The organism is Paenibacillus sp. GCM10027626 (assembly GCF_042676285.1).
Lineage (GTDB): Bacteria > Bacillota > Bacilli > Paenibacillales > Paenibacillaceae > Paenibacillus_Z.
In genome coordinates, this window is sequence record NZ_JBHTHC010000011.1 from 173015 (window position 1) to 230685 (window position 57671).

A 57671-nucleotide genomic window follows, 5' to 3' on the forward strand; every position below is an offset into this window, starting at 1 on the left:
CCGTATAATCAGCCCAGTCAGCAGTACCGATTGTAGCTATTCCATTAGCCTCATGATGCGAGATGCAGAACGTATACTTGAAATCAGCAGCAAAGTGCTTGGCCGAGCTGGTCCAAGTCCGCAGCCAGAACGGATTCGTATTCCAAATGGAATTCATCATCATGCCCGTCTGGGCAAAGCGCTTTGGCGCGCCATGCCAATCGACCGATTTAAGCATAACATGGCCGTCAAAGCGCTGCTCCGAGCTGAACTCGTAGCCGATTCTGAAGATCGGCATGCCGTTCGTATCCGGAACCTGCCAGCGATGCGTTGTCTGTCCGCTTCCCAGGCTTTGCGCTTCTCCCATCGCAATCTTGACCGCATTGTCCTGATCATAATAAAGCACATACGGCGCAAAATGGAGAAGAGCACCTGCCGGATTGACGAATGTCGTTTCGACCGTCTGGCCCGAATAAAGGGTCGGACTGGCAACCGTTGAGAAATTGCTGGCGAGCTTGTCAAAGTCAATAAATGTTGGCGTCGATATCCGGCTGGATGTGCCTCTCGCCAGATGCCGGAATTTGGCGAACAGCCCATTCTGATTGGAACTTTCATTGCAATTGGACAGCTCTACGGCTGCCATCGCGGCATCCGCTTGCGGGCAAGGCGCAAATCCTTGCATCGAGCCTTTGAAATCGAATGAAAACTTCTTGTGCTGCGCTTTGTAATCGCGGCCTTTCAAACGATAACTGGCCTCGATGATTTTATGCGTTTCCTTCACCGCATCGGTAACGACCGATCCCCCGTCTGCCGTAACGACATACATCAGGTCCGCAACCGGCCCCCGGAAGTCCGCTCCTCGCCCGATTCCTTCCAGACCAAGACGAATGCCGTTCAGACACCCTACGTTGCCGGCATTGCAATCCGTGTCCCAGCCGGCAGAAGCAGCGATCATAATCGATTGCTGGAAGTCATCCCCGCCCAGCAGCAGAGCGGCGATAACCATAAGATGATTGGTGACGATCGGGCAGCAGCCCGAATAAACCTCATAGCCGTATTTGGGCTCCAAATAGGCTCTAACCTTGCGCCAATTCGTTTCTCTTGAGCAAATATCCCTCACGTCGCTGATCGCGCTGATCAGCAGTTCGCTGGACAAATACTTCATTCCTTTATCCAGAAGCCGATCGATGTTTTTCTCGGTGAAAGCCATTGCTTGCATCGCACCAAGGAAGCAGGCTGCTTCTACCGCAATGCCGTCATGGCTGACGCTGGCCGACTGCTTAATAAGCTGCACCGCCAAATCCGGATCGTCCGGACACGACATCGCGATCGCATCAATAAAAATTTGGGCGCCGATCTGCTCAGCCAGCGTTCGGCCATTCAAGGCAATCGAGCCGCTCTGCGGCGCTTCCACGCCGCTCTTTAGCCTCAGATACGCCGTATGCTCCGTTGACCTGCCAAGCCCTCCCCACCACAACACCGTCTTATCCTCAATGATATAGTTCAGCCAGGCATCGCCAAAGCTCCTTGCAGTGATGTTACGATAGTCGTTATCCTTCAGTGTCCGGAAAAATCCGAACGTCCCCGATATATCGTCGTCAGCGACAATTAGCGGAACGCCGCATTTATCATGGACGTAGAAATGAAGCTCGCCGAACTCTTGTTGAATCTTCTCATAAGCCCATCCCTCTACAGGCCTCCCCAAGTACACGCCGATAATTTTGCCGAGCACGCCTGCATAGATCGCTTCTGAATAATCTGCTGCCATTAAGCTCTCCCTCCCAATCTGCCATTAAACGATGGCTTCAACTTTAAACCCGTTTGCCAATATAGCCCCTGATTGGACGATAAAGCCGGCCCCGCCCGAGCTGTACTCACCATCTTCCGCAAAGAGCAGCGTCTGCCTGTCCACAGTCACACTGAGCCGTTCTCCCTTCAATTGAAAGGAAACATCATAACGCATATCCAATTGCAGATCAAAGGGTGCTGCGGCCAGTTCTGTGAACAGGCCATCCTTGTTTTTGCAGATCGCTACCCGGTCTCTTGCGAACAATACAGCATAATATCTGCGGTGGCCTTTGGCTCTCGCTACAAGTCCGGCCGATTGCTGGTTGGTAAAAATCAACTGCGATGATACTGCATAATCATCCCATTCGATAGAACCGATCGTTGCCACGCCATTCGCAGCCGGATGGGAGATCGAGAACGTTTCCGCGAAATCCGGGTTGAAGTTTTCGATCGAGCTCATAAAAGCCTTCATCCAGGTTGTATTAGTCGTCCATGGCGTCAGGCTGGGCGTCAAGTCGACCGCTTTTTTCATTTCAAACCGGCGGGGAGCGCCCGACCAATCCAAGTTTTTGACAATAACGGCGCCATCAAGCCGTTCCTCGCTGATGAGTTCAATTCCGAGCCGGAAAATGGCTTGTCCTGCTGTATCCGGCAGCTCCCAGCTTAATGCATTCATGCCCTGCTTAAGCTGAAACACCGTGCTTTCGTATTTCTTAAGAACATCGTCCTGTCCGTACACCTCAATAAACAGCTTCAGTTGCGGTGTCCGCGCCTCCCTGCATTCGACATCCGCACGAACGGTCTGCGTCGCATAGAGTGCCGGGGAAGCAAGGACTTCGAAGTAGCTTGTCCCTTCCTTGCCCCTTGATTCCAGTTCGACAAAGGTATCGACGGCAGCTGCGGCATAATTGCCTTTGGCCAAATGGCGGTAGGCGATAACGAGCCCGTTCTCATGCTCAATTTCGTTTAAATTATAAATGCTGGTTGCCGCCTGCTCCCCGAGCGGGTCGTCATAGATCATAAATCCCTGCGTAGAGCCGGGATATTCAAACGCAAACCGGCTTAGCTCAGGCGGGAGCGGCTCACCCGCCAGCGCCCTCGCCGCCCGCACGATTTTTCTCGTCTCGTTGACAGCGTCTGTTATGCAGCTGCCGCCATCAGCAGACACGACATACATCCGGTCGCTGACCGCTTTGCGGAAATCCGGCCCTTGCGCGATGCCTGCAAGTCCAAGCCTAATCCCGTTCAAGCACCCGACATTGCCTGCATTGCAATCGGTATCCCAGCCGGCCGAAGCGGCGATCATAATCGATCGATGGAAATCGTCGCCTGCCATGATCAGCGCCATCAGTACGACCAGATGATTCGTTACCATCGGGCAACTGCCGGGATATTGGTCATAGCCGTGATTAGCGGCAATCCATTCTCTGACGGTACGCCAATCATCGGTCTGGGCGCATTGTTGGCGCAGCTCCTCTATCAGCAGGGCAAGCTGCGGATTATCGATATGCGAGAGGCCGTTATCGATTAGCTTATGAATATCACGTTCTGCGAAAGCGAGCGATTCCATACAGGCAAGCAAGCAGGCCGCATCGACGGCGATGCCGTCATGGCTGACGCTGGCAGCTCGCCTGGCCAGCCGCATCGCCTGCTCAGGCCGGTTCGGGGAGGCCAGCGCCCAGGCATCGATAAAAATTTGCGCTCCGATCTGCTCGGAGATACTTCTCCCGTTCAGCTGGCTGGAGCCGCTTTCAGGGGCGTTTATCCCGTTCTTCAGCCTTAAATACGCAGTATGTTCGGTCGAGCGAAAGAGGCCGCCCCACCACAGCACCGTCTTATTTTCGATAATATAATTCAGCCAGGTATCGCCGATTTGAGCGGCAGACAAGTCCGCCGCATAGCCATTGTCCTCCAGCGAGCGAAAGAAGACGAACGTGCCGGAAATATCGTCGTCCGGGACAATAAGCGGCACGCCGACTTTTTTGTTCACGAAATAGTTCACATCTTGAAAGGAATCCCTGATTTGCTCATAAGTCCAGCCTTCAATCGGCCGCCCCAGATAGACGCCGATAAGTTTGCCTAGCACGCCTGCGTAGATTTGCTCCTCATACTTGGATACTGACATGCTTCACCTCACTCCTTAACCTTTGACAGAACCGCTGACCAATCCGTCGATGAAATATTTTTGCACCCCGAGGAAGAACAGGATGAGCGGTCCGATCATAATAACCGAGGCGGCCATCATCAACCCCTGATTCGTATTGTACGTGTTGTTTAGCGACAGGAAGCCAAGCGTTGCTGTAAAGCTCTCCTGCCCCTGCAGAAAGGTTGACGTAATCAGAAATTCATTCCAGGCGGAGATGCCGACAATGATGCTGACGGTCAACAGGCCCGGACTGACAAGCGGCAGCATAATTTTCGTAATCAGCTGCATTGTATTGGCCCCGTCAATCCTCGCCGATTCTTCCAACTCGCCCGGAATATTAATGAAGAAGGTTCGCATCAAAAACGTAGCAAGCGGCATATTGACAGCGGATAAAATGAAGCCGACAGCAAATACATTGCCGAGCAGTCCCAGCTTGGCCATCACAAAATAAAGCGGAAACAGAAACAATTGAATCGGCACTGTCATCGCAATCATGAAGTAGACCGTGATCAGCCCTGTGCCTTTAATTCGTCTGCCCGCCAGAACATAGCCGGCCAAGGCTGAAGCAATCAGCACAATAATGATCGTCGTGCCCGAGAGCAGCACACTATTGATAAAGCCTGTGCCGAAATGCGCCGCCTTCCAGGCATCCGCATAGTTGGAGAAATGCCAGGATTGCGGCAGTGACAGAGGGTTTTTGACGATAGAGCGCTGATCCTTGAAGCTGTTCAGCAACACTAATGACAGCGGCAGCAGCGCCGATATAGCAAATACAATCAGAACGGCATGCGATACCAAAGCCGATTTTTTCTTTTTTGCCGCTAGGCTTTTACTCATGGACAACACCCCCTCAGCCTTTTAGCTCGTTCTTGCTTAACCAGATATAAAGGCATGAAGCGAGCAGACCCAACAGGCTCATGAAGATCGCTACCGATGCCGCTTTGCCGACCTGGAACGCGGAAAATGCAAACGTATAGGCATAAGTGCTCAGCATTTCAGTCGAATGGGCCGGACCGCCCCCCGTTAATAAATACACATAATCGAACGTCAAGAACGAGAAAATAATAATCATGACGAGCATGATACTGAATGTAGGCTTAATCGTCGGAAAGTAGACATACCTGAACATCTGCCAGCCATTGCATCCCTCCAGCTGCGCAGCTTCAAGCTGCTCCTTCGGCGTCTGGCGAAGCGCCGCCAAATAGACGACCGTCAGAAAGCCCCAGTAATGCCAGATATCAACCGCAGCTACTGCATAAAGCGCTGTATGGACGGAGGACAGCGGCGACGTGACAGGCAAGCCGAAGGCCGTCTTCAAATAACCGACGACGCCCGATACCGGATTAAAAATAATGTTCAACCACAGCATTGCGTTCGTTGCCGGCGCCAGTACATAGGGGAACAGAAAAATGAGCTGGTATACGCTTCTGCTTTTTTTGCGCTTTAGCAGCAGCATAGCGGTCAATAACCCGATGACTACCGGGATCGTAATAAACAGAACTGTCCACTGCGCGTTATTGAAAATCGACTTCCAAAAAATTTTGTCATCGAAAATTTCTGCAAAATTTTGCAAACCAATAAACTTCGGAGCAGTCGAAACGCCATTCCAGTCTGTAAATGCTGCCAGCAGTGTCATAACGCCGGGAATAAACACGATGAGCAAACTGATCAGCACGGACGGAGCGATCAGAATATAATTTATCGATTTTCTCATCTGCAACTCTTCTCCTCTACACCCGCTTAAAGAAAGAGCAGGGGATCGTACTTATACTTATCGCACAAGCCATCCCCTGCTGAGAATTTACTGTGCAGGCTTTGGAATTGGTGGCACCAAACCTTTGGCAGCATCATTGTCGAATTCAACCTGCGCCTTCTCCATTAACGCCCCGCTTGTCATCTGTTCCTGCCAGACGGAATCGATATCGAGAAATACCTGCTTGGCTGCCGGCGGAAAGAATACGCCTGTGTAGTAACCGAAATGACCTTTATTTACGCCTTCGATCATGTCGTAGATGCTTTCAGCGTACAGCTTGGACAGCGTCGGCATTTTTTCAATATCCAGCTTCAAGTCTTTCAACGGCACGCCCCAATAGCCCGGCCATTCAGCGGTCATCGCATTCATGAATTCATTCGTCATCATCATGTCCAGCACCTCTGCCGCTCCGTCCTTATGCTTGGAGTTGGCATTGATTGACAGCGATGCCGTAACGCCGAGCGTATAGTCGGGCTCATCCGGCGAGCCGCCTGCCGTCGGGAATGGAATAAAGCCCAGGTTGTCTACAATATCGTCTGTGAACGATTGGGCCGCAAACTGAAACACAAGCGACGGGCCGAAGAAAAATGGCGCGCGTTCATCTGCCAGCAATTGAATCGATTCGTTGAAAGTCAGATTCGTATAGTCGTTGCCTGCAAGGTAGCCCTTCTTGTACCATTCGGCCGATTTATCAATTGCGCTTACAATCGCAGGATCCGTCCATTTTCTGCTGCCGGTCAAGGCCTCGTACACTGCATTCCGGCCGGCAAAATGGGTCAGGAAGATGGAGCTGTAGTTCTCGTTAACCGGCTTCCAGCCTTTATTTCCCGTCACAGAGGCATACATGCCCTTGGCCATAGCCTCGTCCATAATTTTCTCGATTTCTTCGATTGTCTTGGGAACTTCCCAATGGTTATCCTTCAGCACTTTTTTATTGTAAAAAATGCCTTCCGTATTGAGTGAATTGCCCAAGCTGTACAGCTTGCCATTTACGGTGCCGGATTCGTATACCGAATTGATCAGCCGGTCCTTCCAGCCGTATTTCTCGGCATAGGTGTCCAAAGGCTCAATCTTGCCCGCCTCCGCATAAGGAATAACAAAGGAAGGGCCAGAGCCGTAAACAATATCCGGTCCTTGTCCAGCCGACAGCGCAACAGATACATCTTTATCAACGGAATTGCGGTATTCAATGACCAGCTCATACTTGTCCTGCGAATTGTTGTACTTGTCTACCAGCACTTTCTTTAGCGTCTCCTGCTGCTCAGGCGCCGCTCCCCAGAACCAGAAGGTCAGCTTTTCTTTCCCTTTACCCGCATTGCCGCCGTTCGAAGAGCAGGCTGCCAGCATCGACATCATCAGAAGCAAGCCAATCGCGATTTTCCATCTCTTATTCATTGCGTCTCCCCCATTATTATGAGTCAGCTTGAATTTTCACAAAGTACTCTCTGTTTCTTGGCCCATCGAATTCCAGAAAATAAATGCCTTGCGAATGTCCCACCAGCAGCTCGCCCTGATCGATGATCAACGTCATCGTCACCCCGATCAGCGACGATTTGATATGCCCGGCTGCATCCTGCGGCGTATCATGCTGATGTTTGAAATCAATTCTCGTCGGAATGATTCGGCATATTTCATCCTGCAGGTCTTCCAGGCCGCGCGGGTCCCAAAACGACGTGATCGTCAATCCGGCTGTCGTATGCGGAGTAAATATGGTACAGGTTCCGCTTGCGACACCGCTTTCCTTCACGAACTGGACAATCTCATCATTAAGCTTGACGACATCTCTTGCTTTCGTTTTCAACTTAAAATTTTTCAGCATAAGTTCTCCTAATGATTGAATGTTCAAAAAGTTGGATTTTCACTATTTGAACAACCTCTATTATTGGTTAATTAATCGATAATAATTTCACTATTCTTCACAGCATAGCCATCGCGGGCGAAGCTCCAGTTATCCTTCGTTCCTCTCCCATCATCTTCGCCAATAATGGTGGCGATATACCCGCTCAAAAGCGCTGCAGGAACGAATTGCGTCAGCGGAATCGTGACCGGGTAACTTGTCTTAGGCGTAGCGACGACAACGCATTTTTCCGGGAAATCGGAACGGGCCGCATCGGATACGACCAGCAGCGGTCTGCCGAGATCGTCGGCGGCATGCCTGATCGCTTCCTTCGCCCGGGACAGTGCCGGGTTGGTCGAATTGGCAAACATCACGGTGCCGATCTTCTCGTAGTTGCGCATAAAGAAATTAAGATGGAGCCACTCTTCCGAATTGATATGCATCGCATACTTGCCTGCTGCCTCGAACATCTTGGCGTGGCCATACCATGCAGCCGCATAATCGAAGCCGGCGCCGGTAAAATCAAACGCTTCCATATGCGCCCATTTTGATGATAACTCGGCAATCGAAGCATCGATTTCCGGCAGCATGCTCTCCAGAGCGTCCGCTTGAGCGGTGATGTCGTTCCGGTAGCTCATTGCCTGGTCCATCGTATAACAGCCGCGAACTTCCCCGAACCGGATCGCCAGCAGCAGCAAAGCCAAGACCGAAACCATATAGCTTCTAACCCCCGGCGCCGGCTCGAAGGCTGGAATATCCACATCCAAAACTTTCTGGCTGGATATGCCCAGATAGGAATCCCGCTTGGCGGTTATGCCTAAAGTCAGAGCGCCGTATTTGTTCGCCCGCTCTACAGACTCGCCGACCCGCGCTACGCTTCCGGAATGGCTCACCGCAATGACGAGCGGATTGTTGGGAGAAAAGCCGAGCTGCTTTTTATGATATAGTCTGGCCAGCTCGATCGAAGTGACGACCTCTGTCGGAATTCCCGTCAGCTCTTCAAAAATATGCTTCGTTGCCAAGCCTGCGGCATACGAATCCCCGCAGCCCGTTAAAATAATCCGCTGGATCGAGAAAATTTCCGGGGTCGTCAAAACCTTCCTTGTTTTCGGTTCCAAATCTTCATACTGCTGCCTGATTAGCTCCGGCAAGCTAAATACTTGCCTTCTCATCGCATTATCATAGTTGCCCAATGATACATCCCCTCCTGTGTTAAAACCATGCTGTTGTCTAACTTGTATTGAGATTAACACAAGCATACATGTAAACGCAAACATTTTTTTGAACCGACTTTCCGAAATCTGTTTCTCCCCTTGTAAATGCTGAAAAAACAATTATTTTATTTTGTTTTACTTTTTAGGCGGATCATTGTATTGTTTATATATAGATACAAGTTTACTTAACGAAAAGGAAGAATGCGCCGATGAATAAAAATACACTGACCATAAATATTGATAAAAGCTCGCCGATCCCGATTTACTATCAGGTGGCTTCAAGCATCCGGGACCGGATTACAAATCATGAGTGGGAAGTGAACGAAAAAATCCCGTCCGAAGCCCAATTAACAGAAGAATACGGGATAAGCAGGGTAACGCTGAGGAAGTCGCTGGATGCTTTGCATGCCGAGGGAATTATTAAAAAGGAGCAGGGAAAGGGCGTTTTTGTGCAAAAAAATCCGCAGCCGATGCTGCACGATTTCAGTCTGCCTTTAACGCTTAGCAGCCGCATGCAGGAAAATGGCATTAGTGTCACGCCGCTCGTTATCACTTCCCACATTTCAGAACCTGTCCCCTATATTAATAAAATACTGGAGCTTGATGAAAAGGAGCCGCTTGCCTATATCAAGCGGGTATTTATATTGAATAATAAGCCGATTGGCTTAAACAACTCATGGCTATCAAGCAAAAAGGTGCCCAAAATTACGGAAAACCGGCTGATTGACAATCATCTGAGCCTGACGCTCGCTAATGTGTACAACTTGAAGCCGAAAAGCATCGAGAACTCCATTCAGTCGATCATTCCCGATGCTGCCGATATGAAAACATTGAATATTCATTACCTTTCTCCTGCCACACTCATCAGAAGCACATCGTATTTGGATGATGAGACGCCTTTGGAATATTCCATGACGATTTGGCTGGGAGACCGGGTAAAATTCAATTTAAATATTACGAACGATTAAGAAGAAACGGCTGACGCCATCCTGGCGCGAAGCAAGTTTCTTCCCTAGAAATATAAGCTGTGTATAAGGTGAAACTTATACTTTCTTATATTTTAAACAAGCAGTATGCTTAAGACGCCTTTCGCAAAGCAGATTGGCGTCTTACAGATTATCAATGCTATTCAGCAACAATATTAAACCGACAATGCACATGACCCAGGAAAGCGCCGAGCCTGTGCTGCCGGCAATTTTCACCCGCAGCTTCTCCAACATGCGCTGCATCATACGTCCGAACAGTGCATGCAAAAGAAGCAGCACTAACGGCGGCAAAATCATAATAAAGTTATAAGCTGCCAGCATAGGCACCCACTGGGCGACGTTTAATTTAGCAGTCGTCATCAGTCCGATCGCTGCGAAATAAGGAAGTGCTGTCGCCACTTCAATGAGCGATGTCGTCAGGCCAAGCCCTACCATCGCGCCGATTCGTTTCGATTTTGGACGCCGCGGCTCAGCACTTTTCTTGTTCGGCACATAAAAACTGGCTATGAACAATCCTCCGCCGATAATCGCCATCGCCCAGCTCACCGGCCGGCTTTGAAAGAGCTCTGCCGCAGCTTCCAATATCGCTTCAAAACCAAGCATAAGCGCGGCGCCAACAAGGAAGTAAAACAAAGCCACTGTCGCCAAGTAGGCAAACAGCCGCGATACAAGCCGTTCCTTCACGGTCAGCAATAAGTAGACAGTAACGCCCAATGTCGCCGGGCTAAGCGTATCCAGCACAGACAAAGCCCCTACGGATAGTAAAAGTTCTACAGACATCACCGTTCCCCCCGCTCAGACGTTTGTCCTGCTTTGCCTGCTGTATAGATAGCAAAGGCTTCCTCCAGCAGCTCAAGCACCTCTTCCTCAATCGGGTACAGGCCCATCCTCTCCGACTGATCCGCAGATTTGCGAATTTCCCACAGCTTCTCGACAAAGGCCTCTTCCCCGTCAAAATCGGCAATACGCTTCTCATCCATCCGGCCGATAATGCGCTGCACTTCAGGTGATCCCGGCCCTTCGTTCATATTTTGTTTGAGTTGGCCAAGCAAGGCGATCCACTCCAACGAATCCGGATCGTCGCGATTCATATTCGGAAGCAGCTCCAGCAGCTCCCGCTCATGTTCTTCAAACATTTGTTTGCGGAACGCTTGTCTTAGCGCGGGCGGATTTTCCGATAGCCGGATCAGGTTTTGGATGACCGGCCAGCTTGTCTCTCCTTCTACTGCCATACTGTTCAGCAGCCCGCGCAGCGCAGCTTCCATTTGCTTCAGCTTCTCCTGTTCTTGAACAACAAACAGCAATTGCTTCTGCAAGCTCGTCGCCCAATTCCATTCCCGGTCGGCAAGCATTTCTGCAATTTCCTGCAAGCTGAAGCCCAGCTTTTTCAGAAACTGAATTTGCTGCAGCTTCATGAGCTCCTCCTCCCGATATAGCCGGTGGTTCCCGGGCGTCTTCCCCGAAGGAGCAAGCAATCCAATCTGGTCGTAGTATCGCAATGTGCGTACCGTAATTCCCGTCTGTCTGGAAACTTCTTTAATCGATATCAGCTTAAGCACCTGCTTTCCAAATCTGCCTACCGATCATTATACAAAATGACGTCGCGTCACTTTCAAGCTCTAATATTTTTTAATGGATTGTTTTTGCAATGTCCCAATGTTGCACGCCGCGACATTCCCCGGGAAATTTCATAAAACCATAGACCGGCTTTCGCCTTTGGACAATTGACCCGGAAATTTCGCGCCGTCGGCATAGACATATTCCGGCGTGCCGGACAGAGAGCAGGAAGCCATCCTTGTAATAGATGGAATAATTTCTAATATTGCATTCCTTGATCATGCTCAGCACCGCCGGCCAAGCGTTAGCGTGCAGTTCTTTTTATTCCGCGAGCTTTTCCGGTTCTACGCGAATTACGCTGCCATACCGTTTTGCCTTCATATCAGATCCCATTTACAGGTTATAAAATGCAATGGCCGTTCCGCCCAGCACGCGATCGATTTCTTCCTGTGTGCGCCCTTCCAGCGCTTTGTTCGTCTCCGCCCACACTTTAGCGTAATCGCCAGCTAGATTGGCTACCGGCCAATCGCTGCCAAACATCATCCGCTCCGCGCCAAAATGTTCAAAAGCGAAATCGATGTACGGCTTAATATCCGCCGCTGCCCAACGCTCCCAGTCCGCTGCCGTATTAAGTCCGGATATTTTGACGTGCACCTGCGGGTAAGCCGACGCCAGCTTCATCTCTTCCGCCCAACGGCCCATTTGCTTCTCTTTAATCGGCGGCTTGGCCAGATGATCGATTACGATTCGCAAATCCGGCACTTTTTCGGCCAAGGCTGGCACATGCTTCAGATGGTTCGGGAAGACGGCGACAACGTCGAACGTGAGACCGAAGGAAGCAAGCTCTTTCAGCCCTTCGATTACTTCGGGGCGTACGACCCAATCGGGATCCTGCTCCTCGTGAATAAGATGGCGAACGCCTTTAAATAGCGGGTTTTTCGTATAATGCGCGAGCTTGCCCGCGGCTTCCTCCGGCCGATCGAGCGGCACCCAGCCGACTATGCCGGCCACCCAATCATATTGCGCAGCCGTGGCCAACATGTAATCCGTATCTTCATAGGAATCCATCGACTGGATGATGACCGTTTTGTCGATGCCCGCGGCTTTCAGCAGCGGCTCAAGCTCGGGTGCTTCAATCGTCCGATAAATCGGCCCATAGGAAGGAACCAGCCAGGGATAATCCACCTGCTCCAAATTCCAAAAATGCTGGTGCGTATCAATTTTCATTCTTATCGCTCCTTTGCATTCAGATTAAACTCTTTAAGCACAGCTTCATTATGCTCTCCTACCCGCGGCGCAGCCTTGTCTGCTGTAGGTGTAGCGCCGTCGATGCGAATCGGACTGCGCACCAATAATCTGCCGGCTCGAGTATGGAAAGCCACTGTTCAGTCGTTCCCGCCAGCAGATGTGCTGCAATAATTCGTTTGATCTCATCCCGCTTCGTCGACCATTCCTGCGCATTAGTATAGCATGCCAGTTCCGGACAGCCCAGCAGCTAGTCATTGGTCAAATTATTCAGCTGCAGCTGCCGGCAAGCGTCTCTGCTGCCCGGACGGTCGATTTTGATGACCCGCGCTCCCAGATCAGCGAGCCTGAGCGCAGCCGAAGGCCCTGACAAAAACTGCGAGAAATCAAGCACCAGCAATCCATCCAGCAGCTTCATCCGTGCCCTCCTCTAACGATTCGCGGTACAAACGATCCATTTGCTCAAGCACTTGGAGCGGATCGCCGCCGCCCCGTATATAGTCGCGCACGACATCTCCGGCATGATCCTGAAAGTGGAAGTAGCCGCTGTAACGCGGCCGCATATAGGCGCGCTCCAAGGCTGGCAGCGTATTGGCAAAATAATGATGCGACCGCCGGTTCACTTCCTCGTCAAGCCATGCCGACCGATGCCCTGGCTGACCGCCGCTTTCAACATAAATGGTTTTTTGAATGTCCGGGCTCGCCGTAAATTGCGCATAAGCAAGCGCCATATCCAAATGCTTGCACGCAGCCGAAATTGCCAGCCCCGTGCCGCCCAAGGTAGATCGCAGCTTGCCGTGGCCGCCAATATCCACCATATCGGTCGCAAACAGCAACCGGCGGGAATAGCCGGTTCGCGAATAATTGGAATAGCCATAGGCGAACGGGCAATAGTAAAGATCATCGCGCGCCGCCATCGCTTCGTACACTTTGATCGGGTTCCAGTCCAGCATTTCCGGGGTGCAATAACAAGTCAGCTCTCTCAGCTGCTCCAGAACCTGAACACCCATCTCTTGACTGACCACGCGCTCCCTTCCGGCAAAGGGCTCTTCACCTTGCGTAACGCAAAGCATATACAGCTGCATGAGCGTATCGATGGGAATGCCAGCAAAAGCCACCTTTCCCTGGCGGGCTATAGCGAGCAGATCATCCCAGCTTTCCGGCAGCGCCAGACCGTCGCGCTCAAATAAATCCGGCCGATAGGTGGCGACCGGCGCAGCCGCGTCAACTGCGAGCGCACTTTGACAGCCGTCAAAATTGTAGCTCATATGCGACAGCCCAACCGAATTGGCGGCTTGATCCTCTATAAACGCGCGCGGCAAATGCTGCTCCAATGGAACAAGGATCCCTTGATCAGCAGCGAAACCAGCCCACGGATGATCAATGATCAACAAATCATATTGTTCAGCAAGCACCCGAATCGGATAATCCGCAAACGCTTGCAAAGAGCGTTTGTCCCAGCTGATCTCTACATCGGGATGCAGCTCCATAAACCGCTGCGCAGTCGCAACAACAGAAACATAACCCCTTGAATGATTCCAGGTGATGCCGCGAAGCTTACTCGTCATACGCATCTCTCCCTTTGTATCTGGTAGTACCAGGGTACCGCGATTTCACTTTAGCATACAAGTCTCAAATTATTAAATGTACCGGGGGCAATTGAAAGCAGCGTGCAGATGCGCGCAGATTTGCTGCGAGCGCTGCGGGCGAAGGATGAAAAAAAAGTGAAAGAGTCCATCCAAGCATTTTTCAAAAACTCGAAAAAATTTTACGATACGATCATCCGTTAATGGCTCTCTATCCTACTTTCGTAAAACAGTAAAAAGAAGCTGCCATCTTGAGGCAAGCTTCTTTTTTTGCGGTTTTGCATATTGATTATTTTGCAGTCGTAATAAAAATACAATATTTGGTTACTCTAAGATTGAAATTTCGAAGAAAGGAAATTGTGATGAAACTATTAATTCCTCCGCTCGAGCCTCCAAGAACGAAGCAGCCGCAAAAATGCCAGAACTGTTTATGGGGACGTTGGGATGGCATGAAACAATTTTGCTCGAAAATCAACTGTATAAAAGAAAAATAACTAGCGAGAGGGGCGGCGTCATCCTATAAGGATTTCAAACTGGCCCCTCTGACTCCGTATGGACACGCATAACGAAATAAATTCATATCGCAAAATATCATCTAATATTTTGTATGGATGGGTCAATTTCATATGTGACGGAGGAGAGCTATATTGTCCAATGAGTTTGTTGTGCGTTCATTAGATGAAATCAGGTTTTGGTCCCGTATTATGAAAGAGCACTCGTTTTTTCTTAAATTAGGATTCCGATGCGAGGATACACAGTTAATTGCAGAAGCAAATGAATTTTACGCCGTGTTTGAAGAAATTGAACGAAAATCTCATGAGTATACGGCGAACACGGATCCGGAAACGATTAAAAGCTTTAATGCAGAAGTGCATCGCGTAGTGTCCTATATTTGGGCCTTTAAAAGAAAAGTATTAGGCTTGGTATTAAGTTGTCAAATGCCGGGGGCTAACAATTTCCCCTTATTGATCGACCATGTGAGCAGAGAAGCGTTTTATTTCAGAAACCGGCTGGAAGAACTGAATGCCGGAAGATTACAGCCCCTGCCTGACGCTATTATCGATGAAAATGTATTTTTCTTGCGAATTATGGCCGACCACTCCAAGTTTATCGGCCATCTGCTTGATCCTTCCGAGAGGCAGCTGGTGGAACAAGCGCGGAACTTCAGCTTTGATTTCGATCAATTGTTAAACCAGGCCAGAGATCTGGACTCCATGCGCCCTCAATCGCAAACTGCTCCGCTTCTTGACCAATTTTTAGACCAAAACCGGATTTCAGTGAAGTCTCTGCGAGATTTCAAAAAGACCGCCAAGGATTTGATCGACGCTTGCCGTATTAAAAGCATCATTCATCCTTTGCTGGCAGATCATGTGTTCCGTGAAGCGGAAAGGTTCCTTTCCATTATTGACATGCTTGAAGGCAGTCTGACAAAAAAACATTGAACGCAGCGGAGTCGACGTCCCCCCTGAAAGCATTCACTCCTCAAGCATCTGTTCAAAATAGTCATAATCGGGATATACATACGGCGACTCCGGACTGGCGATCTTTTCAACCTTGTCAACGGCCAGCTCCATAATTTCGCGATCGCGGTATATCGTTGTCCCCAGCTTCCCGGTAACGCGTACCCATGTATCGTTCGTCAAGTTCTTTCCTTCCTTATACTTAACCAGCATACCGTACGGCTCTGTATCAGCCGCGCAGCACTGCATCGCCAGGCGTGATACGACAAATTGCTCGGCAGACATATCGTCCTCACGATATACAAAGCCGCTAATTTCAATGGTTTTCCCCATAAAATTTTCGGTATACAGATCGAGTGCCGTCAGCACCTCCATGAAGCCGCGCTCTTCCATTACGATCTTGTCCTGGCCATACAATTTACGGCCCAGATTGGCATGCATATTCGAAAACTCGTCATAAGGAAACAGCTTCGCCAGCGGGTCGGGATCCGCATCCGCTTCGGGAGCGGTATCCGGCTCGGGAACGACATCCGGTTCGGAAGCGGAATCTGTGTTGTCAGAAGCAGCCTCGTTTTCTTGGAAGCTCTTCTCTTCTTCAGGCTCGGGGTCTAGGGGAGCCGCCTCCCTGAAGGCGGGAGCGGTCTTGACTGTACTTGCTGTACTGCCGCTTGTGGAGAGATTGATCCCTTTTAACGCTGTAATATTGCTGCCTAATATGGCATCTGAAGTGAAAAATCCTAGCACCAAAGGCAAAATGAACATGCTGTACATAATCGCGCTTTTTCCCCACGATGGTGCAGTATGATGATTGCACCCGCACTCATTCTGTTCGGGAAACTGATTTTGCACGGCGATAAAAAGCATGCAAGCGGCAATGCCCAACAAAACCAGCGCCGATAGCTTCACATAGAGCTCGGTTCGCGGAGCAATGTAATATTGGAGCTTTCCATCCTGCACCAGCCTGACAATCAGGAAGGACAAGCTGCCAAGCACCAGCGAGCGCAACAAATAATGAACCGTAGCCGCTTTTACTTTCATGTTCAGATCAGCCTCCCTACTATAAATGAAATACCTCTCCTACTATCATCGAGCCTGCAAGTACAGCAATAAAAATGAGCAAAGAAAGCAAAATCACAAATTTCTTTTTGAAGACAGCAAACAGCATTAACGTACTTTTAAAATCCAGCATCGGACCAAACACAAGAAATGCAAGTATGGAGCTGCTTGAGAAAAGTGTCGCAAATGATGAGGCGACGAACGCGTCAGAGGTCGAACAGAGCGACAAAATATATGCAAAGCCCATCATGAAGAGAACGGAGCTCCACTCGGATTGTCCGAGCTCAAGCAGACTGCTTCTCGGCAGGAAGCTTTGAATGGCTGCGGTCAAAATGGAGCCCAGCATAACGTACTTGCCCATATCAAAAAATTCGTTGCCGGCATGGTCAATCATCGCCAAAAATTTATTTTGGCTTTGCGCGCTGTGATGATGGTTATGTAAAACCTCATGCTGGGGAGCCGGCTTTAGCGGGTTTCCTTTCATAAACAGATAGACAATACAACCAAGCAGCACCCCGACAACCAGTGCCAGCCCCATGCGGGAATAAATCATTTCCGAACGATTGCGGAAAGCGACATAGGTCGCTGCCAGCACCACCGGATTGACAATCGGGCCGACGACGATAAATACAATTCCGACGTACAGCGGCATTCCTTTGGTGATTAACCTTCTCACAATCGGAATGAGCCCGCATTCGCAGATGGGAAACAAAAAACCGAGTATGCAGGCAAACGGTATCCCTAGCAGCGGATGGCGCGGCGTATACTTGCGAATAAACGATTCCGATATAAACAAATGCATAAAAGACGAGACGATAACCCCTAACAGCAAGAAGGGCAATGTCTCAAGCAAAATACCGAGCAATACCGTTTTAAAAGTGATAAAGGATTGCAAGCCTACTCCTCCTATAATCTAATGCCCCTTTGCTATAAGTAATAATTACTATTTTACAACCTGGTCCAGGGAGCAATCGTCTTCACAACTGAAACAAAGTGTAATAGTTACGATTATACTTGTCAACTTTAATTTGTACAAGCAAAGAATGGACGAAGGGTTTTTGCTCTGATATCCTTTAGCTATATATTAGCTGGCAACTACAAGGCGAGGAAGAGTTATCGCTTGCTTGCAGACTTATTCGGCTCGAGGGGAGATCGTGGATTTTATGCCAAAAAGTATAATCACGGAAGAGGAGATCGCACCCATTGTAAAAGATTTTGTCGCCTATGCAGAATATGTGGAAAAACATCCGATTTTGCTTACAAAATCACAGCAATGGCTGCCGCGCAAAGCTTTGCAGGCAATTAATGAACGGATGGCAGCGCCGGAACAGCAGGTTACAGCCTATTCCGATCAGATTTCCTATCCACTGCTGCATCTATTCTACCATTTAGGGCTAGCCGCTAAACTTTTTCGAAAAGAACAGCAGCCAAAAGGCCAACAGGCATTGCTCCCAACAGAACGGCTGCCGCTTTTCTACCAGTTGACTACTGCTGAAAAATATATGGCTTTGCTCGAAACACTCTGGATCGATTGCGATTGGGAAGATATAAGGGGAAAGGAAGCAAGATCCGGTATGTCTATTATTGTTGATCTGGTATTTCGGGAATTGGAACAAGTCCCGCCCGGAAATACGATTGTAGCAAGTAAGGATAAAAGCGGATCATTCTTGCATCTCTTTAGCAATTTTGGTTATTTCGTTCATTACTTCTGTTATTTCGGTTTCTGGGAGATGACAAAAGACGAGGAAAAGTCTGCTTTGTTCGGAAAATTTCATTATGAAGTCAAGACGCTCACCCCCGCCCCGTTGTTTTATTTTCTTGGTATAGAGCTTTATTATTCGAGAGAGCTTAGCTACTGGAATCTGGCTATGCGGCGTGAAAAAGGCGATTTGCGCGGCAATCCAGGAGAACCGCTGCCAGGCGACGATGAGGAATGGGAGCCCGAGCTTTTCATCGATGCGATGACTCACTATTTCCCAAAAGGAGAACTGGTACAATCTTTGCCGAGAGAAACAAGCGCATTTTTTGACGGGACTTATGTGCTGAAGATTGCCCTCCGGCCAAATTGCTGGAGAAGCATCCAGCTTTCCTCACACTTCACACTATATGATTTGCACATGGCGATCCAGGAAGCTTTCGAGTTCGACGATGACCACCTATATGCCTTTTTCATGGATGGGAAGACTTGGTCGTCCAAATACGCTTTCTACTCTCCTGATGCAGGCGATACTCCGGTTGTAACCGATGTTCGTCTTGGAGAGCTCAATTTATCGGCTGGGCAATCCTTTTTATATCTTTTTGATTTCGGCGACGAATGGGAATTTACAGTAACAGTAGAGGAATTATTGACCACCGATACACGGAAAGCAAAGCCTCGGACAATTGAAGAGAAGGGAAAATCGCCCGCGCAATACTATTAAAGGAATATTGCCGCCATTTTACCTGCTTGACAAGACACCAAAACGCTCTAGTTACCAATAAGTACTAGAGCGTTTTGGTGTGATGGCTGCCCCTTCGTCAAACTTAAGAACGGCGATTTTCTGCAGTGAAGTCAAGCTCAATGAAGACGTAGACAGGGGATCTTCGCGTTGCGAAGGCACTTGTTTAGTTCCCTGCCATTAAAAATAATCGCCCTTCTCCCGCTGCGAAGCTTGCCGTCAGCGTTCCGGCCTGTTTATTATAATTGGCGTTGATCTTTTTGCCGGTCGCCTTGGAAATTTCTTTAATTTGGCCCGGTTTCGGATTGACCTGGAAGGTAACCGTGCGGGAATTGGCCGTGTCCCGGTTGACGATGAACACATATTTTTTGCCATTCTCGTCCTTGAAATAGCTGATCACAAGCGGCTGCGAGGAATCGGCCGGCCGGATGAAAAAGTCATTCGGCAGCGCGGTTGCCCCTTCCGGAATTGTGCCCGTATGATAGACAGCTTGCGAGGTCAGGCTTTGCAAATAACAACCCAAATTCATCACTTCGGCATTGATGTTTTTTACTCCATAATAAGACGCATTTTTGGTCCCGTCCGGCAAAATAAGGCCGTCATGGAAGCCCCAGTCGGCAGGCGGCGTCTGGTAGGTGAAGTATATTAATCCTTTGGCCCCGTATGCCAGATTCGTATAGACCTGATATCTGATCTGATTTTCGGTCGGCGCTACCAGGTCGTTTTGAATGCCGACAGACTGGATGTAGGACCAGAAATCGACTTGGCCCTGCAGCGCTTGCCGACGGATAATTTCCAGATTTTCATAATAGCTGCTTCGTTCACCATCGACCCGGAACGGATAATGGTCGAATACAAGCACATCCGGATGCTGGTTCACCCATCGATTGACGTACTCCTCGTACGCTTGGGCAAGAACTCCCTGATTGACGGCATACCTGAAATCGGAATTGGCGACCGGCTGCCCGTTAATATAAGCATTGCCGTCCGGATACCAGTCGTTGCCCGGATTGGAGCGAACAACCCAGCCTACCGAATCGTCTCCGCCGCCATTGTGGGTCAACTCCCAGTAATAAGAAGTATTAGGACTGACGGCCGCATTCAGCTCAAAGGGAATCCAGATCGTGCTGGCGCCGTTTAACGTTTTGCTGGCAATCAGCGTTTGTTTCGCCGGCGAATTCCAGAGCGACAGCGTAAGCTGCTCGCCGGAAGACCAGGTAGAATGATCGATATATAAGGAAATGTAGCGGATGAGCGTTTCATTTGCTTTTGTTTTGAACGTTTGTCCTAACGGATTGGAAGATGAAACGAAATCGCCGGTATAGTTCGTAATCGTTTCAAAATTTTGTGTCGGATCGGAATAGATCGGCAGCAGATTCACAAAGGACATATGCCCCGGATCGTTTGCCTTAAAACGGTCCGCCACATGCTTCAACATGGGATAGGCGCCGGCCCCCGGTTCGTCGATAAGATTGTAGCCCATAAGCGCCGGATGGTTTTTGTAATGCTGGGCGATTTCATCGATCGTTGCATCCGCGGGCGCTTGCCCGTCGAAATAAGCCCGGGTGGAGAACATCGCCTTGAACCATAGATCGGCACCAGGCTGGGAAATGCCGCTGGCATAGGCTTGTCCGCCGGCATAAACGTTCGCAGTGCTCACTACAATTTGAACAGGTGTAGCGCTATTGCTTGTCAATTCAATGTAGTATGGATGATTTTCAGCAATCGTCGTATAAAAATCAAAATTAAGCTGTTCCCCGGAAACCGGGCCGGTTATCGAATCCGACATAATTTTGCCGTTTTTGGCCGCATCGCTATACATGCTTAGCGTAAGCGTAACGCCGGCAGGCAGGCCGCCGGGGGCCGTCCGCAATTGGACAGTGCTCCAGGCCGGCTTCAAGGAAGTGATCGTTTGTCCTACGGAAGCGGCGCTGCTTACCGGCAGAACTCCGCCACCGGCAGTCTGCGCTGCCTCTTGGCTGTCGTTAAAAACCAGCCTGCCGTCGCTCACCAGCACCTGCAAATCGTTGTCGGCGGCATAATCGAGCATGGCGTCGTTTTCTTCGAACGTATCCGTAAAGTTGGTGCTGACAATAAAGTTCGTGTTCATATCCGCGATTTCCGCAAACTTGGCATCGGATGCTTCCGCCGGGCCCGGGTTCCAAAATATTCCGATCGGAAAATTTTCCGAGTGCCCATGGTAAGCGCTTGCAATTGGCGTAATCAAAAAAAGCGACAGTGCAATGACTACAAAATTAAACCCTGCTTTTGATACTTTCATCATCCATCCCTTCCTCCATTCAAATGGTTTTCGGCATTCAAGCCGTATATTTGAGAACAAGGCGTCCTGAAAATCCCCCAAAGACCCCTTGTTCCAAATATCACTTTAGACGATACAGCTCAATACTGTTCAATACCGTTCTGGCCCCGTCAAGCTTTGCAGGAAACTTCATAGGTGGTGCCTGGCTCAAGCTGCAGCTCAAATGTCCCCTGATCCGGGTCGATTTCAATGATCGTCCCCTGGAGACAGGACGGCGGCTCGTCGCTGCGGAAGCGGAGCACACCTTCCCCGGATGACGCAGTCAATTTAATCGTCCGGCTGTCCATGTAAACCTCTATTTGCCCGCCCGGCATCGGAATAACTCCCTCAATCCAGTCGAGACCGCCGAGCTGGGGCTCCGCGTAATATTTTGCATACCCCGGCGCCACCGGCTTGATGCCCAAATAATATTTACCAAGCAAATAAAGAGGCGACGCCCCCCAGGCATGGCACAAGCTTTTGCCGAACGGTCTGCTATACATTGCGTAATGATCGCTTCCCTGCACCTGCGGATCGTATTCCTCCCAGAACGATGTCGCGCCCAGCTTCAGCATGCCGCCCCAATAGCTGCGGATTTCATCCGTCACATGCGCATGCTCGCCGATTTCGCACAAGGAAGCCAGCTCATAAAACCGCATATACGGCGTTTTAATCTTCTGCACCTGCTCATTGAGCAGCACTTTGTCTTTCACCGAAGCCGCTTGCGATTCATCCAAATAACCGAGCATCAGCGCAAACATATTGGCATAACGAGTCATATGGCGATCCGGCTTTCCATCTTTGCGGCTATGGATCAGTCCGCCCAGCTCATCGTCCCAGAACAGCTCCAGCACCCGTTTTTTCAGCATGGCGGCCTCTCTCCGGCAATCTTGCGCCCGCAGAGCATCATTCATCAGATCGGCAAACTCCGCCATCACTTCCAAGCTGCGGCACAGCAGCACCTGTTCGAAGCATACCTCTCCGCCGTTATCCATCTCCGCCCAATCGACAAATACCCAATCGCCGGGAAGGCCGGCGGCCATTCCGTTTTCGTTGCGCCGTTGCAAACAATAATCGAGCAGCGAGCCGATTTTGTCATACAGCTGCCGGATCAGCTGGACATCTCCGGTATATTGATAATGATCGTACAGTGCGAGAAACCAATAAAACGAATAATCCAAAATATGATTAAGATGCGTTTCCACCGGGTCTTTGCCCCGCACTGCGATTAAAGTTCGCCGGTTAACATCCGCATCGAAAAATAAATAGAAATTCATCAGCACGCTCTGATACACATCGCCCGACCATACCCAGCGATCCCGCTTGATGCCGTCCAGAAAAAATTCCCTCGTCGTCAAATGCAGCGTATAAGCGGCGACGTCCCATATGTCGTTCAACTGCGGATCGGAGCAGCGGAACTTCCCGCGGTAATCCAGCGGAAGGTATTCGTACAAGGCGGAAATGCCGCCAATCTGCACACCGGACTCGCATTCATAATGCACATAGCGAAATGCCCGGGATGCGGGAATCGTATAGTCCTGTTCAATATCGCCCATGTTCAGTTCAGAACGGTCCAACGTTTCACAGGCAGCGGTTGCCTCAGCCTCCTCCAGCGATTCGCCATAATAAAGAGTAACCTTCCCTTGCCCTCGAACCCGGCGCAGCCTGACATAACCGAAAGTTTCCCGGCCAAAGTCGGCCAGACCTTTCCGCTCGTTCTCGTCCCCCTCGCAATGCACCGGCTCGATTTCGGTCGTCTCCAGCTTGTAGCCGGAAGGACGATCTTCAGCCCGGTTGAAATTCCAATGCCCGGCTTCCGCCCATTTTCGGGAGTTGCAGGAGACGAGCCAGGAGCGGTCCGTTCTTAACGTCTTGCCTTGCATATAGATAGCCGGCACGGAGTCCCGGTTAGCCACCGATATGATTACTTCATGCTTCCCGGCCGGTATGACCAGCCGCTCTGCCGCATCATATACGATCACGCCGTCCAGGCTGACATTCCACTCCCCCTCACAGGCAAGCAGCACTTCCTCATCCTCGGCTAAATCGACCGTTTTGTAAAACTTCACGCTGCCATAAAAGGAATCCAGCCGCCACGGCGGCGGATAAGCGTTATTCCGCTCCTGCCGGCGGATCGATACGTTATAATGCAGTCCGAGCTCAAAATCGCCCGGGTACCAGATCCAGGTCGCCCCTGCTGCATCCTGCTCTGCCCTTACCTTGTCCCGCCCGGGTAACAAGCCTTCCATTTGTCCATTCACCTCCCGTTATTCCTTCACACTGCCCAGCACAATGCCCTTCATGAAATACTTTTGTAAAAAAGGATAGACAAGCAAAATCGGCAGCGTGCCCAAAAAGATAAGCGCCGATTTCAGCGTGCGGTCTGACAGCAGCTTCAGCAATTGAATGTCGCTTTCGTTGGCAGTAAGAAAATCCTGCTTGATCACCATATTTTGCAAAAAGCTTTGCAGCGGATAATGCTCCGGATTGTTCATCAGGATCAGCCCGTCGAACCATGAATTCCAATGGCCGACCATCGAAAACAGCGCTATTGTGGCCAGCGCCGGCTTGGACAACGGCACGAATATTCGCCATAACACCGTCATATGTCCAGCCCCGTCTATAAAGGCGGCCTCCACAAGCTCCTTCGGCAAGCCGCGAAAAAAATTCAGCATAAGCAGGACGCTGAATACAGGAACGGCGCCGGGAATAATAAGCGCCCACAGTGAATCGATCAGACCTGTCATTTTGACCGTCATATAAAACGGGATCAGTCCGCCGCCGAACAAAATGGTAAACACATAATACCAGGCGATCGCGGTCCGAAAGAGGAACGCACTCGTTTCTTTCGATAGCGGATAGGCCGTCAGTACGATGAGCGCCAAATTAAGCGCCGTGCCGACCAGCACCCGCTGGACAGTAATGCCGAAAGCCCGCAAAAAACCGTCGTCCTGCAATACATATTCATACGACGAAAGCGTAAATTTGACCGGCCAAAGCTTGACGGCTCCCGCCCCAGCCGCCTCAGCAGAGCTGAGCGAGACGGCCATGACATGAACGATCGGCAGCAGGCAGCTTAACGCCAGCAAACAAAGAAAAATATAGTTGCCAGCGGAAAATACTCTTTTGCCGATGGAAATACCTTCAACCACGTCGCCCTCTCCCCCTAGAAGATCCGATAATTCGCGATCCGGTAAGCCAAATAATAAGAAATGCAAATCAATATAAACGAAATAACGGAATTCATCAGCCCGATTGCAGCCGCATTGCTGTACTGCATGCTCACCAGACCCATGCGGTAAACCATCGTATCGATAATGTCGCCGGTTTCATACACCTGCGGACTGTACAATGTAAATACTTGCTCGAAGCCTGCGCTCAGCACCGAACCGAGACTGAGCGTCAGCATCAGGACGATAATCGGGCGCATGCCGGGAAGCGTAATATGCCACGTCTGCCGCCACCGGCTCGCTCCGTCGATGACTGCCGCTTCGTACAGCGCCGGATTAATCCCGGACAACGCAGCCAGATATACGATAGTGCCAAAGCCAAACTCTTTCCATGTATGGGTCAGCACCAGCGTATACGGAAACCAGTCCTTGTCGCCAAGGAAGAAAATCGACTTCAGGCCGAACCATTGAATGAGTTCGTTGACCATTCCCTCAGAAGGCGACAAAATGTCGATCAATATGCCCCCGAATATGATCCAGGACAAAAAATGGGGCAAATAAATTAACGTTTGCACCGTCCGTTTCACGAACCGCCGTTTCACTTCATTAATAAGCAAAGCGACGATGATCGGGGCGATCAGTCCGGCGACAATTTTCATCGAAGCGATAAACAGCGTATTCCAAAATACGTTCATCGTATCCGGAAGCGAAAACATGTAACTAAAATTGTCGAGACCGACCCATTGCGAGCCGCCGAAGCCTCTCACCGGAATAAATTTTTGGAAGGCCATAATCAGGCCGAACATCGGGATATAGCTGTAGATGAACACAATAACCGCACTGGGCAACAGCATCAAATATAATGGCCTCTGCAGCTTCCGGTTTTGATGCATTCCCCATCACTCCTTGCCGACTGCATTAAATATTTTGGGCGTACCACTCGCCCACTTCCTTCGTAATTTGCTCGCCCCCTTGCTTGTACCACTGCTCCACAAAGGTATCGAACTCCTCCAGCGGGGCGCCCTGAATAATTTTGGTGAACGTCGTGATCTCCAGCTTCTTCATCACTTCCGCTTTATCTACCATGGCTGGTGTCGGCGAGCCGAAAAACTGGTCAGCCAAAAACTGATTTTTCTTCAAATAGTTATCGACTACACTGCCCGTACCGCCAATGCCCCAAATGGCGTTGGCCGACCAGTTCGTCTTGTCCCCGTTCAGGTATTTCTCCACCGCTTTAAGCAGGTTGCGCTGGTCGGGAGTCAGCTTCGCCTTATCCGTTTCTTCCCCTTTCAAGTAAGGCACAAGCGCCAAATGGTTGTTTACGTTATTGAAGGAGCGGTACATTTTGATCGGGCTAATCGTCCAGCCGGAGCCGTTCTCTCCTGTAATCATCTTCTTGAACAATTCATCTGACTTGTTCAGAAACTGCAGATCAAGCCAGGCGTCCATCATTCTGAAGATCGCTTCCGGATGCTCCGCTCCTTTCCTGACTACCCAGTAAGAACTGGCATGCACATTGAGGCCGTGCGGAGCTAGCGCCGGATTGCCGTCGGCCGACGGCATCGGATAAGCCTGCCATTCTGCGTTCGGATCTTTGTCTATGCTTTGCTGGAGCGGCCATCCCGGCGCATACATGGCAGAGTAGAACATCCCGATTCTGCCGGCAATGATCTCTTCATTCACTTTGCCGCCGGCCTTCACGCCGAATTCATGATCGATCGCACCCGCCTGGTACAGCTGCTGCAGCTTGCCGAGCGCCGTTTTCATTTCCGGCTGGATGCTGCTGTATACAAGCTGGTTTTCCTTGTCCTTCAGCCAGATGCCGCGATAGGCATGGTAGCCGTTCAAAAAGCCGTCGAGCCCGCCAAGCTCGTTATCGGCCATCAACCCGTACGTATCGGCTTTGCCGTTGCCGTCGGGATCCTGGGTGGCGAAGGCTTCAGCGATTTTGAGGACATCGTCCATCGTTTGCGGTTCAGGCAAATTGACTTTTTTCAGCCAGTCTTTGCGTACATAAAGCATGGATGCCGATTCCTTTACAACCCCCGTATAGGGAATGCCCATCAGCCTGCCGTCAATCGCAGCCGCTTTCATCACTTCAGGACCCGCTTCATCGATCACTTGGCGCACGTTGTCGGTCGCATACTTGGCGTAAATTTCCGTCATATCCTCAAGCAGTTCTGCTTCATTTAGCTGCTTGAATTGCGCGGATGTGGCGCGAAAAAAATCGGGAATCTCGCCGGACGTAATATTCAAGTTCAGCTTTTGCTCATACTGATCGTCAGGCACTCCCCATAATGTTTTAACTTTAATGCCGTATTCCTGCTCCAGCATACGAGTCCACGGATTGTTGTTCATATCGTCACCATCCGCGTATTTGGTGGTCGGATACGTAGATACGACTGTCGTCACCTCAATACCCGGATCATATTTATCGGGCAGCTTATCGGGAGCTCCCTCTTTCCCTCCGCTATTTGTCCCGGCATTTGTGCTACTTCCTTTTTCCGTCTCCGGCTTCGGCGGTTCTTCATTTTGTTTGGTGCTGCAGCCCGACAAGACCAGCGCAGCAGCAAAAACCGACAGCAGCAATTTTGATCCCAGACGCCCCATTTACTTACACTCTCCCTTTCATTTTGTAATTTCGCCCATGGTGTAGCGGTGCACTGCCCAGTAGAGATTAAACTTGTACTGTACACGTCTATTTTATAAAAAGTGCCAAAGCGGAAATAGACTTCTTTCTTGCTAAAAAGGTTCAAATGTTATCCTTATGTTGAAACTCGCTAAAAAAATGATCCGCTGCGAAAGCGGGTTAATCTGGTGATAGATTCGCCCTGTATTCCGCAGGGCCGTAGTTTGTCCGCTCTTTGAAGATGCGGCTGAAATTTTTCCAGTTGCCGTAACCGACTCTTTCGGCGACTTCATAGATTTTAATACCCGGTTCCTTCAGCAGCCGTTTCGCTTCCTCCATGCGCAGCTCGGTCACATATTCAAGAAAGGTTGTGCCTGCCCGCTCCCGGAACAGCCGACTCAAATAGTGGCGGCTGACAAATATCGCCTGTCCAACATCGGCCAGCGTCATCGGCTCATGCAGATGATCGCGGATATATTGCTTCGCTCTGCCCAGCAGTTGGCCCTCCTGCTTCTCTGGCGACGTCTTCTCAATCAGAACATTGACCCATTCCAAAATGGACCGGCACAAATCGTCGCGGTTGCGCGTCCATAACAGCTTCTCCATAAAAAGGGCCAGATCGCGGGCCGCCGCTCCCGCAGTTGCAGCTTGGAAAAGCTGCAGCTTATCGATAAGCGGGAGCAAGATCGTCTCCACGCCATGCAGCAGCGGCTGACTTTCGTTTTGCTGCAGAAGCGTCTGGACACTTGCCGTTAATGCTGTCAAATAACCGTCATAATCGCCGACATCCCAGGCTGACTGAAGCTGCTTCAGCGGAAGCCTGGCAGCCGCAGATCGATCAGGCTCCTTCGGACAATAGCGCCATACGCCGCCTCCGTTCCACAGCCTTTGCAATAATGCCGTACATGCTTCCGTATAGCCTGTTCTGCTCTCCTCCCGGCCGTGCTCCGGCGGGATAATCGCAATGCCGAAGCTGACAGGAATACGGACTTTGTCCATCCAAAACTGCCGCACTTCTGACGTAAACTGCTGCAGCGCATAGTCCAGCTCTGCATCGGATGGCGCACAAACACCCAATACAACATTGCTGGACTCACGCTTGCCGCTCTCCTGAATGAAACGAACGCCTTTTATATTTTCGGCCACCTCGCCGAGCGTCTTGTGAAACATCCATGCCAGCGTCTGAACCGTCCCGAACTGCAGCGCCCGCAAGCTTGACGTTTCATCGGGGTCGCAGACGACGACCGCTTTGCAAGGAGCTTCATCACCGGCAAATTGTTCCCAGGTCCAAGGTGCCGACTGCGCCCGCTTTTGAGCGGAGCGGCGTCCGATTAGACGAATGGCAGCTTCCAAATCGCCGCCGTTCACCGGCTTCACAAGATAATCGGCTACGCCAATGCGCATCGCTTGTTTGGCATAAGCAAACTCTGAATATCCGCTGAGCATGATCATTTGCGTCTCCGGATAACGTTCCGCAATCGTTTGCGTCAGCGCCAGCCCGTCCATTCCAGGCATCCGCACATCGGAAATGACCAGATCCACCGGATGGCCCATCATCTCGTTCAAAGCAGCATAGCCGTCAGAACAAACGGCGACTACCTGCACCTGTACCCCCTTTTTCTGCAAATCGCCTATCATAATGCAAAGTCCTTCGCGAATTTCTTCCTCATCGTCAACAATCAAGATGTTCATCCTTCATTTTCCCCCCATCAGACGGATGCTGTGCAGGCACACGAATCATGACGATCGTCCCGGAGCCTTCCGCGCTTTCAATATGGATTTCCCCGCGCCCCCCATAAAGAAGAGCTATTCGCTGATACACATTGGTCAGCCCGATGCGGTTGTCTGCCGTCCCGTCTTCTCGCATCGCATGAAGAACATGCTCCAAACGCTCGGGCGTCATCCCCATTCCCTCATCGATCACATGTATGACCAGATCGGATTCATCCCTTTGCACCCTGACGACAATTTGAAGCGTAAAATCGTAATCGGAGATACCATGTTTTAAGGCATTCTCCACCAGCGGCTGAATCAGAAAACCCGGTATGTGGCAATCGAGAGATTCCGGATCAATATGGTAATCGACATGCAAGCGATCGCCGAATCTTAATTTTTGGATGCTGAGCAGGTTTGAAATAAAGCTCAATTCCTGATGCACGGGGACCATATCGGCCATTTTTGCCGCTTGATAACGCACGAGCTGGCCAAGGGCAATCAATGCCTCCTCCGCCTTTTCCGGCTGCTTCCTCACAAGTGTCATCCTGATCGTTTCCAAAACGTTATAGAAAAAGTGAGGATTCATCTGGCTGTGCAGCGCCTGGATTTCCGCTTCCCGCCGCAGCAGCTTCGCTTCCAGCACCTCTTTGTCCAGCTTATGAATCCGGTACTTCATATCGCGGAACGCTTTCGACAAATGTCCGATCTCGTCGCGGCGTTCTGCCCCGGACAGTTCTTCTGGCAGCAAATCCGATTCTGGCTGCAGCTGCCGGCTGAGCAGCCGCAGCTGGTTCGTCATCCCGTACGAAATGAGTGAAATTATGATGGCCGCTGCGGCAAACCCGGCCAGCGACCAAATCGCGAATCGTGATTGAGCCGTCCCGGCCCGCTTGCTTAAATTGTCCAGCGGAATCGTGCTCACAACCTTCCAGCGGCTGTTCGATGAGCTGTCGTAGCTGATGACGTAATCCTTATCGCCTACGGATACTAACTGAGACCCCGAATCGGCCTTCGTCTTATCCGGGAACAACCCCTCCAAAGGCTGCCACAGGCTGCCTGTCTTATCCGAACCGGAGGAATAGACGATGCGATCATGCCTATCCACTATATCGATGGAGGCTCCTTCTCCGAAATCAATCTGCTGCACAATCTGCTTCACCGCTTCCAAAGAACCAAGCAGCATCAGAACGCCGGCTATCTTACCTTGCGCATCGTGAATCGGCTGCGCGATCGAAAACGTATATGGCTGGTTCACGACATATTGCTGGCGGATAATGCCGAGTACAGACGGCTCCTCCTTTTCGCTTTGCAGCTCCTGAAACCACGGCTCCTTCTCATAAGTGGCGTCCATCCAGCTGGCTGCCTCGGCGGACCTGACATAAGCGCTGCCTGAAGCCGTATACAGGACAACGCCGACAAGCGATTGGTTCAGCTTAAACGTATGTAAAATATCCCGCTCATTGCCGCCTTCCTGCGAATTGTTGAAAAAGCCGTTGAGAAACTGATTGTAAGGGGGCGACAGAATCGTCCGGTATACTGTAAGCATCTCATTCACATAGTCATCCAGGTTTCGGTTAATCTGGGCAAGCATCCGCGGAACGAATTCCTCCACTTGCTCCTGCATCGATTTCTTATATAACTGGTACGAATTAATGCTTATAGCTGTAATGACAATCAATACGATCAGACAAATAATCACAGATAATTTCAGCGCAAAAGGCCAGTTTTTAAATTTCAAATGGGTGAGGATCAAACGGTACGACATGCAGCACCCCCTGTGTAAACGCTTTATAACATATAATCTATTACAAACCTCTTGGCATTGTAAACTTTATTTTACAGGTCAGTGTCAAGTCAACATGGGCAGTCAACATTCGCTTGGCGAAGATGCGCATCCGGCACTCCCACCACAAAATATACAAAAAGCCGAGCAATTGCTGCTCGACTCTGCAATTTATGTAATGTTTTCATGCGTTTGCGATTTTGACTATGATCGCCATGTGAACACCTAAGAGGCGACGCACTAGGGCGCCGCCTCTTAACTCGCAGCTTGCAGCTAAACGCTCAATACGATCGAACCGCCAGTTCGAACCTGAAGAAGCAATCCTCTTCGAACCACATCGGGAAGTTCGTTCCCCAAGCATTGTTATACAGCAGAAAATGAAATCCGTCTTCAAGTGAGGCGAACGTATTGTCGAACTTTAAAAGTCTTCTCGCCCCCGGAGCAACAATCGGCGCATCGTACGTGCGTACCGAAGCTTCTCCGTCTGCTGCTTGGTAAAACAGCCCTTCGCCCAGCGCGTGAAGATTCCGGTTGCCGCTGCGGACGACGTCCAGTGGCGATACCGGTTGGCCCATCTTGTCCATACGCCAGCGGTTGACATTATCCGTCGTCGGCGTGATGGAGAACCAGATCGCCTCCGGCAGCCGATTCGCCTGCTTGCCGCTCCAGCTGAGCGAGATTCCGATTTGCGGTTCATCCTTCCGAAACGAGTAATCGATTCGCACCTCACGAGGCGCTCCGAGATCCTCGACCGCCTCTGCGGGCATCCGCAGCGATACGCTCACAAGATCGGCTTCGTCACCCGTCTCGCAAACCATGGAGACAAGCATCGGCGCGAACAGCCGATGGCGCGGTTTCGGCTCGACGTTCTCCATGCCCGGCTTGCCGAAGTCGGCATCCGACCAGCCGTGCGTGACGGCAGTGTTTTCCACGTAATCCTCGAACCATTCGTTATAATTTTCTACGCTGAACGCTTCGTAGACGAACATGCCGATGCGGCGCTCCCGATCCGCCCACTCCTTGCCGTTGCGATCGACCAACGACGCGATGGAGCCGTCGTCCGAGAACGCGACGGCGAAGACGCCAAGAGAGTGCGGGATATGGGGCCGGATCGGCGCCTTACCGATGCGGCGAGCGTCTGGTATCAGCCGCTTTAGTGCCGCGTTCATTTCATCCCGCTTGTCGCCGCCCAGTGCGTTTATCGCCTGATTCAGATAGTCCCGCTGCTCTTGCCACGAGCGTTCAAATACCCGGTACGACCGTCCATTTGCACCGACCCGCTGAAATTGCTGCCCGGACATGCGGTCCTCCGCATCCATCGCAAAAGCACCGATATAGCTGTATTTGGCCGGAATTGCGTCTCCAGCCACCGAATCCCGCTCCCTTGCCTCCGCAAACGCTTTCGACCCGTAATGCTTGTAGTCGCCCAGAAACTTCTTCTCGTCCATCCCCCACGTGTGCTCCGCCACGAGCAGCAATCCTTCCGAGAAGGAACGGTATTCCTCGCTGTCTTCTTCCATTCGTCCTGCTTCGATCCAGCGAGATCGCATGCGCTGCATCTCGCGAAAGCGGGCGATTTTAATCGGATCGGAGGCTGCTCCGTGGATCCAAGTATCACCGATTTCTTCTGTTACAACGGGAAGTGAAGGCTTGTGAGCGAGCAGCTTGACCGCGAACGCATCCATCGTCGAGGCACGAATGGCGGCACCGGGATACGCCTTCGCAAGCTGAGTGAACTGCTCCCGCACATCCTCAGCCGACGGCGGACCGTTATTGTCCCCTGTATGGGCAAAATGGAGCGCATCCCGCAGCCCCGGAATATGCATCGTATTGCCGTAATTGTTGGCGTAATTTACGATGATCTCCGCCCCGTCCTCCGCCCGCCATACGAAGAGCGGCGGCACGCCGGGCACCTTGGAGGCAGGATTTACACCGAGGTGCAGATATTGCAGACCGGATGCGGCCATATGCGTGACGATCGAGCGGGTATGGCCGGGAACGTCTGTCATCTTCGCCGTAATCGTCCGTTTCCCGAACCGGGCGTCCAGCCGACGCGCGATTGATAATCCATAACGGAACAGGGAAGCGTCTAACAGCTCGGTATGCGTCGTGAAAGGCAGTCCGTGCCATGCGATATGTCCGTCCCGGATCGCGCGTTCCATCCGCTCCCGCTCCGCATCGCCCGCATCCGCCAAATACCGTTCGATCAGCCACGACCCGGTCGTCCATACGAAACTCGCACCCTCCTCGCCGGCTAGCCGCTCCGCCAGCGACAATGCCTTCGGAATGAATTCATTCTTGTATTTGGCCACCACATTGCAGGCCATATCGGTAAACCCGATATCCAAATGTGTCTTGAACACGACATGCACCGTGTCGATTGCGCCCCTAATCGTCCGTTCTTCCACCGTGCGCCACCTTCTTCCTCTCTATTCTTTCACCGAACCGAGCACGATGCCGTGCACGAAATATTTTTGCAGAAACGGATAGATCGCCAAGAGCGGCACCATCGCGACGACCAGCTTTGCTGCGTTCAGCGTCCGGTCGGAAGCTTTGTTCAGCCGGATCAGCTCTTCGGCAGTCAGATTCTTCAACAGCTCCGGATCAATTCGGACGACCAACTGCTGGATGTAGGTTTGCAGCGGATAGTTCTCGGGCTTGCTCATAAAGATCAGACCGTCGAAAAACGAATTCCAATGGCCGACAATACTGAACAGCGTTACTGTTGCAAGCGCGGGCAGCGACACTGGCAGGAAGATCCGGATCAGCGTCTGCCAGGGCCCGGCGCCGTCGACGATCGCCGCTTCCTCCAGTTCCTTCGGCAAGTTACGGAAGAAGTTCATGATGAGAATGACGTTGAAGATTGGAACCGCGCCGGGCAGCACGAGTGACCAGAGCGTATTTTGCAGGTTCAGCTCCGTCACCGTCATATAGAGCGGAATGAGACCGCCGGAGAATAGCATGCAGAATACCAGATACCACATGTACAGGTTCCGTCCGGGAAAGACGCGGCTGCCTTTGGACAGCGGGTAGGCCATCACCACGGTGAGCGCAAAGTTGATGAACGCCCCCAGCAGCACCCGTTTCACCGAAACCCCGAACGCCGTGAAAAACTTCTGATCCTCCAGAATGATCTTATAAGAAGTAACGTTGATCCCCTTGGGCCACAGAATGACCTCGCCCGCGTTCGCGGCCGCCTTCTCGCTGAAGGACAGCGCTACCGTATGCACCAGCGGAAACAGCGACAGGAAGGCGATTAGCGTCAATGCCGCCAGGATGGCAGCATCCGCACTCTTGCTGAACATCGAATTCGATTTGACCATGCATTCAACCCACTTTTATTTTAAAATATACGATAATTAGCGAATTTGGCGGCCAGCCGGTACGAGATCAGAATCAAAATGATAGCGACAATCGATTTCAGCAGCCCGACCGCGGTCGCCAAACCATACTGGCTCTCGACCAGCCCCATTCGGTAGACATACGTATCGATAATATCGCCCGATGAGTAGACTAATGGATTGTACAGGTTGAAAATCTGATCGAAGCCCGCGTTCAAAATATTGCCAAGGCTGAGCGTAGCCAGCAGCACGATGGTCGGCGTAATACCGGGCAGCGTAATATGGATCAGTTTCTTGAACCGGTTCGCTCCGTCGATCTCCGCCGCTTCGTAGAGCGAAGGGTTGATACCGGTCAGAGCCGCCAAATACACAATGGCCGAGAAGCCAAACTCTTTCCATACGTCGCTGCCGACGACGATCGGGCGAAACCAGTCGTTACTAGCGAGAAACATGATCGGCTCTCCACCGAAGGCCTTGACGATCAGATTGACGATACCATCCAAGGACAGCATCGTCACCATAATGCCGGCCAGAATGACCCAGGACATGAAGTGGGGTAAATAGACGATCGTCTGTACCCAACGCTTGAACCAGCCGATTCTCACTTCGTGCAGCAGCAGGGCGAAGGCGATTGGCACGATCGTCCCCGCGACGATTTTCATGGACGCTATAACGACGGTGTTTATGAATACTTTCTTGCTGTCGGGAATATCCATCATAAATTCGAAATTGCCGAGCCCGATCCATTCCTGATCCCAAATCCGGATACCGGGCACGAAATCCTGAAAAGCGATAACGACGCCGAACATCGGGATGACGCAAAAGACGAAAAGAAGCAGAACGCCTGGCAGCAGCATCAAGTGGTAGTTCACAATCAATCGTTTGTTCCGCAATATTCCTCCACCCATCCTTGGCGATCGATAGAAGGCGCGTTCTGCGGAGACCCTGCGCCTCTATCACCTTGCCGTTATTGGCTGATTTCTTTGTCGATCTCGGCTAGTACTTCGTCGCCGCCGATCTTCTTCCATTCTTTGACGAAATCGTCGAATTTGTCGATCGACTCCTCGCCCAGAATGATCTTCAGGAATGTTTCACTTTCCAGCTTCGTCAGAATCGCCCATTTGCGCTGCATCGCGGGCGTCTGTCCGAAAAAGACATTGCGGACGATGTTGAGTTTATCGGAGCCAAGCTCCGCGGAGCCGTCTATTCTGGAAATGGCATTAGCCCAGGCCGCGATATCCTTTTTCGGGTTTTCTTTATTTTTCAGGTAATCATCGTAGTACCCCTTTAGCTCCTCGTTCAACCCGGAAGGATCGTTCGCATCAAGCGCCGCTTTCACCTTCGAATACGTATCGTAAGCGGCATTCTCGCCGTCGAGCTGAAGCGAGAACGGCCATACCGCCCAACTGACGCCCAACCCCTTATAAATGTTCGCGGAGTCGGGATCCAACTGGCGGATGCCCTCGGTCTGCACGTTCAACACTTTCATAACGGCTTCGGGATGTTTGTAATCCTTGTTGACGACGAGGAAATTCGCGGTCGGATTTTGGTCGTACAAGTTGAACTTGCCTTCGGCATCAAGCGGAGCCGTGAACGGCCTCCATTCCGCCTTGACGTCGTTCTTGATGGAGTCCTGCAGAGCCGACGTGTATGGCGCCCACCATGGGGCGAACATGATGCCGACCTTATTGGCGGCGATCAGCTCGTTGGCGTCTTTGCGCACCGCGAATTCCTTGTCGATAATACCGTCCTTGTACCACTGCTGCAGCTTGGCCAGCGCCGTCTTCATCTCGGGCAAGGTCGAGCTGTAGGCCGTCTTGCCATCGGCGCCTTTCAGAAACTGGCCCTTATAGGCATGCATCGCCCCGAAGATCGGATCGAGTGCATTGGGGCTGTTCCAGCCCGTCAGCTGCGGGATGGCCGTAAATCCGACCGTATCGGCCTGCCCGTTGCCATCCGGATCTTTCTCGATGAACGCTCTTGCCACTGCTTCAAGCTCATCCAGCGTCCTCGGCGGCTGCAAGCCGAGCTTATCCAGCCAATCCTGACGGATCCAGGTCATGCTGTGCTGTCCCCCGATCTGCGTGTCCGGGAAAGCGTACAGCTTGCCGTCGAAAGTCGCCCGGCTCATAACGCGGTCGCTGTAGGAGTCATAATATCCTTGGACCAGATCGCCGGTATAATCTTTGTAAACGTCCGTCAAATCGGCGATCAAGCCCGCTTTCACCAGCTGCTTCAACTGCTGCTCGTTCACGATGAACGCATCGGGCAAGTCCCGGCTGGAAATCGCCACACCGACTTTCTGCTGGTAGGCGTCCGGCGTCTCGGTCTGCCAGGCGAAAGATACTTTGACGTTCAACTTCTTCTCGATGTACCGCATATATTCGTTGTTCTCGAGCGTATCGCCGTTTGGCAGCTTCAAGTCTTTCGTGTTGAAATTTTTGGCGATGCGCAGCGTGACCGGCTCCTTGTACTTGCCGTAAGGATCCTTATCCCCTGTGGCCTCCGTCCCCTCCTTGCTGTTTTCCCCGGCAGCATTGTTACCGTTTCCATTTCCGCATGCAGTCAACAACAGCATGAGCGCCGTAAGAAAAAGCAGTGCCGTGCGTTTCTTCATCGTCCTTCCCCCAATGCACGTTATTCGTTACCTGTTCATCGTAAAAGCAATTCCCAATTTCGGGAACGGGAATCCGGTCGGAAGTCAGGGGAATTTTGTCGCTTGTTCTGGTCTACCTCCGCCGTCCGACCGATTTCCTACCCTGGCCGACGAATTTCATACGCCGGACGTCTAAGAGTGATCGGACGTTCGGATCGGAATGCGAATCATGATGTCTGTTCCTTCGCCTGGTTTGCTGGCGATCTCGAAATCGCAATGGTTGCCGTACCGGGCCGCCAGCATTCTGCGAACATAGCGAAATCCGATGCCGAGCCCCGTCTTGCGGCGCCGATCCGGCTCCTCTGATAAGAGACGACCGATCTCTTCTTCCGTCATCCCGCTGCCGTTGTCCATGACGTGTATAACGAGATGCTCATCCGCTTCCTTCGCCAAGGTCACGTCGATGGCACCGCGATCGTTGTCCAGGCCGTGATACAGCGCGTTCTCGACAAGCGGCTGCAAAATAAATTTCGGTATCGTCATGCCAGATGCCGCTACTTCTTCGTCCACCGTGAAGCGGACTTCGAATTCGTAGTCGTACCGGATTTGCTGCAGCTCGATATAATCTCGCAGGGCGTTCAGCTCTTCTCCCACCTCCACAGTCTCGCCCCGCTTATCGAGGTTATAGTGGAGGACACGGGTGAAGATCGAGACCATCCGATCGATCTCCTGCTGGCCGTTCATGCGAGCCATGAATTGAATCGAGTTGAGCGTATTATGAATAAAATGCGGGTTGATCTGATAGAGCAGCTTTTCAACTTCCAGTTGCTGCTTCACCCGCTCCCGCTGTTCCATCTCTCGGAACAACGTTTGGATGCGGTCCGTCATCTGGTTGATTTTCCTGACGAGGATGTCGAGCTCCCGAATACGGGTCAGGGCAATCGGCTTGTCCGCTTGGAGCACGTCCGCATGCAGCACTTCATTTCCGATTTTCTTCAGTGGCCGGTAAAAGGAGCGCCAAATAAAATAGGCGATGACAACGCTAACGGCGATGCCGCTTACCAGCACTGCGAAAAACTTGGCGGCCCAATTGTAAAACTCCTTGTTGAACTCGGTTTTGTCAATGACCGCGCTGAGACTCCAGCCCTGATCGCTCGTGACCTTATAGAAATTGTACCCTTCGTTCCCTTTCCCGTTCTCTCCGCGCTCCGACGCGGCATTCGTCCCGGGCGGAAACACCTCTTTTAAATCGCTGAAGATGACCTCTCCGGCCTGATTGCGCAGCACGTGAGCGACTTTCATGCCGTACTGTTCCCGACTGAGCAGCTTCTCGAACAGGCGGACGTTTGTCTCTATATAGACGTAGTAGCTGACGGCGGGGCTGCCGGGAAATTCCACCGGCCGGGTTAGCGCAAACACTTCGTGGTCTCCGTACCGGTAAGCCGTTGTTTGCGGACCGTAGAACGTAACGCCGTTCACCTTTGAGAGAAGCTTCGAGGAAGGATCGATGAGCCGTTCCCGGACTTCGAGGTTGTTGAACATGATCTTGCCGTCGTCAGAGAAATAGAGGATAACACCCAGATATGGATTGGTGAAATTAAGCAGGTTCAAGTTTTTCTGAATTTCCTGACGAAGGGCATATTGCTGAAAATGGCTCGGCGTGGACAGCAGGTTATACAAATTCTGACCCACGCTGCCTTCCATGGACAACTGCAGTGAAGCGTACTCCATATTGTCGAGCGTGCTTTCAAGACCCGCTTTCACCTTGTCCACCGTATTCATAATCCCGCTCTCGACCTTGTTGCTGTAGATCTCCTGAATGGCCACGTAGCTGATGCCGCCCAGCAGCATGAGCGGTATGAAGACAATAATGATCAGCGCCAGGACGAGACGGTTGCGCAAGGAATGGGCTACTGGGAAACCGAATTGTCGCTTCATGGAATGATAGGCGCTCCTTGCTGCATTTTTTTGCGATACTCGGTCGGATTCATGCCGAACTGGCTGCGGAACAGCTTGCTAAAATATTTCTCGTCCTTGAAGCCCATCCGCATCGCGATCTGATAGACCGGCTCGTTCGTTCGCTCCAGCCATTCAGCCGATCGGGCGATCTTCTTCTCCTTCACATAGTCGCCGTACGCCGCCCCGACGATATCCTTGAAGCATTGGCTGAAATAGCTGCTGCTCATCAGCAGCTTCGCCGCGAGCTCATCCCGGTTGAAGCTGAATTCGTACCGCCCGTCGATGCAGGCCAGCGCCTTGGCAATCGTCGTCAGAACGGCAGGCGAGTACGGCAGCTTTCGAATTTCCGCCTGCAGCCGGGCACGTACCGCAGCCAGTGCCAGTTCCACCCGCTGCCAGCTCGTCCATTCCGCATGCGGCGCCTCGTTCTCCAGAGGCGCTCCGACGACGGTTTGCCAGGCCCTTATGCAGCTATCCACGATAAGGAACAATGCCTCTGGCTCTGGCACGGTCTCCAGCGTCATCCGAACGGTTCGTTCGTAGGCGCCGTCGCTGCACACCCATTCCTGGTCAATCCAGGCTTCCTTCAGCCGTTCCAGTTCGTTCTCGCCGGCGGACGGACCGTTCAGCTCGGATAATGCGACTTCATAGCGAAACCGCCCCGGCTTCCCTTCAAAGAACAAAAATGGCGGCAATGCCCGCTGCAGTTGCCGACAAACGTCCGCCGTCCGATTCGGAGGGATATCCGTTATAGAGACGAGCGCCCAGTCCCCTGTTCGAAGGAGAGAATCAGTGTCCCCTGCTTCGGTATCGGGCGCGTCATCCGCCAGCGCGAACCAGATTCGCTCCGAAATTTCGTGTATCGTTCGGCTTGCAAGGAAAGGCGCATTCGCGATTTTCTCCACGTGCTGTCCGCCCGCCAGATCGATCACCGCATAGCCGCTTAACCGTTCAGGTTTCGCCGTTCCTCGCCCTCGGACCGATATCTCGTAGGCAACTCGCTCCGTGATCCGCGCAAAGATCTCATCAACCTTGTCCTGTTCGAATTGTGTCTTCACAATATAGTCGATCGCACCAAGACGCAGCGCTTCCTGTACAAAGTCAAAATCCTGATGACAGGTCAGCACGACGATCCACGTATCGGGGTAGCGTATGCGAACGTCTTTCATCAGCTCGAAGCCGTCCATAACGGGCATCGTCAAATCGACGAATAAAAAATCGATAGAATGCGCTTCCATAAACGCTAGGGCCGATTTGCCGTGATTCGCTTCCCCGATGACGCGCATTCGAAACTTGTCCCACGGAAGGAGAGAAATCAAGCCTTTTCGAATCAGTTTTTCGTCATCTACAATCAGTACGTTGAACATGTTAGCGCCTCCGCTTTCCCGTGCCGAACCCGGATATGTTCCGCTTTCATCGCCTGGCAGCATGCGAAGCGTTCCTGACGGTTCCGGCGCGTTTTCATTATTCCAACGGTTGAACAAGATCATTATAACATAGCAGATAATGGATCTACTGTCCGGCGAACGGAAAAACAGAAAACACTTCTTCGGCTGGAAGCAGCGATTTACTGCCACCGTTCCACCGCGAAGAGGTGTCCTTTATCTATTAAGCTTCTGCATAGGCGCGGAAGCGAATCTCAGGTTCAGCCCTATTCGCCTCTGCCGCTGGAGAAGCTTGAAAAGCCGCCTCCGCCTTCGGTGCACAAGTAATGCTTACCGTCTTTGCTTCTCCGGGCAGGAGGGTAAAATATGCTTCGTCGGCAGTCATCCAAAAGCGATCCGTCTTCTCCTCCGGGCGAATGAACAGGATCAGATGCGCGGCTGTATTCCGAAGCCCGAATGCTTTGCGAATGAATGGCTGGCTGATTAATTCCCCGGACACTGCCTCCCAGCCGGATAATTCCGTAATTTCCAGATGAGCGGTTCCAGCCCGCATTCTCTCATCGCGATACCAGGCCTCATCTTTGGTCGAGAAATAATATTCATTTCGGCTCAGCAGTTCCCCCGCCTGATCCCATACTTCAAGCCGCACCAGAAATACGCCTTGAGCGGCCGGCGCCTTGAAGCGCAGCTCTCCGACTTCACTTGCTTCCGTCCCATTCCATTCAGCCGGATATTCTGCTTGATGCAGGCAAGCTCCAGACAAGTCATAAACGACAGCGGCCACGCGGGCTCCCGCTCCGCTTGCATTGCCATGCACATGGATCATGGCGGCTATCTCCTCACCCGGCTTATAGTCGAGCCTGTGGTAATCGAGCGACACATGCACTGGGGCAAACGCTTTGCCTGTCCAATAGTAAGCCATCTTTTGCTCGCCGTAGTAATCGACCAGATTCGTACAGGATACATTCGGCCAAGGCTCATTAAATTGCCAGATAATGCTGCCGCTGTTGCGGAATTTTCTGCGCTGATTCGCCTCCAGAATAAATCTGAGCCCCTCGGCCTGAACCCACTGGCTGCCATCCGAGAATGAGAGCAAATCCTTTTCCTCACCAAAAAACGCTTTGTCCCTTTCAAACGTATCCCACCACTCGCCGTGATGCCGCCACACCAAGTTCTCCACCATCGACTCCGGCTGGCCAGTAGGCCCGCCTGGATTCAAAAACTTCTGTAGGCTTTTGAGCGAGCTGACGCCAGGAACCCCGAATTCACTATGGAATAAATAATCGTTTTCCCCGTACTCCCTGTAATGATCAGGATTACCTCTATAGACCCAGTGCCCGTGAACGTCATGACCGACTCCCTTTTGATCGGATATGTATTCAACAGGACCGGATGCTGTCGTCGGCAAGAACAGGCGCTGCGGGTCGTGCTTTTCCACCAGCCCTTTTAATAACGCTACGTTCTCATCCTCATAAGTCGATGGTGTATTTTCCGCGCTCATCAGCTCATTGCCCCCGCACCAGATCGTCAAGGAGACGTGGTTGCGCCGCTCTTTTAGCGCAGCTGTGGACGCCGTTTCAAGAAGCTCCAAAAACTCCGGACGCTTGGAAGGAATATTGTCTACGCCCGAGCTCGACTGGATGAAATCCTGCCAAATCATAATGCCATGCTTGTCGCACAGCTCATAAAAATAAGATTTTTCAATCACGCCGCCGCCCCAGACGCGGACTAAATTCACATTTGCTTGCTTCATCAGGTAGACAAGCCACTCATATTGCTCATTCGTCACATTTCCATAAATATGATCAAGCGGCGTAATGTTCACGCCTTTTATATAAATACGGCGATCGTTCATCATGACCGTATACGGCAAGGAATTTTCCGGCGCGCCTTCATTTTGGCTAAAACGCAGCTTACGGATTCCGGTATGAAGCTTCCACTCATCCATCAGCTCTCCGTTGCAAAGCAAGCGTATGCTCACTTCATAAAGCGGCTGAGCACCGTGGCCGTTCGGGTACCAGAGATCAGGTTTTTCAATCAGCAGCTGCGTATGAAAGGGCTCTGTCAAAGAAGCGATCTTCTCTCTAACTAGCGCTTGTTGAACGCCGTTCGGTCCAACGCATGAAATCTCGGCCTCCAAGCCGTCCGTCGCAGCAGCTGATGCAGCCTTGCCTAGTGTAAACGCAATGTTTACAACACCGTTTGCCGCCCCGCCGGTCTCCTGAACATCTGTCGTCACCTTGAGCTCATCAAAAGAATAATCCTGATGCACAACAAGCTCAACATCATCCCAAATCCCCAAATTGACCAAGCGGGTGGAAAAGTCCCATTTGTAGCCGAAGCGGCTTTTTTGGGTGAACGTTAGCGACGATCTGCCGATTTGCCCCATTTCATCGGGAGCATGTTTTAACAATACGATCAAGTTTACGGACTCATTCGTGCGGAACTGCTCGGTCAAGTCGTAGACAGCTTCATGATACATACCCTCATGCTCGCCGATCAGCTCATTGTTTACATAAATGGACGCTTCGTAATCAAGCCCTTTGAACACAAGTTCGATTTTGGAGCCGGCAGCGGACGGGCGCTGCAGAACCGTTTTATACATCCACCAGCGGTTTTCCACCCATTCACACTTCAGTGAGTTTTGGTCAACATACGGATTGTCAATTAAGCCGGCCTTGTACAAATCGTAATGCACACCTCCGGGAACCTTGGTCGGTATCCATTCGGTCACGCCCATTAATTCCTGCCCCAGCTCCATGCTCTTTTGCAGAAAAGGAACCCAAGGCCAATAGCCTTTAACGAACCATTCGTTCTCGTTTTGCGAAATATTTATCATTTGCGCCGCTCCTTTTATCATCCTGTTAACCTTGTATGATGTAAATAGTAGCACCCGTTGTTTACAACATCAACTAAAATAATGTTTACAAATTAGTTTACAAAAACAATTGACTTAAACCTTCTGCTTCTTATAAAGTTACATTAGTAAAATGTTTATTAGGAGCTGCCATGAAATGAAAGCAAAGAAAGTTACCCTGCAGCTTATAGCCGATCACTTGCAGGTTTCGAAAACATTAGTATCGCGGGCATTGTTGGGAAAATACGGGGTCAGCGAAGAGATGCGCCAAAAGATTATCCAAAAGGCCGAGGAATTGGGCTACACCTTTCCTGCCGGGCAGGGAGGGAAGCCAGCGGCAACGCGAACGAATATTATCGTAACCGTCATCCCGCGCGGGTACTTGGGAGATCAGACATATTGGGGAAGCTTGCTTGAGCAGATCGAAAGCGAGCTGCAGCGAGCCGGCTACAGCATGATTTTGTCGCCTGTAAGCCAGAGCGGCGATCAGGAGCTGCCCTCCAGCATAAAAAACCGTCAAGCGGACGGAATATTGCTGCTTGGCCAGATTGCGCCAGAGCTTGTGCTGGAAATTCAACAATCGGCTCTTCCTGCCGTTATGGTCGACGGCAATCCGCTATCTGGCGCAAAGCTCGATCATGTCCTTGCCGATAATTTTGTCGGCATGAAGGACATAACCACCGCCGTGCTTGAATCCGGGCATCGCCGGCTTGCGTTTATCGGCTCGCCTGCGTTCTCCTTCAGCTATGCCGAAAGATGGCGCGGGTTCCGCCAGGCCGTGGATGAATTTTCTTTGAGCAGGCAAACCCGAATCGATACGCAGCATATTGCCGATATTCGAGGCGACCATACGATCTTAGAGGTGGATCATGCTCTGTCCGCATTATTGCAAGGGTCGGCTCCCCCGACAGCGATCATTTGCGCCAACGATGCGATTGCCGCCAGCCTATTGTTTGTGTTAAAAAGCAAAAATTTGCGCTGCCCGGAGGATCTCACCGTTACCGGCTTCGACAATGCAAGCGCAAGTGAAGCGCATCGTCTTACAACGATTGATGTGGTCAAGCAGGGCCTTGCCTGGCAAGCTGTGAACTTGTTGGTACAGCGGATAGCGGGCATCAGCTTTAATCCTTGCACTCTGCTCGTGAGCGGCGAGCTTATGAGGCGCGATTCGATTTTTCCCATGTCTCAATAGCGATCTGGAGGACACGGCTCATGATACTGGAAAATCATACTCAAATCCCTTTCGAAAACAAGATGAAGCAAATCTGCGCATGCATTGGGGCGCTTCTCGAGCAAGAACCGGCAGCGCTTGATTCCGTTACCTGCGATCCTCTCGGCTATAAAACGCCGAACTTTACAACGGCAGGCCTTTTTAAGCTCCATGGATCAGTCATGCTTAAAGATCAATCGCACCATTCATGGTCGATCATCGTAAAAATCATAAAAGCGCACAGCCATGAAAAAAATGACTGCCAGCATCACAATTATTGGCGCCGCGAAGCGCAATTGCTGGAATCCGGACTGCTTGATTGCTTGCCTGAGTCTATTCAGGCCCCGGCTTGCTATCTTATAGAAGAACAGCCTGACGGCACAGTGTGGCTATGGATGGAGCACATAACAGGCCAGCATCCGCACTCGCTGGAACAGTTTACTTTTATTGCCGGGCAGCTCGGACGATTCGGCGGAAGCTATCTGACCGGTGAACGGCCGCTCCCTGACCAGGACTGGATATGCCGGGCGTGGCTGCGCTCCTGGACAACAGCAAGCCGCATGTATGCCCCTAATCCGCAAGCTTACATCAGTCGCATCAGCAAGGAGAATGAACAAAGCATCTGGACATGGTACCAAGCTCTCCTTCATCAGCTTGACGCTATAATCCATTCTCTCGGACAACTGCCGCGCGTGACGGCTCATCAGGACCTCAGCCAGATGAATATGCTGCTCGTCAACAACGATGCAACGACGGAGAGACTTATCCTGATTGACTGGCAATTTATGAGCATCTCGGGCATTGGCGAGGATCTTGGCAAGCTGTACGGCGTGAACATGAGTCAAGGGATTATTCCACCCGGACAATACGAGCAATTTGAAGCCGCGCTATTCGACGCCTATGTGAAAGGCTTGCGAGATATGGGCTGGCAAGGCGACGAATGCTTGGCGAGATATGGCTATTGCATGAGCACAGCTGCGAGAAGCGTATGGGAGGTACCTAAATTTTTTGCGCTATCTGCTCAGTTGGAGGAAGAGCCACACAATAAAGAGCTGAAGGGTCAAATAGAGCAGCTTGAGCAGATCATTTCCGTTCATCAGAAGATGGATTCTGATGCGCTTTTTCTTGTAAAAGAAGGGTAGTCCGCTTTTCAAGAAGAATCGGTTGATTGACGGGGTCCCATGGGGACATACGATCCGTTATTTCTACGAAACCCTGCTCATTCGAAGGCTTCGCTGACACACGATCCGTCCCTTGACCAATTTTGCGGGGGTTAGCGGTGATTGGAGGCCATTAACGGATCTACGGTCCGCGAGCAACCCGTTTTTGCTGTTTTGTTCACAGATAAAGGAAGCACGGTCCGCTCAGGACCGCTTCGCCCGCGCTTACAGATGTCCACAATGAATCGACAGCCTGCTACGGTCCGCTTATGTCCTCTGGGGCGCAGTATGGTCAAATAGCCCCCACCTAGCGGTCAGGTGGGAGCAGTATTTTATTTTTTGGCTACATATTTACGAACATCAAAGGCAACCGCAGCCACGATGATAAGGCCTTTAATAATTAGCTGCCAGTAAGGGCTAACGCCGATAAACGTCAAACCGTAATTAATGACGCCGAAGATTAGGACACCGGCCATTACGCCCGGCACCGTACCGATGCCGCCTGCCGTGGAGACGCCGCCTACGACACAAGCGGCGATAGCGTCGAGTTCATACATATTGCCGTAATTATTCGTCGCTCCGCCGGTGCGCGCTGCTTCCAGCACTCCGGCCAGCCCGTAGAGAGCGCCGGATATCGCATAAATGATGACCAGATTTCGTGCCACCTTTATGCCGGACACATGCGCGGCTTGCACATTGCCTCCGATGGCGTACATATTCTTGCCCAATCGTGTCTTATTGAAGATAACCCAACAGATTAAAGCCACAAAAATAGCGATCAAAACGATATACGGGATCGTATAGCCGCCGCCCAAATCAAAATAGCCAGAACCCCACATCGTAAAATCGTCACGCAACCCTCCGATCGGCTGCGATTGGTTGGGCTCTGTATCGAAATAAATTGAATTGATGCCATAAATGCCAACCATCATACCGAGTGTGGCGATAAACGGAGGAACATGGAGCTTGGCTACTACAATACCATTGATCAGACCAACGATTAATCCGGCAATGATGCCGATGAGAATAGGATAGCCTACCCAGAGCTGCGGCAGATCAGGAAAGAAACGGTTGGCATATTCCTCCATTTGTAGCATGGAAGCCGATATGACAGCCGTCAAGCCTACTACGCGACCTGCCGATAAGTCGACGCCTCCGGTAATCAGGATAAACGCCGCGCCCAACGCGATAATCAATCTGGTCGAGGATTGCTGCAAAATATCCCGCAACGTAGAAAAAGCAAGAAAGCCCGGATCCGCGATTGCAATGCCGATCACCAGCACGATTAATACAATGAATATGGCTCTCTGTGTTAAGTAACTTCTAATGTTGACGGTCGTCTGTGGATTCATCCCGTCTCCTCCCTCGATTCCGTTGCCGGCTGGTTTGCCGCCAGCCGCATAATGTCCTGTTCGGTTGCCGTTGCGCTTTCTACAATCCCTTTCAACCGACCTTCACTCATCACCATAATCCGGTCCGTCATGCCGAGCAACTCCGGCATCTCGGAAGAAATCATCAAGATGCTTTTCCCCTGACTTGCTAAACTTGCGATCAGGGTGTAAATCTCATATTTGGCGCCTACATCGATACCCCGTGTGGGCTCATCTAACAGCAAAATGTCAGGCTCAGTCAGCAGCCAGCGCGCCAATAGCACCTTTTGCTGATTGCCGCCGGACAAATTGCGAATCAGCGTATGGACCGCAGGCGTCTTTGTACGCAGCTTCTCTACGCTCTGTGCGGCTTCCATTTTGGCCATGCGCTCATTCAGCAAACCGATACGGTTCCGATACCGCCCAAGGTTGGCAATAATCGTATTCTCGTATACGGACAGAACGGGAAAAATGCCCGTCACACGCCGTTCCTCCGTCAGCAAAGCCATATTATGCCGTTTGGCATCGGATGGTGATTTGATCTGCACGACTTGGCCGTTAATGGATATCGTGCCGGATTGCACTTTTCGCAGCCCGAACAATGCTTCTATCAATTCCGTACGCTGAGAGCCGACAAGACCGCCAAGTCCCAGAATCTCGCCTTTCCGCAGCTCGAAAGAGATTTGATGGAAAGACTTCAGATTAGGCGAGCATAGCCCTTCCACTTTAAGAGCAATGTCGCCTGGTGTGTGCGTCCGCGCCGGATATCTTTCCTTCAGCTCTCGGCCCACCATCTTTGTAATGATAAGATCCGTTGTCAGCTCCGAAGCCGGCCAAGTGCCGATATAACAACCGTCCCTCATAATCGTTACATCGTCCGAAATCTGCAATATCTCTTCCATCTTGTGCGAGATGTAAATAATAGACACACCGCGGACGCGGAGCTTATTAATGATGCCGAATAATTGCTCAACCTCCGATCCGGTCAATGAAGAAGTCGGCTCGTCCATCACAATTACCTTCGCTTCGTAAGAAACAGCTTTCACGATTTCAAGCAGCTGGATTTGAGACACGGATAATGAGCCCGTTCTGGCGCGAGGATCGATTTCGATGCCCAGCTCTTGAAACAGGTTTACAGTATCCTGCAGCATTTTCGCATGATTGACAAATAGAAAGCCCCGCAGCGGAAATCTTCCTAGCCACAGGTTTTCCATGACGCTGCGGTGTTGAACAGGATGGAGTTCCTGATGAATCATGGAAATGCCGTGTGCAATTGCATCTCCGGAATTATTGATCGCCGCGTTGACTCCCTGAATAAATATTTCCCCCTGATCCGGTTTATACATGCCGAACAGACACTTCATTAAAGTCGATTTACCCGCACCATTCTCACCCATAAGCGCATGTACAGTCCCTCGCCTTACATGCAGCGAGACATCGCTTAGCGCCTGCACACCAGGGAAAGCCTTGGATATCCCCCGCATCTCTAATGCAAACGTCATTAGCACCTCTCCCTAATTAAGAATAAAGGGGTAACGCTTAGCATGCCGCTCCCCTTTTTATCCATCCGTATCATTGCGCTTCAGCTATGTTATCCTTCGTAATTTTTTTGTAGGAAATCCAGACATATTTGCCGTCGCTAATATCAAATCCAGTATTGTCCTTTGTTGGCGTTTCGCCTTTAGCCAGCGCCTCTGCAATAGCAACAGCTGCAGCCCCTTGATTTTTAGCGTCATTCAGTACCGTTCCTAGTAAAGTACCGTCCTGTAGCGCCTGAATGGCCGGAGCTGTAGCATCGACACCAATAACCGGTATAAACTTGTCGCCTGTGAAATAGCCCGCTGCTTTTAACGCTTCGATCGCGCCAAGCGCCATATCATCGTTGTTAGCCAGCACCGCTTCAATTTTGTCGCCGAACTGCGCAAGGAAGGCTTGCATTTTTTCTTGACCTTTTACCCGATCCCACATGGCCGTGTCGACCGCCAGCGCATCTACCTCAATTCCAGCGTCCTGAAGCGCCTGAACAGAGAACTTCGATCTCAGCTCCGCATCCTGATGGCCCGGTTCTCCTTGCAGCATGACATACTGTAGCTTACCGTCGCCATTTTTGTCAGCGCCCGGATTAGCCTTCCAATAATCAACAAGCAATTGGCCCGAAATCGTTCCCGACTCCTCCGCTTTTGCGCCTACATAGTACACTTTATCCCATTTGTTCATATCTTCCGCAAGCGGCTCGCGGTTCAGAAATACGACTGGAATGTCGGCCTTCTTCGCTTTGTCGATAATAACGCCTGCTGCCGTCCGGTCGACCGGGTTCACAATCATAGAATTATACTTTTTGGAAATGAACAGGTCGATTTTCTCGTTTTGCGTCGGCTGCGCATTTTGGCTGTCTACGATATCCAGCGCAGACTTGCCGCTTGCTGCAACTGACATCGCATTGCGGACTCCCGTCATAAACGTATCGTCGAACTTGTAAATAGCGACGCCGATTTTCGGTTCACCCTCGCCCTCGCCCGATTTGCCGTTACCGCCACCGTTGCTGCATGCAGCCATCGTCAACATGGCACACGCTAGAAGGGCTAGTATCGATTTTCTCTTCATCCTTGGCACCCGCCTTTATAAAAATTTGCAAACATTGGCCCCGATATCGGGACCAATGTCGGCTTACATTTCTATTATGAAATTACCGGACTGCCTTTCGAATACAAGATTCTCCTATCTTCTATTAAAATTCTCATTCATTTTCAGCCTTCAGTAGCCTTCTAATGGACAAAGGGAAACAGCAGCTTCTGATTGTTCATCCAAAACATATTATCCGCATTGACAACTTTCGTCTCCAATAGTGTCGGCCCTTCGACCGTTTTGCCGGCCAAGAGCGAAGCAGCCTGTTCGACCCCAATATACCCGGTACTGAAATCGTTCTGTACGACAAGCTGGTGGATAATCCCTTCCTGAAGCAGCTCCAGTTGCTCCCGTTCGCTCCCGAACGCCACCAGCTTAAACTCCGCTCCCCATTTCCGGCGCATAATTTCGTCGGCTAATCCTAGTGAGGCAACGGATTGCAAAGCAATGGCGCCGTCCAGCTTGCCACCGTCCAGTATGCTTTTGACCGCTCCCCAGCATACATCTCTTGAATCGCCGCATACTGAAACTTCACGCAAACGAACGAAGGGATATTGCTGCAACGCTTTTCGAATGCCCTGCTCCCGCATTTCTAGACTGGGGATGCTTCGTTCCGCCTTTAAGAGAGCCACTGTACCGCTGCCTCCCAAAAGCTCCGCTAACGCCTCTCCCGCCTTGCGGCCGGCTTCCTCGTTGCTGATCGCAATCGCCCCCTCGACGCCCCTCGGCATCCGCTCATCGTTTAACGCAATAACCGGAATGCCTCGTTCTGCTCCATAAACGCCGATCTGTCGCAGCGTATCTTCGTCGGCCGGGTCGATCAAGAGAGCAACCGCTCCGCCCTCCAGCGTATGAAATGCCGCTGCCAGCTGCTCCGCTGCCTCCTCATCCGGACGAAACGGCAAATATTCCAGATCAAATCCGAATTCCTTGGCCGCCGCTTCCGCCCCGATCTTGATCGCCTCTCCCTGCTCCACTGCATGCACGGGGGCAACGAGCGCAATACGACGCGAAGAAACCGGCTCCTCTGTCATACCGGCAGTCGATGCACAAGCAGTCAGCGAAGCCGCAATCAACACCGTCACGAGAACCGTAATCAGGCTGCGCCGGCCAAACTCCGCTCTTCCGTTAGCCTTCATGATCGCCGCCTCCTTCCCGGCGGATAAATGGCAGCCGGATACGGGCAGTTGTTCCTTCTTCCCGTTCACTTTCATAGGATAATCCGTAATTTTCTCCATAATATAGACGAATCCGGGCATGCACGTTAAGCACCGCTACTCCGGAACCTCCATTCCCCGTTTGCGCTGCTTCACCGTCAGGACTGGTTTCCTTGAAGAGTGCCTGAAGCTGCTCCTCCGTCATGCCAACACCGTTATCTGCCACTTCCATCAACAGAAACCCTCCCTCTATTCTGGCGCTGACCTGTATCATGCCTTCATCCACCAAATATTCAATGCCATGAATAATTGCATTTTCAATTAACGGCTGCAGCACAAGTTTTAGTGTACAGCCACTCAGCGCTTCCTCTTCTGCTTCAATCGAAAATTGAAATTTCTTCTTGAACCGCATTTGCTGGATCGTCAAATAATGCCGGGCATGCTCCAGTTCTTCTCTTACCGTAATCGTTCTGCGTCCCTTGCTTAAGCTGATCCGAAACAACTTTGACAACGAAGTTATCATTGTGATAATTTCTTCTTTTTTGCCCATGCCGACCAAGCGAACAACAGAATTGAGCGTGTTGTACAAGAAATGAGGATTGATTTGCGCCTGAAGCGCCTCCAGCTCATATTTACGTTTGGATTCCTGCTCCATAATGATCTGACTCATCAATCCGCGAATTTTGTCTATCATCAGATTAAAGCGGCTGGACAATTGAATGACTTCCAATGGACCTTTAAGGGGAAGCTCCACATCAAAGTTGCCCCGCTCTACCACTTTCATGGTTGCCTCCATCCGCCGAATCGGTCTTGTCAGCATCGAAGCTAGCACAATCGATACGAGGAAGGCCAGTATGAGCACGCCCCCGACGACTTGGATCATATAACGATAAACCTCCTCCCGGGTCGTCATTATTTCATCCAGATAAGACACTCCCACAACCTTCCAGCCAATATTGTCCACCGACTTCACCGTATGGAGCCGTTTAACTCCTGATACACTGTCAATATAGCTGCCTCGTCCAACCAGTGCCTGTTCAACGTTTTCACTGCGGAGTCCCATATAGATCAATTGCTGCTGAGGATGATATACGATATTGCCCGCTCCCTCATCGATGATGTACACATATCCCCGTTTGCCAAGACTAACCCGGCTGCTCAGCTCATCTATTTTTTTGAAATTAATATCCACAAGCAAAATGACATACATCGGTTCGCCGTTATGCTGCACCGTAATGCCTTTACTCATGGACACAACCCACTTGTATGGACTGCCATAGAGATTTTGTACATGAGGTAAAGAAAAGCCAAGATGATTCGAAACACGTAACGCAGAGTGAAACCAGCTCTGCTCGGTTACGCGTGCACTTTCCCTGATCGGCATCGTTGGATGGTTGCGAAGCACCTCACCCCGTTCATTGAACAGGGCGATAGATACGATATCGTCCCTGCTGCTTGTCACAATATCAAGCTGCTTCGTCACCTGATCGCCGTCCCATTCTCCTTCGACCAGCATATGTTCTTCAATCGCCCGGTACAACTGCGCCATCCCGTCCAAGTAGTCCGCCAGGTTGTAGCTCACAGAATCGACAATTTGCTCCGTGCTAAGCGTAATGTTCTCCTCCGCGATTCGCAAGAATTTGTTGTATACCAATACTGCAACAATGACAACAATGATGAGAATAAATGTCGAGAATGACCATAAAATAATCGACTTAATGCTCCTCGCTCCAAGCCTGTTCATGCTTTCTCGCAACCGCCGGACTATCCGCCCAAAAGCTGCCTTCATGGCTGCACAGACTCCCCGGAAACGCTGCGGCTACGGTACTCTTTCGGCGAAACGCCTGCTCCCTTCTTAAAGCAAAAGCTGAAGTAGTTGGGTTCAGTAAAGCCGACTTTTTCCGCAATTTCGTACGCTTTCAGCTCTGTAGAGCGGAGCAGTTCCTTAGCGGCCTCCATTCGAATGCCCATCAAATATTGACCATAGGTTGAACGGACCTCTTTCTTAAACACGCCGCTAAAGTAATTCGCACTAATATGGAGATAAGCGCATACTTTCTGGATCGACAACGCCGGGTCCATGTAATTCTCCTTCGTAAAGCGTATTGCCTTATTAACAAGCTCTTTATAGGTGAATTGGCGGCGTGTAGCGATGTGACTCATGATTCGGCTGCAAATTTCATAAAATCCGGCCTGCATTTCCTGTAAACCGGCAAATTTGAATATTTCCGTTTGCAATTGAAAGCCTGTGCCGAATAGTGTATCAAGCTGCACACCGGCATCCTTGGCCGTACGGAGCACCGTAGTGACCACCTCCAGCAAATAAACCTGCATGTCGCTGTATGCACATGAAGAATCATAGAGCTCTGCGAAGATTGCATGAACGGCGTTGTATAATTCTTCCGTCGTCCCAACCCTCAGGCTGCGAATAAGGGCCTGTTCCTTCAACTCATCCAGCCCCAGCTTCTCTCCATCACGATTTTCCACGTCGCTAATATTAATGATCTTGCCTGATCCATACACAAGCCGGTAATCCAGTGCCAGGAGCGCATCGGTAAAGGAGTTTTTCAAATGAGTCGCCTCCGTTGCTACAGAACCCATGCCTATGGTGACCGATAGCTTCAAATAGTGCTCAATGCTGCGCAATACATTTTGCAGTGTATCCTGCAATCGGGTGTACCACGAGTCATCTCCATCGCCGCCAGCAATTAGTACAAGGGTATCCTGATGGACAAACACATTGCCAAATTGCTGTGCTTCCCATATCTCTTGAGCAATATTGAGCATGGCGTGCAGCATCAAATCCACATCGCCGGACGCTCTGAGCGATTGACCAGAGGCGCCGGAAGACTCTTCTTCCGCTGGATGAAGTGCTGCAACAGCCACGACATAGGCTTCTCCGGACAAACGAAGGCCGTATCTTTTCGTTTTATCCAAGATTACGGCCTTCGGCAGCTTGCGTGTAAGTAAAGAGGCCAAAAATGACTCACCAAGCATAGGCAGGCTGGTGCGGTAATGCTCCTGCAGCCGCCTGATATCTTCTCGCTGCATCATTTCTTCTTCAATGATGTTCCTGATTCTGATTAAAAGCTCCTTTAGCGTTTCAATGGAGAACGGCTTGAGCAAATACTCATCAACATTCAACCTGACAGCCTGACGGGCATAATCAAACTCGTCATAGCCGGTCAAAATAATCAGCTTCAAGAGCGGGTTGAGCTTCTTTAGCTGCTCAGTTAGCTCCAAACCGTTCATAAACGGCATGTTGATATCTGTGATAACAATATCAGGATCGAGACTTTCCGCAAGCTCCAGGGCATCCTTTCCGTTCTCCGCTGTTCCAGAGACGACAAAGCCGCAAGCTGTCCAATCCATTTCCTGCAGAAGGCCATCCCTAACATCCGCCTCGTCATCTACAAGCAGTACTTTATACATTTCGCAGCTCCTTTTAACCAATTGTTACTACTTAGGTCCGAGCAAAGCTGAATTGGCCTCGCAAGGCAGAAGCAAGCGAGGCTAGAATCGGCTATTTTCATTGCGCTTTGCCTTATATGAAGGATATGCCTTGCCGAAAATCGATCGGCAAGGCACACCTCTAGAACATTAAAACGCAACCTGGTTCAACAAATTGTAGATGACTTGCGCAGCTTCCGAACGGGTAGCCGTTCCCTGTGGAGCGAACATGCCTGCTGCGCGTCCCTTGATCAGTTGCTGCGCCGCGGCAGCCTTCACCGATGCCGCTGCCCAGGCCGATATATCGCCTTCATCGGCAAATGTCGAAACCGCTCCTGCCGATACCTTGCCTTCCATCAGCTCCCAGGCCCGCATCAGCATGACAACCATCTCCTCGCGCGTGATTTGCGCATGCGGATCAAATTTCTCCGCGCTTTTTCCTTTGACGATTCCCGCCTGCACCGCAATGGCGATCGCTTCCGCATACCAGTCGCCCGGCTTAACGTCGGTGAAGGTCAGCTCTGGCCCGCCCTTCAACTCCAGCTTCAGCGCCCGTACCAGCAGTGCCGCGAATTCCGCGCGGGTGACGCTGCGCTCCGGCTCGAAGGTCGTTGCACTCGTACCCGTTACGATTTGCTTCGCTGCCAGCGACTTGATCGCAGGGGCCGCCCAGTACTGCGGAGCGACGTCGTCAAATCGCTTCGTAATCTCCAGTACTCCGTATTTCCCCGGGCGATTAAGGGCTGCGCTGCCTTCCTTGCCGCCGATTGTCCCCGGCGCCTCCTCCAGCGTCCCATCCTCCGCGATCCGGTACGCCCCCGACAGCTGCGGATCGACCGCTTCGTCCAGTTCCCACCGAAGCGCAAACGGCGGACGATAGCTTATGAGCGTTTCTCGCTTGCCGTCGCTCGAAACGATATACAAGCTCACATCATATATGCGGCTTGCCAAGCGAACATCCGCTTGCAATGTGCTCCGGATTTTGGCTGCCATCGCCTGCGCATCGCCTTCCGGCAGCGGCGTCACTTGCAGGATCAACGCGCCATCTGCTCCGCCTGCCGCTTTCCATTGATCCGCCAATTGCCAGATTGCCTCGGACGGGACGGTCAGGGTCAGCTGCTGATCCAGCTTCACTTCCAGCATGCCCTCGCCCAGCAGCTCCGCCGTATGCAGCGGCAGCTTCAACGTTTTCGTACCGGCAGGTACTTCTACCGTTGCTTTTCCTTCGCGCGGCGCCAGTTGTTCCGGCTTGACTGCTACTTCCCCTTCCTTCTTGCTTCCTTCATCTGCAACAGGCGGAATCCAGATCGGGCCTGGCTCATACGGCTGCGGCGTTACCTTGAAGCTGATCCGGTACATTTGCTTCGCCACTCCATCTTCCGCCGTCACCTCAATCGTCGTCACTCCTGGCAAGCCCGTAGCCGGCGTAATGACCACTTTCGCCTTGGAATTGCTTGCCGCTGCGGCCACTTCCGGTACTTTAGTCGTACCCGATGGCAGCACCACCTCGTAGTCATACTGATCCGGCTTGAAGCCTGAAAGAGGTTTGCCATCCACGGAGATACTGCTCAGCGTCGCTTCTCTACTTTGCGGCTCTTCCCCTTCGAGCTTGAAGCTGATCCGGTACATTTGCTTCGCCACTCCATCTTCCGCCGTTACCTCAATCGTCGTCACTCCCGGCAAGCCCGTAGCCGGTGTAATGACTATCTTTGCATTGGCGTCGCTTGCCGCTGCGGCCACTTCCGGTACGACAGACGTACCTGATGGCAGTACTACCTCGTAGTCATACTGATTCGGCTTGAAGCCTGCAAGCGGCTGTCCACCGACAGCAACGCTGCTTAAAGCGGCATTGCTATTCAATATCGTGATCGTTGTACTACCGCTTACACCCGAACCATCTCGTGCAGTAGCAGTGACAGTCACTTGACCGCTCGCTTTTGCCGTTAGCATGCCATCCTGACTAATGACTGCGATCTGCTCATCCGAAGTAGCCCACGATACCTCTTTGTTCGTAGCATTTTCCGGCTCTACTGCAGCCTCCATCTGCAAGCGGCCTGGCAACTTAGGAATGGTCGTTACATTCCCTTGCCCGCTGACTGTAATTTTGGTTACTTTTACATCGGACTGAATAACGAAGCCTGCATTGACCCAATCACCGTGGTCGCTGTTGTTAATATCATATTTATCCAGATTCAGTCTAATTTGCTTAGCACCTTCCGGCAGCAGCTCATTGTAATACCAGTATTGCCCTTTTTCGATTATCGGCGATTCGGCAAGCAATTGATTATCCACAAATACCCGGAATATCATACTGGCTTTTCCGCCTTTTTCATCGCCTATCTCATCATCAGCACCTACTACGGCGACGAATCGCTTGGCGCCTTCCACAATGTTATATACAATGTCGGAATCGGCATGCGTACCGATGCCATGTTCATACTTTTTACCCGCTACACTTAACGGATTGCCGTCAATCGACTTATTCTTTTTAACTGTCGACCAATCTGATTTGGCGCTCACCCAATCTAGTTGATCTAAGTAGATATCAGGCAAAGGCGGTTCTGGTAACTGATTGGAAAAGAGGAATAATGTTTTGGACACCGTTTCCGATTGCGCGATACCATTAACAAAAACCCTTGCCTTGATTACCACTTTATTAGCATGTGCCGCATCAGGAACAAACGGCTCTGTATATAGCAATGAATTTGGAGCAGGTGTACTGCCGTCCAGCGTGTAGCGAATCTCATATACACTTTCGCCCGCATTCGTCAGGAACCTTACTTTGCCTTCTTCATTCAACCAATCTCTTTTACCGTCATAGTCAATAAGCAAGTAGGGAACCGTTGATTTATTAAATTTGGCTGACAGCTCTGTGCCCTCTCCGTCACCTTTTACAATTTTTGCACGCAAAACAGCGGAATTCGTCAGCTCAATACTGTTCTTGTAGAGTGGGGATTGGCTGGACGGCTCGCTGCCATCAAGTGTATAACGGACTTCACTGTCCGTACCGGCCGTTTTCAAATAAACCGTGCGCTTCGCTAAAAAACCGCCGCCGTACGGTTCCATATCCATTTTGGACAGCTTTGCCACATACCCGCCGCTAGCGCGCATATTAAACTTTAAAGTATCGTTTTTGCTTACAGCTTTGTCCACCTTTTCATAGCTTGCTTGTTCGTTCGGATTATCCGCATAGATCGCCGCCTGATACGAGCCGCTATCCAGATAGGACAGGTCAATCTCCATTGAACGCTCTTTATCCAGCCCATTCATGACAGCGATATACCACGTTGACCCCGATCTCCGGGCAAAGGCTGACAACTCGCCAATTTCGCTTCCCGGAAGGACGATCGTTTCATCCCAAACAGTAGGTAAGCTTTTGATCAGTTCAATCGCCGGATTTTTCATCATTTGTTCCGGATGCTCGCCGAAAAATAACGCAGGCGAGGTGAACGTAATTGCCGTCGCTAGCTGATGGCTCCACGAAGTTTTGCCTAGTCTGCCGCTGAAGCTGATCGGCGTATAATCGCCATGCCCCGCCAGCAGTCGAGTGAAAGGGAGCGTGGTATGATGACTTGACGGAAGCGCACCTTGCTCTAACCCGTAAATTCCTTCCCGGGTAAGCTCGTTGGGATATGTGCGGGATAAACCTGTTGGCTTGTTCGCGCCATGAAAATCGACCATCAGGCGCAGCGCCGCCGCCTCTTCCAACACCGCTTTATAAAAATTCACTTTGGTCAGCGTTTCCCCGTCAATAAAATCAACTTTTATCCCGGCAACGCCTAGCTCGTGCATTTTCTGCAGAAAATCGCTGCGTTCGTTTTTGTCATAGAGCCTCTCAGCATGTTTCCACACCCAGGTCTCAACATGACGCGCTTTTCCATAGTCTACGACTTCCTTCAATAACTGATAGCTTTGCTCA

The 57671-nt window shown here is 51.2% G+C and carries 41 protein-coding genes and 1 pseudogene (2 of these 42 running past the window's edge); 5 read left to right on the forward strand and 37 right to left on the reverse strand.

Translation table 11 applies throughout. The annotated features are described in order from the left end of the window. The 7 genes from ACFQ0N_RS21615 to ACFQ0N_RS21645 all read right to left on the reverse strand — a co-directional run. A protein-coding gene (locus ACFQ0N_RS21615; RefSeq protein WP_379330055.1) for an ADP-ribosylglycohydrolase family protein crosses the window boundary here: on the reverse strand, nt 1-1747 show its 5' portion. 350 nt of this gene lie to the left of the window's left edge; the window shows 1747 of its 2097 coding nt (coding positions 1-1747); it begins with the start codon at nt 1745-1747; its stop codon lies beyond the left edge, outside the window. A gap of 24 nt (nt 1748-1771) precedes the next feature. After that, nucleotides 1772-3892: an ADP-ribosylglycohydrolase family protein gene (locus tag ACFQ0N_RS21620; RefSeq protein WP_379330057.1), complete on the reverse strand. Its 2121-nt coding sequence runs from the start codon at nt 3890-3892 to the stop codon at nt 1772-1774. A 15-nt stretch (nt 3893-3907) separates the two neighbouring features. Continuing rightward, entirely contained in the window at nt 3908-4750 is an 843-nt protein-coding gene (locus ACFQ0N_RS21625; RefSeq protein ID WP_379330059.1) for a carbohydrate ABC transporter permease, read from the reverse strand. A gap of 13 nt (nt 4751-4763) precedes the next feature. Next, complete coding sequence (locus ACFQ0N_RS21630; RefSeq protein WP_379330061.1) at nt 4764-5627, reverse strand: carbohydrate ABC transporter permease; 864 nt, start codon at nt 5625-5627, stop codon at nt 4764-4766. Between the two features lie 87 nt (nt 5628-5714). After that, entirely contained in the window at nt 5715-7061 is a 1347-nt protein-coding gene (locus tag ACFQ0N_RS21635; protein ID WP_379330063.1) for an ABC transporter substrate-binding protein, read from the reverse strand. A 16-nt stretch (nt 7062-7077) separates the two neighbouring features. Continuing rightward, the gene (locus tag ACFQ0N_RS21640) at nt 7078-7485 is read right to left on the reverse strand and encodes a secondary thiamine-phosphate synthase enzyme YjbQ (protein WP_379330065.1); all 408 of its coding nucleotides are present in this window, start codon (nt 7483-7485) and stop codon (nt 7078-7080) included. A 71-nt stretch (nt 7486-7556) separates the two neighbouring features. Then, nucleotides 7557-8696 (reverse strand): SIS domain-containing protein, encoded by a 1140-nt coding sequence (locus ACFQ0N_RS21645; protein WP_379330067.1) that lies wholly within the window; start codon nt 8694-8696, stop codon nt 7557-7559. A gap of 230 nt (nt 8697-8926) precedes the next feature. Here ACFQ0N_RS21645 and ACFQ0N_RS21650 point away from each other — a divergent pair, with 230 nt between their 5' ends. After that, nucleotides 8927-9685 (forward strand): GntR family transcriptional regulator, encoded by a 759-nt coding sequence (locus tag ACFQ0N_RS21650; RefSeq protein ID WP_379330069.1) that lies wholly within the window; start codon nt 8927-8929, stop codon nt 9683-9685. Nucleotides 9686-9826: 141 nt separating this feature from the next. On the opposite strand, the gene ACFQ0N_RS21655 is transcribed toward ACFQ0N_RS21650, so the two are convergent. From ACFQ0N_RS21655 to ACFQ0N_RS21685, 7 genes and pseudogenes are all read right to left on the reverse strand, one after another. After that, the gene (locus tag ACFQ0N_RS21655; RefSeq protein WP_379330071.1) at nt 9827-10483 is read right to left on the reverse strand and encodes a GAP family protein; all 657 of its coding nucleotides are present in this window, start codon (nt 10481-10483) and stop codon (nt 9827-9829) included. Continuing rightward, nucleotides 10483-11253 (reverse strand): MerR family transcriptional regulator, encoded by a 771-nt coding sequence (locus ACFQ0N_RS21660; RefSeq protein WP_379330193.1) that lies wholly within the window; start codon nt 11251-11253, stop codon nt 10483-10485. The genes ACFQ0N_RS21655 and ACFQ0N_RS21660 overlap by 1 nt, the downstream gene beginning before the upstream one ends. 79 nt (nt 11254-11332) lie before the next feature. Then, nucleotides 11333-11575 carry an L-rhamnose mutarotase gene (locus ACFQ0N_RS21665; protein WP_379330195.1) on the reverse strand — a complete coding sequence of 81 codons (243 nt, stop codon included), beginning with the start codon at nt 11573-11575 and terminating at the stop codon, nt 11333-11335. A gap of 78 nt (nt 11576-11653) precedes the next feature. Then, nucleotides 11654-12487: an amidohydrolase family protein gene (locus tag ACFQ0N_RS21670; protein WP_379330073.1), complete on the reverse strand. Its 834-nt coding sequence runs from the start codon at nt 12485-12487 to the stop codon at nt 11654-11656. Nucleotides 12488-12489: 2 nt separating this feature from the next. Continuing rightward, nucleotides 12490-12642, reverse strand: coding sequence for a hypothetical protein (locus ACFQ0N_RS21675; protein WP_379330075.1), 153 nt, complete (start codon nt 12640-12642; stop codon nt 12490-12492). A gap of 116 nt (nt 12643-12758) precedes the next feature. Further along, nucleotides 12759-12923: pseudogene (locus tag ACFQ0N_RS21680) on the reverse strand (CoA transferase); the annotation flags it as partial. Beyond that, nucleotides 12892-14073 carry an ABC transporter substrate-binding protein gene (locus ACFQ0N_RS21685; protein WP_379330079.1) on the reverse strand — a complete coding sequence of 394 codons (1182 nt, stop codon included), beginning with the start codon at nt 14071-14073 and terminating at the stop codon, nt 12892-12894. The pseudogene ACFQ0N_RS21680 and the gene ACFQ0N_RS21685, both read right to left, overlap by 32 nt. 665 nt (nt 14074-14738) lie before the next feature. Here ACFQ0N_RS21685 and ACFQ0N_RS21690 point away from each other — a divergent pair. Beyond that, complete coding sequence (locus ACFQ0N_RS21690) at nt 14739-15533, forward strand: DUF2935 domain-containing protein (protein ID WP_379330080.1); 795 nt, start codon at nt 14739-14741, stop codon at nt 15531-15533. A gap of 33 nt (nt 15534-15566) precedes the next feature. On the opposite strand, the gene ACFQ0N_RS21695 is transcribed toward ACFQ0N_RS21690, so the two are convergent. Together ACFQ0N_RS21695 and ACFQ0N_RS21700 are read right to left on the reverse strand one after the other, a co-directional pair. Further along, the gene (locus ACFQ0N_RS21695) at nt 15567-16589 is read right to left on the reverse strand and encodes a TIGR03943 family putative permease subunit (RefSeq protein ID WP_379330082.1); all 1023 of its coding nucleotides are present in this window, start codon (nt 16587-16589) and stop codon (nt 15567-15569) included. Nucleotides 16590-16608: 19 nt separating this feature from the next. Further along, on the reverse strand, nt 16609-17502 hold the full coding sequence (locus tag ACFQ0N_RS21700; RefSeq protein WP_379330084.1) for a permease: 894 nt from the start codon (nt 17500-17502) through the stop codon (nt 16609-16611). 268 nt (nt 17503-17770) lie between these two features. Between ACFQ0N_RS21700 and ACFQ0N_RS21705 the strand changes: the two genes are divergently transcribed. Next, a complete protein-coding gene (locus ACFQ0N_RS21705; RefSeq protein WP_379330086.1) occupies nt 17771-19027 on the forward strand; it encodes a plasmid pRiA4b ORF-3 family protein in 1257 nt (418 codons plus the stop codon). 184 nt (nt 19028-19211) lie between these two features. On the opposite strand, the gene ACFQ0N_RS21710 is transcribed toward ACFQ0N_RS21705, so the two are convergent. The 14 genes from ACFQ0N_RS21710 to ACFQ0N_RS21775 all read right to left on the reverse strand — a co-directional run bounded on the left by ACFQ0N_RS21710 (nt 19212) and on the right by ACFQ0N_RS21775 (nt 42762). Then, a complete protein-coding gene (locus ACFQ0N_RS21710) occupies nt 19212-21329 on the reverse strand; it encodes a hypothetical protein (protein WP_379330088.1) in 2118 nt (705 codons plus the stop codon). 146 nt (nt 21330-21475) lie between these two features. Continuing rightward, nucleotides 21476-23593: an alpha-L-rhamnosidase-related protein gene (locus tag ACFQ0N_RS21715; protein WP_379330090.1), complete on the reverse strand. Its 2118-nt coding sequence runs from the start codon at nt 23591-23593 to the stop codon at nt 21476-21478. Nucleotides 23594-23611: 18 nt separating this feature from the next. Next, a complete protein-coding gene (locus ACFQ0N_RS21720; RefSeq protein WP_379330092.1) occupies nt 23612-24496 on the reverse strand; it encodes a carbohydrate ABC transporter permease in 885 nt (294 codons plus the stop codon). Between the two features lie 14 nt (nt 24497-24510). Next, complete coding sequence (locus tag ACFQ0N_RS21725; RefSeq protein WP_379330094.1) at nt 24511-25407, reverse strand: ABC transporter permease; 897 nt, start codon at nt 25405-25407, stop codon at nt 24511-24513. Nucleotides 25408-25432: 25 nt separating this feature from the next. Then, entirely contained in the window at nt 25433-27124 is a 1692-nt protein-coding gene (locus ACFQ0N_RS21730; RefSeq protein ID WP_379330096.1) for an extracellular solute-binding protein, read from the reverse strand. A gap of 199 nt (nt 27125-27323) precedes the next feature. Next, entirely contained in the window at nt 27324-28835 is a 1512-nt protein-coding gene (locus tag ACFQ0N_RS21735) for a response regulator (protein WP_379330098.1), read from the reverse strand. Further along, complete coding sequence (locus ACFQ0N_RS21740; protein ID WP_379330100.1) at nt 28816-30624, reverse strand: cache domain-containing sensor histidine kinase; 1809 nt, start codon at nt 30622-30624, stop codon at nt 28816-28818. Before ACFQ0N_RS21740 ends, ACFQ0N_RS21735 begins: the two co-directional genes overlap by 20 nt. Before the next feature lie 299 nt (nt 30625-30923). Then, a complete protein-coding gene (locus tag ACFQ0N_RS21745) occupies nt 30924-33050 on the reverse strand; it encodes a DUF5054 domain-containing protein (protein WP_379330102.1) in 2127 nt (708 codons plus the stop codon). A gap of 21 nt (nt 33051-33071) precedes the next feature. Then, nucleotides 33072-33965, reverse strand: a complete 894-nt coding sequence (locus ACFQ0N_RS21750; protein WP_379330104.1) for a carbohydrate ABC transporter permease — start codon at nt 33963-33965, stop codon at nt 33072-33074. Nucleotides 33966-33985: 20 nt separating this feature from the next. Beyond that, nucleotides 33986-34876: an ABC transporter permease gene (locus tag ACFQ0N_RS21755; protein ID WP_379330106.1), complete on the reverse strand. Its 891-nt coding sequence runs from the start codon at nt 34874-34876 to the stop codon at nt 33986-33988. A 74-nt stretch (nt 34877-34950) separates the two neighbouring features. Continuing rightward, nucleotides 34951-36600, reverse strand: a complete 1650-nt coding sequence (locus ACFQ0N_RS21760) for an extracellular solute-binding protein (protein ID WP_379330108.1) — start codon at nt 36598-36600, stop codon at nt 34951-34953. 171 nt (nt 36601-36771) lie between these two features. Then, complete coding sequence (locus ACFQ0N_RS21765) at nt 36772-38517, reverse strand: sensor histidine kinase (protein ID WP_379330110.1); 1746 nt, start codon at nt 38515-38517, stop codon at nt 36772-36774. After that, entirely contained in the window at nt 38514-39905 is a 1392-nt protein-coding gene (locus ACFQ0N_RS21770; RefSeq protein ID WP_379330112.1) for a response regulator transcription factor, read from the reverse strand. Before ACFQ0N_RS21770 ends, ACFQ0N_RS21765 begins: the two co-directional genes overlap by 4 nt. 241 nt (nt 39906-40146) lie before the next feature. Continuing rightward, nucleotides 40147-42762, reverse strand: a complete 2616-nt coding sequence (locus ACFQ0N_RS21775; protein ID WP_379330114.1) for a glycoside hydrolase family 2 protein — start codon at nt 42760-42762, stop codon at nt 40147-40149. Nucleotides 42763-42937: 175 nt separating this feature from the next. On the opposite strand from ACFQ0N_RS21775, the gene ACFQ0N_RS21780 reads away from it, so the two are divergent. Both ACFQ0N_RS21780 and ACFQ0N_RS21785 read left to right on the forward strand, forming a co-directional pair. Continuing rightward, on the forward strand, nt 42938-43972 hold the full coding sequence (locus ACFQ0N_RS21780) for a LacI family DNA-binding transcriptional regulator (protein WP_379330116.1): 1035 nt from the start codon (nt 42938-42940) through the stop codon (nt 43970-43972). A gap of 20 nt (nt 43973-43992) precedes the next feature. Next, on the forward strand, nt 43993-45132 hold the full coding sequence (locus ACFQ0N_RS21785) for a phosphotransferase (protein ID WP_379330118.1): 1140 nt from the start codon (nt 43993-43995) through the stop codon (nt 45130-45132). A gap of 350 nt (nt 45133-45482) precedes the next feature. Here ACFQ0N_RS21785 and mglC read toward each other — a convergent pair whose 3' ends face one another. From mglC to ACFQ0N_RS21820, 7 genes are all read right to left on the reverse strand, one after another. Then, nucleotides 45483-46502 carry a galactose/methyl galactoside ABC transporter permease MglC gene (gene mglC, locus ACFQ0N_RS21790; RefSeq protein ID WP_379330120.1) on the reverse strand — a complete coding sequence of 340 codons (1020 nt, stop codon included), beginning with the start codon at nt 46500-46502 and terminating at the stop codon, nt 45483-45485. Beyond that, complete coding sequence (locus ACFQ0N_RS21795) at nt 46499-48022, reverse strand: sugar ABC transporter ATP-binding protein (protein WP_379330122.1); 1524 nt, start codon at nt 48020-48022, stop codon at nt 46499-46501. The genes mglC and ACFQ0N_RS21795 overlap by 4 nt, the downstream gene beginning before the upstream one ends. Nucleotides 48023-48092: 70 nt before the next feature. Then, nucleotides 48093-49124: a galactose ABC transporter substrate-binding protein gene (locus ACFQ0N_RS21800; RefSeq protein ID WP_379330124.1), complete on the reverse strand. Its 1032-nt coding sequence runs from the start codon at nt 49122-49124 to the stop codon at nt 48093-48095. A gap of 161 nt (nt 49125-49285) precedes the next feature. Next, a complete protein-coding gene (locus tag ACFQ0N_RS21805; protein ID WP_379330126.1) occupies nt 49286-50284 on the reverse strand; it encodes a sugar ABC transporter substrate-binding protein in 999 nt (332 codons plus the stop codon). Continuing rightward, nucleotides 50274-52046, reverse strand: coding sequence for a cache domain-containing sensor histidine kinase (locus tag ACFQ0N_RS21810; protein ID WP_379330197.1), 1773 nt, complete (start codon nt 52044-52046; stop codon nt 50274-50276). The genes ACFQ0N_RS21805 and ACFQ0N_RS21810 overlap by 11 nt, the downstream gene beginning before the upstream one ends. Before the next feature lie 41 nt (nt 52047-52087). Continuing rightward, on the reverse strand, nt 52088-53734 hold the full coding sequence (locus tag ACFQ0N_RS21815) for a response regulator (protein ID WP_379330128.1): 1647 nt from the start codon (nt 53732-53734) through the stop codon (nt 52088-52090). Nucleotides 53735-53902: 168 nt separating this feature from the next. Continuing rightward, nucleotides 53903-57671 carry the 3' portion of an NPCBM/NEW2 domain-containing protein gene (locus tag ACFQ0N_RS21820; protein ID WP_379330130.1) on the reverse strand. 1556 nt of this gene lie beyond the right edge of the window, so the window shows 3769 of its 5325 coding nt (coding positions 1557-5325); its start codon lies beyond the right edge, outside the window; the stop codon is at nt 53903-53905.

What these genes read in the sequence shown, in the direction of transcription:
- ACFQ0N_RS21765 (WP_379330110.1), bottom strand. Translation starts at nt 38,517, where the DNA reads ATGAAGCGACAATTCGGTTTCCCAGTAGCCCATTCCTTGCGCAACCGT.
- ACFQ0N_RS21685 (WP_379330079.1), bottom strand. Translation starts at nt 14,073, where the DNA reads ATGACGAGTAAGCTTCGCGGCATCACCTGGAATCATTCAAGGGGTTAT.
- ACFQ0N_RS21780 (WP_379330116.1), top strand. Translation starts at nt 42,938, where the DNA reads ATGAAAGCAAAGAAAGTTACCCTGCAGCTTATAGCCGATCACTTGCAG.
- ACFQ0N_RS21740 (WP_379330100.1), bottom strand. Translation starts at nt 30,624, where the DNA reads ATGTCGTACCGTTTGATCCTCACCCATTTGAAATTTAAAAACTGGCCT.
- ACFQ0N_RS21800 (WP_379330124.1), bottom strand. Translation starts at nt 49,124, where the DNA reads ATGAAGAGAAAATCGATACTAGCCCTTCTAGCGTGTGCCATGTTGACG.
- ACFQ0N_RS21805 (WP_379330126.1), bottom strand. Translation starts at nt 50,284, where the DNA reads ATGAAGGCTAACGGAAGAGCGGAGTTTGGCCGGCGCAGCCTGATTACG.
- ACFQ0N_RS21625 (WP_379330059.1), bottom strand. Translation starts at nt 4,750, where the DNA reads ATGAGTAAAAGCCTAGCGGCAAAAAAGAAAAAATCGGCTTTGGTATCG.
- ACFQ0N_RS21775 (WP_379330114.1), bottom strand. Translation starts at nt 42,762, where the DNA reads ATGATAAATATTTCGCAAAACGAGAACGAATGGTTCGTTAAAGGCTAT.
- ACFQ0N_RS21730 (WP_379330096.1), bottom strand. Translation starts at nt 27,124, where the DNA reads ATGGGGCGTCTGGGATCAAAATTGCTGCTGTCGGTTTTTGCTGCTGCG.
- ACFQ0N_RS21695 (WP_379330082.1), bottom strand. Translation starts at nt 16,589, where the DNA reads ATGAAAGTAAAAGCGGCTACGGTTCATTATTTGTTGCGCTCGCTGGTG.
- ACFQ0N_RS21650 (WP_379330069.1), top strand. Translation starts at nt 8,927, where the DNA reads ATGAATAAAAATACACTGACCATAAATATTGATAAAAGCTCGCCGATC.
- ACFQ0N_RS21810 (WP_379330197.1), bottom strand. Translation starts at nt 52,046, where the DNA reads ATGAACAGGCTTGGAGCGAGGAGCATTAAGTCGATTATTTTATGGTCA.
- ACFQ0N_RS21670 (WP_379330073.1), bottom strand. Translation starts at nt 12,487, where the DNA reads ATGAAAATTGATACGCACCAGCATTTTTGGAATTTGGAGCAGGTGGAT.
- ACFQ0N_RS21620 (WP_379330057.1), bottom strand. Translation starts at nt 3,892, where the DNA reads ATGTCAGTATCCAAGTATGAGGAGCAAATCTACGCAGGCGTGCTAGGC.
- ACFQ0N_RS21750 (WP_379330104.1), bottom strand. Translation starts at nt 33,965, where the DNA reads ATGGTCAAATCGAATTCGATGTTCAGCAAGAGTGCGGATGCTGCCATC.
- ACFQ0N_RS21760 (WP_379330108.1), bottom strand. Translation starts at nt 36,600, where the DNA reads ATGAAGAAACGCACGGCACTGCTTTTTCTTACGGCGCTCATGCTGTTG.
- ACFQ0N_RS21655 (WP_379330071.1), bottom strand. Translation starts at nt 10,483, where the DNA reads ATGTCTGTAGAACTTTTACTATCCGTAGGGGCTTTGTCTGTGCTGGAT.
- ACFQ0N_RS21725 (WP_379330094.1), bottom strand. Translation starts at nt 25,407, where the DNA reads ATGCATCAAAACCGGAAGCTGCAGAGGCCATTATATTTGATGCTGTTG.
- ACFQ0N_RS21795 (WP_379330122.1), bottom strand. Translation starts at nt 48,022, where the DNA reads ATGACGTTTGCATTAGAGATGCGGGGGATATCCAAGGCTTTCCCTGGT.
- ACFQ0N_RS21635 (WP_379330063.1), bottom strand. Translation starts at nt 7,061, where the DNA reads ATGAATAAGAGATGGAAAATCGCGATTGGCTTGCTTCTGATGATGTCG.
- ACFQ0N_RS21640 (WP_379330065.1), bottom strand. Translation starts at nt 7,485, where the DNA reads ATGCTGAAAAATTTTAAGTTGAAAACGAAAGCAAGAGATGTCGTCAAG.
- mglC (WP_379330120.1), bottom strand. Translation starts at nt 46,502, where the DNA reads ATGAATCCACAGACGACCGTCAACATTAGAAGTTACTTAACACAGAGA.
- ACFQ0N_RS21815 (WP_379330128.1), bottom strand. Translation starts at nt 53,734, where the DNA reads ATGTATAAAGTACTGCTTGTAGATGACGAGGCGGATGTTAGGGATGGC.
- ACFQ0N_RS21785 (WP_379330118.1), top strand. Translation starts at nt 43,993, where the DNA reads ATGATACTGGAAAATCATACTCAAATCCCTTTCGAAAACAAGATGAAG.
- ACFQ0N_RS21735 (WP_379330098.1), bottom strand. Translation starts at nt 28,835, where the DNA reads ATGAACATCTTGATTGTTGACGATGAGGAAGAAATTCGCGAAGGACTT.
- ACFQ0N_RS21715 (WP_379330090.1), bottom strand. Translation starts at nt 23,593, where the DNA reads ATGGAAGGCTTGTTACCCGGGCGGGACAAGGTAAGGGCAGAGCAGGAT.
- ACFQ0N_RS21710 (WP_379330088.1), bottom strand. Translation starts at nt 21,329, where the DNA reads ATGATGAAAGTATCAAAAGCAGGGTTTAATTTTGTAGTCATTGCACTG.
- ACFQ0N_RS21630 (WP_379330061.1), bottom strand. Translation starts at nt 5,627, where the DNA reads ATGAGAAAATCGATAAATTATATTCTGATCGCTCCGTCCGTGCTGATC.
- ACFQ0N_RS21705 (WP_379330086.1), top strand. Translation starts at nt 17,771, where the DNA reads ATGCCAAAAAGTATAATCACGGAAGAGGAGATCGCACCCATTGTAAAA.
- ACFQ0N_RS21770 (WP_379330112.1), bottom strand. Translation starts at nt 39,905, where the DNA reads ATGTTCAACGTACTGATTGTAGATGACGAAAAACTGATTCGAAAAGGC.